A 54,617-nucleotide genomic window follows, 5' to 3' on the forward strand; every position below is an offset into this window, starting at 1 on the left:
GAATCTGGAGAAGCGTGAGGCAGCCCGGGCCAGGGAGGCTGAGCAGAGGAAGCGGGCCGAAGCGCGTGAGAAGGCGGCGGCGGATCGGCGTGCGAAGCAGGACTTGAGCGACCGTCTGCGTCAGGAGGCGACTCTCAAGACAGCTGAGGTCGAGACGCAGGTGGATCGCTTGATGTCTGTGCTCCGCACGCGGCCTGGTGGTCTTCACACGCGCCGACTGCGGGTGGAAGAGGCTTTCAGCGAAGGCGGCGCCGATGGCCTGACCGGCTGCGTGGAGGAGACGTTCGGTGAAGTTGGCTACCCCGATGGTCTTCGTGGTGGGCGTCGCGCTGCTTTTGCTCCGGAGGCGAGGGAGCTGGTCCTGGAGGTCGAACTGCCTGGCCTGGTGGTGGTACCGGCTGTCACGCGGTACCGGTACAAGGCATCCGCACCTCAGGCAGTGGTGCCTCAGCCACGGAAAGAGGCCGAGTGCAAGGCGATGTACAGAGACCTCGTCGCACGGCTCGCTCTGAGGGCCATCGACGAGGCCTTCGCGGTGACCCCGCCCTCACTGGTCGACGTGGTGGCGTTCAACGGGCACGTCCACGCCAAGGACCGCGCCACCGGGAAAGCCATCCGGCCCTGTCTGATCAGTCTGAGGGCGAGCCGGGACACGTTCGAGGACCTTGTCCTGGACGAGTCGGAACTCGACCCGGTTCAGAGCCTGCACTTCCTCAACGCCATCGTGTCCCAGCACCCCTACGATCTGGAACCCGTCCGGCCCGTGGTCACCTTCGACCTCGCCAAGTACAAGCTGGCTCCTGAGCGGGATGTCGTAGCCGGGCTGGACAGCCGGCCCGACCTCGTCGCGCTGGATCCCATCGAGTTCGAGCACCTCATCCGGCGTCTCTTCGAGAAGATCGGTCTCAAGTCCTGGGTCACCCAGGCCTCCCCCGACGACGGTGTCGACGCCGTGGCCGTCAACGAGGAACCCCTCATCGGCGGCCTGTGCATCATCCAGGCCAAACGCTCCAAGAACGCCGTACCCGCCGAAGCCGTACGCGCACTCGTCGGCGTCATGCACGACAAAGCCGCCGCCAAAGGCATCGTCGTCACCACCGCATGGTTCGGCAAAGCCAGCTGGGACTTCGCCCACCGCACCGGCCGCATGGAACTCATCGACGGCCGCCACCTCAAAGCCCTCCTTCTCGAGCACCTCGGCATCGACGCACTCATCGGCCTGCCCAAACTCCCACCCGGCTGGGAAACACGCGACCTCACCTGACACCAACCGCTCGCCCATAAGGGATCGGCTTGCCCTTGCGAGGAGCGCCTCTGGAAGCCCGGGCGGCCGGCAGCCGACGCCCCGAGGCACGGGCGCCGACCCAAAAGACCGAATTCCTGCGCTCCCCGCAGGACTGGCGCGTCGGGCGCCATCTTCCGCGGGAAAGCCGGGTAAGGAGGTGCCGCATGCTCCTCAGTCCGCTTCCTTCAGAACTGTGGCGGTGTGCTGCCCGAGGAGCGGCGCTGCCGAGGTGGGCTGCAGGATCTGCCCTGCCGTCTCATGGGGCAGGCCGGCGTACTCGTGGGTTCCGGCCTCGGGGTGGGACAGTCGCGCAAACCACCCGCGATGTCGCAGCTGCGGGTCCTCGAAAAGGTCTCTGCCATTCTGGACGGGAGCGGCCGGGGCCAAGGAGCCCTGGAGCGGGTCCGGCGTGTGGCGGCGGCGTGTTCGTCGGCCCAGGTGCGGGCGAGCCTCGAACCGATTCCGGCCGTTCCTGAATGACGACAATGAGGTCGAGATCCGACCCTTCGTTGATTCGCATCAGGGCGTGAGGCTGCGCGCCACGTCCACGTGAACGGCCGTTCGGCTCTGGAATTGCCGCCGATGCTCGGTCTCGGCTGATCCGCGGGTGGTGGCCAGCCCGCACCGTGGCGCGTTCTGACCCTCAGGCTGCGTGAAGGGCGTGTGTGTTGCGCTGTGACACGGCCAGGTAGCCGACGAATCCGACGATCGCGGCCGTCCACGCGAGGGTGACCGGTGCCAATCCGAGGCCGAGGCCGCCGCGGGCGTGCCCGAGTGCCATCCAGTCGGCGAGGGAGGCGCCGAGGGGACGGGTGATGACGTACGCGGTCCAGAAGGCGGGCACCGCGTTCAGGGCGCCGAAGCGGTGGGTCAGGGCGGGCTCGCAGATGGCGGCCGAGAAAAGGGCGACCGAGCCCAGGTAGCCGAACCCGACGGTGGCGGTGAGGTCGCCCGCGGCGGTGCCGAGGGCGAATGTGGCGAGGACGGCCGCCCAGTAGAACGTCTCGCGGCGGCGGGTGCGGATGCTGTGGATGGACAGGGTCCGTTCGCTCGCGTACCAGAGGACGAAGACCGCGGCCAGTACGGCAAGGAAGGCCGGCGCCGACACGGCGTACGGTACGCCGAGGCCGACGTGCAGGACGTCGGCTGCCATGGTGCCGAACACGCTGACCATGACGACGGCGGTCCAGTAGGCCCAGGCGACGTACTGGCGGAGAGCGAACTGCACGGCGAGGGCGGCCATCAGGGCGAGGCCGCCGAGAGTGACCGCCGGAACCGGACCGAGCAGGCGGGCCAGGAGGTCCGACGCCGTCTCGCCCATGCCGGTGGTCAGCACCTTGACGATCCAGAAGTAGACGGTCACCTCTGGCACCTTGTTCGCCATCCGACGTACGGGGACGAGGGGCTGGTCGTCGAGGACGTGCTCTGTGGTCATGATCCGCACGTTGGCACGCCGTGCCTGAACACAACCTGAACAGCGTGCGCGCCGGAGCGGCGGCACGTAGTACCGGGGTACGACCCGATGGGCGCGGATCAGCCCCCGGTACCACCGAATCGGGGCGTTTTGGTCCCTAGCGTGGTTGGTGATGCGTCAGGGGCGAAGGACTGGCGCCGGTCTCCGACAGGAAGAAACACGAATGATCGACGCACAGCAGCTGACCAAGAGGTACGGCGAGAAGACTGCCGTCGACGGGCTGGACTTCGCCGTCAGGCCGGGCATGGTGACCGGTTTCCTGGGGCCCAACGGAGCCGGGAAGTCGACGACCATGCGGATGATCGTCGGGCTCGATGCTCCGTCGAGCGGCTCCGTCAAGGTCAACGGCCGCCACTACGCCCGGCACGAGGCACCGCTTCAGGAGGTCGGGGCCCTTCTGGAGGCGAAATCGATTCACCCGGGCCGCTCGGCCCACAATCACCTGATGGCGCTCGCACTGACGCATGGGATTCCCCGTTGCCGGGTCGACGAGGTCATCGACCTCGCGGGGCTGGGGAGTGTGGCGAAGAAGCGGGCAGGCGCTTTCTCCCTCGGCATGGGCCAGCGGCTCGGCATCGCGGCGGCACTCCTCGGCGATCCGCAGACCGTGATGCTGGACGAGCCGGTCAACGGGCTGGACCCGGAAGGCGTGCTCTGGATCCGCAACCTGCTGAAGGCGCTCGCTGAGGAGGGCCGGACCGTGTTCGTGTCGTCCCATCTGATGAGCGAGATGGCCCTGGTGGCGGACCATCTCATCATCGTGGGTCGTGGCCGGCTGCTGGCCGACACGACCGTGCGGGACCTCGTCCGCGAGGCGGGCGGCGACATGGTGAAGGTGGCCACGCAGGACCCGGCGAGGCTGCGGGACGTACTGGCCGGTCCCGGTGTCGACGCCACGGGCCGCGCCGGCTCCGAGGAACTTCAGGTGACCGGGCTGACCGCCCGCGAGATCGGCCTGAAGGCGGCCGAGCACGGAATCGCGCTGTTCGAACTGAGTGCGCGGACGGTGTCGTTGGAAGAGGCGTTCATGAACCTGACCAAGGATGCCGTGGAGTACCACGGCTCCACGACCGGCATCGACCTCCTCGCGGCCGACGGGAGGGCGGCATGAGCACCCTCACCGCGACCGTCGAGGCACCCTCGTCCGGCCCCGCCCGCCCCGCCTACCGGGTGACCGGACGGCGCGTGCTGTCCTCCGAGTGGGCCAAGCTGTGGTCGCTGCGCTCGACGTGGATCACCCTGAGCCTCGGACTGCTCTTCCTCGTCGCCTTCGGGCTGATCGCCGCGAGCCGCTACAAGTCCGGCATCGGCTCCGGTCACCTGGACCGGGACTTCGCTGACGCCACGGCCGTGAGCCTGTCTCTCTTCGGCACCAACTTCGCCCAGCTCGCCCTGGGCGTGCTCGGCGTGCTGGTCACGGCGGGGGAGTATTCCACCGGCATGATCCGCTCGACGCTGGCGGCCGTACCGCGCCGGTTGCCGGTGCTGTGGTCCAAGGCGGCCGTGTTCGGGCTGGTCACGCTGGCGGTCGGCACGCTCGGCGCGTTCGTCGCCTTCCTGTTCGGCAGCGGCATCGTCTCCGGCACCCCCGCCGCGATGGGCCTGACGGACGCGGGAGTCCTGCGAAGCCTGCTGGGCGCCGCGCTCTACCTCGGCCTGGTCGGCGTGATCGGCACCGCCCTGGGCGCGCTGCTGCGGTCGGTGGCCGGCGGCATCTCGGTGCTGGTCGCCGCCTTGATGCTGATCCCGGGGCTCGTGTCGCTGCTCCCCAGTTCCTGGCAGGACGACATCAGTCCCTACCTGCCGAGCAACGCGGGCGAGTCGATGTTCGCCCTGACGCACGACACCACCACCCTGTCGCCCACGGCCGGGCTGCTGGTCTTCCTCGCCTGGACGGCACTCGCCCTGGCGGGGGCGGCATACCGGCTCGTGCGCAGCGACGTCTGATCGCATGCACCATGGGCAGGTGACCTCCTTGACGACACCCATGTCCGCCGACGAAGCCAGCGGGATGGGGCCGCTGGTCACCCGTCTCTCCCGGGGCGGCCAGCGGCTGCGACAGGCGGACCGGGCACATTCATGGGTACTGGACACCACGGTGGTGGTACTGGTCTTCCTCATGTTCTGCCTGCCGGACCTGTTGCACGGCGGTGCCGGGGACGGCGATGGTCCACGCCGGTTCCGACTCGCCTTCACCCTGCTTCCCCCGGCGGTCACGCTGGTCCTGCAGGCCGGTCTGGTGCTGCCGCTGCTGTGGCGTCGGCGCAGGCCCATGGCGGCCTTCGGCACCATCGCGGCGGTGTTCGCCCTCCAGTGGTCGCTGGGCGCCGCGCTGCGCGCGGACGTTGCCCTGTTCATCGCCCTGTACAGCCTCGCCCTGCACGGGCGGCCGCGGCAGTTGCCGTGGGCCTGCGGGATCATGGCGGCGGGGATGGTGCTGGTCGCGGTGCGCGCGTCGGCGGCGGTGTCCGTCTGGGACGCGCTGTTCTTCCTGCTGAGCACCGCGACCGCGGCCCTGGCACTCGGTCTGATGGTACGGACCCGCCGGGCCCAGCTGGCGGGGCTGCGGGAACGGGCGGCCCGCCTGGAGATCGAACGTGACCAGCGCAGCAGGCTCGCGACCGCCACCGAGCGGACGCGGGTCGCCCGCGAGATGCACGACATCGTCGGTCACAACCTGGCCATCATGATCACCCTCGCTGACGCCGGTGTGTATGCCACGGATGCGGCTCCCGAACGTGGCAAAGAGGCCCTGCAGCTCATCGGCGACACAGGCCGGACTGCTCTCGGTGAACTGCGGCGCGTCCTCGGCGTGCTGCGGGAGGCGTCGGACGGCCCTCCCGTCACGCCTGAACTGAGTCCGCAGCCCGATCTCATGGACATCGAGGCGCTGTGCGACGGTGTGCGCACCGCCGGCCTGGACATCGTCTACCGGACCGCCGGCGACCTGGGTGCCCTGGACGGCGGGATGCAGTTGACGGTCTACCGCATCGTTCAGGAAGCCCTCACGAACAGCCTGAAGCACGCCGGGGCAGGCACGCGGGTGAAACTGTCGGTGGTCGTCGAGGATGTCCGGCTGGTCATCCGGGTCCGGGACGACGGCCCGGCGGAACGCCCCGGATCACGGAACGAGGAAGGACACGGACTGGTGGGCATGCGAGAACGAGTGGCGCTCTACGGAGGGAACGTCAGCGCCGGACCCGCGACCGGCGGGGGATGGGCGGTGGAGGCCACCCTCGACATGACACCCCGGGCCGGTGCCAGGTGACCACAGTGCTCATCGTGGACGACCAGCCGCTCCAACGCTACGGTTTCCGGGTGCTGCTCGACTCCATCTCCGAGACGGAGGTGGTCGGTGAGGCCGCGCACGGCGCCGAGGCCGTCCGTAAGACCGCCGAGCTGCGTCCCGACGTCGTCCTCATGGACGTACGCATGCCAGGTATGGACGGCATCGAGGCCACCCGCCGGATCACCGCCGCCGGCGGCCGCTCCCGCGTTCTCGTGCTGACCACTTTCGACCTCGACGAATACGTCCACGCCGCCCTCCGGGCCGGAGCCAGCGGCTTCCTCCTCAAGGACGCGCGCCCCGAGGAACTCCTCGCCGGCATCCGCGCCGTCGCCGTCGGCGACGCCGTCATCGCGCCGGCTCTCACCCGCCGACTCCTGGACGAGTACGCCCAGCACGTGCCCGCTCGCCGGAGCGATTCCGAGGAGGACCCGAGACTGGATGCACTCACCGAACGCGAGCGCGAGATCCTCGTCGCCATCGGCAAGGGGTGGACCAACGGTGAGATTGCCACCCGCTTCGTGGTGTCCGAGTCCACCGTCAAGACACACGTGGGCCGCGTCCTGGCCAAGATCGGTGCCCGCGATCGCATCCAGGCCGTGATCCTCGCTTATGACCTCGGGCTCGCCGGCCCCGGTGCGGGGTAAGTGGACGGCGAAGGCCGGACCGCCGGCTCCGAGGCATCGCGGAGCGGCACGGCGGCCGTCGTGGCGGAATCTGCCCGAACAGTTCCCGCAGCGCCCGCACCTGCTCCGCACTCACATCCCGTGGTCCCGCAATGGTCCGACGCGCAGGCCGCGTTGCTCGCAGGTGTCCAGCAGGCGGGGCAGTGCGCCAAGGGTGGTGCGCCAGGAACCGGGGGCCGAGGTGTAGTCGGAGTCGTGAAGCAGGATCGTGCCACCGCCGTCCAGGCCGGCCGTGACGGTGCGGTGGACGCTGTCGGGTGTGACCCTGGCCCGCCAGTCCTCGCCCCAGCAGGTCCACAGCACCGGAGCGACATTAATCCCGGGCGGACGCCCACCGTCGGTGCTTCAGCCGCTGGGTTGACGACTGTTACGTGAGAATCGCCGGCGGCTTCACCCCACCCAAAGACACCGACGAGCAAGGCGACACGCGGCCACCACGAATGCCGGGCTCCTTGTTCCAGTGCAGTCGAGGGCCAGGGTCGGGTTCAGGCGGAGTTCTGGAGTCTCGCGTCTCAGACCTCTCATAGGTCACAAGGCCCGACCGTGCCACCGGGAACCTGAACGCATCCTGACTGCCGCGTGGCATCACCTGCCCTGCCGACCCCACACGAGGATCATGCTGCCATGCACACCGACGGGGCGATGGACTGGCTGCGGCGACGACTCGGTAGGGCCGTCGCGGTCTCGTACCTCGCCGCCCTGCTGCTGCCCGGCCCGGGCTTGTGGTTACGTCACCCGCACACGCTGCCCCGCATCGACCTGACCCTGCATACCGCCTCACTGCTGCTTTCCCTGTTGCTCTTCTCGGCAGGGCTCCAGGTCCCTGTGCACGCGCTGGGACAGTTGCTGCGGCGCCCCTGGGCCCTGCTGGCGGGGCTGGCTCTGCACGTTGCGGCGCCGATACTGATCATCCCGCTGGTGGCGTTCCTGCTGCGGTGCTCGCCCGACACGGACGGCGGCAGTGGACTGATCACAGCGATGATCCTGATCGTAGCGATGCCTGTGGCGGCCGGGGCGACGGTGTGGACCGGCGAGGGCCACGGCGACCAACCGACCATGGTGGGCCTCGTGATCGCTTCCACCCTGGTCAGCCCGCTCACTGTCCCGGCCGTCGTAAGTGTGCTTGCGCCGCTGCTCAGCACCGGCTACGCGAACGTGCTGGGTGCCGCCGGGCCCACCATGAACGGAGGTTTCGCGCTCACTGGCGTGGTGATGCCGTGCGTAGCGGGCATCGTGGCCCGGCTACTGCTGCCCGAACGCGGACTTGAGCATGCGCTGCACGTCGTTGTGCCAGTGGCCATGGCGGCCTCACTGGTTCTGACGTATACGAATGCCAGCGGCGCCCTCGGCTCCTTCGTGACCCACCCTCGGCTACTGCTGTTCGCCGCGGCATTGGTTGTGGCGGCACTCGTGTGCGCGCTCTCTTTCGCGGTGGGCCGGATGGCGGCACGCGTCCTCCGTCTGGACGCGCCCGCCGCCACGTCCCTCACGCTCGCGTGCGGCATGAACAACAGCAGCGCCAGTGCGGTGCTGATCACCACGGCCCTGCCGGACAAGCCGTATCTGCTACTGCCCGTGCTGGCGTACGGGCTGTTACAGAAGACGGCCGCGAGCCGGGTTGTACGGACGGCGCGTCCTCAGAGCCTGCCCTGTCCGGCGTCGTCCTGAGGGCCGGTCCGTTCCCGGCGCACGGGCAGTAGCGAGAACACCGTCGGCGCGCCGCGGGCCGGCGAGGACGTCTACCGAGGGAGGCAGCGAGGTCGTGGGCGAGCGCGTCGTCGAGATCTCCCGCCCGGCGGTGCTTCGGCCGCCGCGCCAGGGTGGCAAGCGGACATGGCCTACCGATCGGCCGCCCGAGCGGCCCGTAGATCCTCGGCCGTCAGCAGTGACAGAAGCTCGATGTTCTGGGCTGCGAGAGCATCGGAGCCTCCTTGCTCCCGGTCGATCACGCACAGAGCTTCGCCCACCTGAGCGCCCACGCCCCGCAGGTCCGTGGTCGACAGCCTGGTTCTCGACAGGTCAACATCGGTGAGCCTGACCTTGTCGCTCGTGGCGATACCGAGCAGCGGCAGCTGAGCAATACGCGACACCTCACCATGTGCGCTCGCCAGTCTCAACCGCTCTGCGGAACCGGGCTTGTGGCACTCGGGCGAGCTTGCCGCCAGGTTGACAGGACCTCGGGGTCCGCGGGGTGACGATGCTTGTGCCGGGAGCGGACGGTCCCGGTGTTATGGCCACCAGGCAGGGAGCAAGTCATGCATGCACGGCGAAGGACGGTACTCACGGCAGGTGCGGCGGGCGCCGCGGGGCTGGTGGCCGCTTGCGGCTCGTCCGGGGACGAGGACGGGGACGGAGACAGGAGTACGGCCGCGGCACCGGAGACCTCCCGGGCCGCGAAGCCGAGCACCAGGGCAGGTGCAGCGAGCGCCGATGGTTCCGTGCCGGGAGGAGAGGCTCTCGCCAAGACCTCGGACATTCCGGTCGGAGGCGGCAAGGTCTTCGCGGAGCAGGAGGTCGTGGTGACCCAGCCCAAGGAGGGCGAGTTCAAGGGCTTCTCCGCCATCTGCACCCACATGGGGTGCACCGTCGCCGAGGTCAGCGATGGCACCATCAACTGCCCCTGCCACGGCAGTCGGTACAGCATCACGGACGCTGCGGTCGTGGCCGGTCCCGCGCCGCAGCCGCTGGCTGCCGAACGGATCACCGTCACCGGTGACACCATTCGGCTCGGATGACGGGTATTGGGACTGGCGAGCTCGCATGTCTCCGTATCGCGTACTGCTTCGTTGATGCTGCCCGATATCACGATGAGTGACGCCCGCAGAGGTCGATGCGGTGGTCTGTCTCAGTAGAGCCATCGGTCGAGAAGCTCCGGCCAGATGAATCCCGCGCAGCCGGGATAAGGCATACGGCTCACGCGCGAACCGCGCCTACCTGCGCAGAGGCGGCATCCGCTGCACCATCCCGGAGAAGACCGACCAGATCCGCAACCGTAAGAAGCGCGGCATGCGCGGCGGCAGGCCACCGAAGTTCGACAAGGCCGACTATCGCGAACGCCACGCTGTCGAATGCGGAATCAACCGCCTCAAGAGACACCGGGCCGTCGCGACTCGATACGACTGTGAGGATGTTCAGGTGCCGCTCCTGGCGGTGGCCTGACTCGCGATACGACTGGCCTTGGTGCCTTGAGTTTGATCTGTCGGCCACTGCTCGGGGCGGTATTCGCTGCCGCCGGGCAGGGGATGTGTCCCGATAGGGGCCTTCGCGACAGGCACCGTCACAGTCTTGACCGCCCCGGCCCGGCGACGGCCACCGGTTCCCGAGGCGATCAGGAGACAGGCGACCTTGACCAGCATCACGCAGTCCACCGCCCCATGTCACATTCCAGCGGACGCCGAGGACGTCCTGCTCGGCGTGGACACTCACAAGGATGTCCACGCCGCGGCCGTGATCACCGTGCTCGGCGCCGCACTGGACGGTCGCAGCTTCCCCGCGACCGCCGATGGCTATCGGCAACTCCTCGACTGGGCACGGTCGTTCGGCGTGCTGCGGCGGGCCGGGGTCGAGTGCACCGGCTCATACGGAGCCGCCCTGACCCGTCACCTGCGCGCCGAAGGCATCGAGGTGACCGAGGTCAACCAGCCTGACAAGGCCGCCCGACGCCGTCACGGCAAAACCGACGCCATCGACGCCGAAGCCGCCGCCCGCGCCGTGCTGACTGGACGAGCCACCGCTGCGGCGAAGACCGGCGATGGTCCAGTCGAGATGCTCCGGCTGTTTAAGCTGGCGAAGGGGTCCGCCATCAAGTCCAGGACTCAGGCGATCAACCAGCTCAAGAGCGTGCTGGTCTCAGCTGACTCCGCCCTCCGCGAGTCGCCGGCCGGGCTGAGCAACCCGCACCTGTTCAAGCGGTGCGCCAACCTCGACACCCAGCCCACGAGCGGGCCGGCCGGGGCCGCTCGTCACACCTTGAGGCTGCTGGCCCGCCGCATCCGGCACCTGACCGAGGAGATCGACGATCTCCAAAAGCGGATAGCCGAGGCCGTCGAGGCCAGCACGCCCGGCCTGCTGGAAGTTCGTGGCGTCGGGCCGGACAGCGCCGCTGCCCTTCTCGTCTCGGCCGGCGACAACCCTGAGCGGCTCGTCAGCGAGGCATCCTTCGCAGCTCTATGCGGCACCAGCCCGGTCGAGGCTTCCTCTGGGAAGACACAGCGCCGCAGACTGAACCGAGGCGGCGATCGCCAGGCGAACGCCGCCCTCTACCGGATCGTCCTGAGCCGTTTGCGCTGGGACGACCGCACCCGCGATTACCTGCAACGACGTCTGGCCGAGGGGAAGACGCGCCGCGAGATCATCCGCTGCCTCAAACGCTACGTCGCACGAGAGATCTACCGACTTCTCGTCCCATCGAAGCCTCCGGCTGACCAGGCAGGATCTGTCAGAGCCGCTGCTTGACATCCATAGGGGCATCAAACTCGCCGTCCGCTACGAAGCCACCGTGGTCATCGCGGCCATCAACGAGTGGCTGTGAGGGGCCGCGTGGCACGCATCGCGCCGCACGAGGTTCATCGCGCTGGTTCCACCGGTGGCCACGGGGCCCAGGGAAGAGCTTCACGCCAGCCCGGCCGCCCCCGGGCCCAGCGCTGAAGCACTTCGGCAACGGGCTCCACGGCGAACACCTCGTGCTCGCGCGGCACCCGGGCGTGAAAGTGCCTGTCTGGGCCACCTTCGCGGTATTCGACCTGGTAGCTGAGGTCATCGTTGAGATAGACCTGCATGTAGTGCTGGCCGACGGGTTCGAGGTCAAGCCGCTGGACAACGACAAATCGCCAGGTCAGGCTCATGTCGGCCAGCAGATCGTGCAGCTGGTCGTCAGACGGGTCGTCCCATGACGTCCCGTCCCACTCAATCGCCCGCAGTACCGGTGTTGCCATGAGGACGACTGTACTGGCCGATCATGCTGCGGAGATCAGCGGGCGGCCGCTTATGAAACGCACCCTAGTACTGCGCCGGGGTCGGCCGGTGCTCGCATGGCTATTCCGACCGGTGGCAGGCGCCCTGTCCGGCACGGTCACCGCGGCCCTGTCGCGGCAGCGCGGCACCGTGGTCCGCTTCGTGGTGCTGCTGGCGTTGGCCTGTGTTCGCTGTGTCGACCGGGGTCTTCAACTCCTTCTACCCGCAACAGGCCAAGGTTGATGCCGTGCTGACCAACGGGGCCGATGTCATCGTGACCCGGCCGGTGCTCACGGCGTCGGACACGGCGAAGCTGGCGGCCGTGCCGGGGGTGCGGCATGTGGAGCCGCTTCAGCACCGGTTTGCCTATGTGGGCGCGGATCTGCAGGACCTCTACGGGGTGCGCCCCACGAGCATCGTGGGGGCGGGCCGGCTCCAGAACGGCTACTTCTCCGGTGGTACGGTCCGGTCGCTGATGGACCGCCTCAGTGCGCGCCCGGAGGGGCTGTTGGTCAGCGCCGAGACCGCGCACGACTTCGTGCTGCACCCGGGAGACCAGGTGCGGCTACGGTTGACCGATGCCCTGACGGGGCAGTTGCGTACGGTTCCGTTCCGCTTCGAGGGCGTCGTCAAGGAGTTCCCGACCGCTCCGAAGGACAGCTTCCTGGTCGCGAACGCCTCGTACATCGCGCGTACGACGGGCAGCGATGCCCCCGGAACGCTGCTGGTTGACACCAGGGGCACCGGCCAGCGCCAGGCCGCCGCGAAGGCGAAGCGAGTGCTGGGCCCGAGCGCCCACGTCACAGACCTGCCCTCGTCGCAGACGGTGGTCGGCTCCAGCCTGACCGCAGTCGATCTCGCCGGCCTCGCCCGCGTCGAGCTGGGCTTCGCCCTGGTAATCGGCGCGGCGGCGGGCGGTCTCGTCCTCGCGCTCGGCCTGGCCGAGTGCCGTCGCACCAACTCGCACAGCTGTTCGTGGACATACCCGCCCCGAAGGATGCTGCCGCAACTGCACGTTGAGACAAGGGACGGCCCGGTGGGGGCCAGTAGTCGATGGGATGCCCCCTGGGAAGCGTCTGCCACCCCAGGCCTACAGCACCTCCCATAAAAGAACACTCGTTCTTGACTGGACGTTCTTAAATCACATACGGTCATACCCATGGGACGACCACGCACCTTTGACACCGATCAGGCCGTCAGTACCGCGGCCACTCTCTTCGCCACCCACGGCTACGAGGGCACCTCGGTGGACGACCTGGTCACAGCCACCGGCATCCACCGAGGCAGTCTCTACAAAGTCTTCGGCTCCAAGCGGAACCTGCATCTGACCGCCCTCCGCAACCACCTCGACCACGAGATCCACCCCGCCAGCGCCGCCATCGCCACCCTCACCGACCCCGCGCAGGCACTGACAACAGCCATCGCCTCGTACGACAACGGCCCAGCGGCCGGACTCCTCCTCCTCGCCGCCGCCGAACGCGCCCCCCACGATCCGGAGGTTGCCGTGCTGGTCGCGGAAGGCATCACCGCCCTGGAGGATGCCCTGCGCCCCTCCCACGGTGACGCCGCCCCTCAACTCGCCTCCACTGTCCTCGGTGCCCGCCTGCGCCTGCGCGCCCAACCCACCGCCCCCAAGGAGTACTGACATGGCCCTGATCTCCATCGACCGTGAACGCGGCCTACTGACCGCCGAAATCCAGGGTCTCGACAAGCTCTGGAGCCTCAAGAGCCGCCTGGAAATCCCCCTCGCGCATGTGCGTGGCGCCACCCACGACCCCGGCATCACCCGCGAACGGAAAGGCATCCGCGTCGGTGGCACCAACTTCCCCGGTGTGATCACCGCCGGCCGCTTCCTCCACAACGGTGAGCGCCTGTTCTGGGACGTGAAGAACCCGGACAAGGCGGTCGTCATTGAACTCGCCGACGCCGAAAGCTACGACCGCCTCGTCATCGAGGTCGACGATCCCCGCGCCACCGTGGCCCTCATCGAACAGTCCATCGCCCGGGGCTGAACCATGGCGTCCGGCTGGACGCACTTCTGGCTGCCCTGTACGTGTTCATCGACGACCATGTACCGCCTTGTCGCCGGATCCGTCCGACCGCCGAAGCCGTCGGCCGCGGAACTGCTGCGCCTGGCCGTGGCGCAGGTACTGTTTGGCTTCCCAACTCGGCCGCCTGGTCCGCAAGGTCGCACTGGCAGTCATCACGGCGGGGTCAGTCGCGCTTGTGGCTGTGACCAGCACGTTCGCAGAACAGGCGAGGTTGGGAGACCGGCAGTGAGCACTGGTGCATATGGGGGACCCCCAACCGACGGAAACGAACGTCTTGGCCAGGCCGACTCGCTGGGCCGGTCGGACTGCCGGGCGGGACCAGGTCAACGCCCCCGGGCCCCGACGAGGGCGCCCGGGGGCGTGTGCTGCTGCAGGTGCGGGGCACCGGCGGTCCCGGCCAGGGACGTGGTTATGCGAACTGGCCGGGCTGGTAGCCGCCGGCAGGCTGCTGGACGATGACGTTCCCGCGGTTGAAGGCGTTGATGAGGGCGATGGTGCACACCAGGGTGGCGAGTTGTTCCTCGTCGTAGTGCTTGGCGGCGTTCGCCCAGGCTTCGTCCGTGACGCCGCCGGCAGCGTCGGCGATGCGGGTGCCCTGCTCCGTCAACTCCAGGGCCGCGCGCTCGGCGTCGGTGAACACCGTGGCCTCGCGCCAGGCCGCGACCAGGTTGAGACGCGTCGAGGTCTCCCCGGCGTGCGCGGCGTCCTTGGTGTGCATGTCGGTGCAGAAGCCGCAGCCATTGATCTGGCTGGCGCGGAGCTTCACCAGTTCCTGTGTCGCGACCGGCAGCGTCGAGTCCGCGAGCACCTTGCCCGCAGCAACGATGTGCTTCCCGAACTTGGCGGCGACCGGGCTGGCGAAGAGGTTCAACCGAGCTTCCATGGTGCACTCCCGTTGTCGTTGTTGGTGGCTACACCTCTTGGACGGAACAGCTCCAGCAAGTTGTGACATGGGCGAATGTGACCTGCGTCTCCCCTCCCCCGCCCCGGCAGTAACCATCCAGGACGGCGTAGTGGTCGGGCCGCCACGGGGGAAGGTTCTGAGCCCGAGACGGGTCGACGCCGTCGTCATGTTCGCCACACAACGGGGGCTCGACCCCATCCCGCGTGCCCAGGACTCGGTCCCGCGCACCGGGGCGGAGTCGAGCCCGGTGAAGATGATGTCGAGGCTGACGGTGCCTGTGAGCTAGACGTCCCAGGGCGGGTCCTGTGGAGTGCCCAGTCCTTCGAGTGGGTCGGTCTGAGCCGGGCAGTACGGTCCCTCTCCAGTGGAAGCGATCACCATTCGCTCCCTGGCGTGGGCGGATTCAAGTCCGTGTGCGCCACGCCCCGTGACGGGCAGCGGCGTTCACGCACGCCCGCGCGGCCCGTCACGTCAGGCCCCTACCGGAGCCGTTCCCGCTGGTCCGGACTCCACGATCTGTGCCGTGCCCGGGGTGGCCCCCGGCGCCATGGCCACAGGGGCTCTCACGGGCTTCGCGCGAATCCGGTCATTGCGCCCGCCGCCCCGCACCAGCAGAACGCTCAGCGCGGCCAGGAAACCGACGACCGTCAGGCCCGCCAGTCCACCCTTGGTCGAACCCGTCGCGTCCTCGATCAGTCCGAAGGCCGTCGGCGCGACGAAGCCGCCGAGGTTGCCGATGGAGTTGATGAGCGCGATGCCGGGCGCCGCAGCCCGTGCGTCGAGGTAGCTCTGAGGGATCGTCCAGAAGATCGGCGAGGCGGGCTTGAAACCGACGGCGGCGATACACAGGGCGCCGAGCCCGACCCACGGCGACACGAACACGGCGAGCAGGGTGCCGCAGCCGCCGATGACCAGCAGAGTCACCAGGATCGGACGCCTCTTGCCGATGCGGTCCGAGATCCGCCCGCTCACGTACACGGCGACGATCGCGCACAGCCACGGCACCGCCGTCAGCAACCCGACCTGGAACTCGCTCAGCCCGCCGATGTCGTCCACGATCGACGGCAGCCAGAACGTCACCGCGTACAGGGCGACGTTGATCGCGAAGTAGATCCACAGGAACAGCAGCATCTGCGGGTCGGCGAGCAGCTTCCACCGCGACACCTGTGCGGTCGCGCGTTCCCCGGCGCGCTCCGCCTGCTCGGCGTCGATGACGGCGACGAGCCCGCGCTTCTCCTCGTCCGTCAGCCACGTGGCCTGCTCGATACCGGAGTCGAGGAACCGGTAGACGACAAATCCCAGCACCACCGAGAAGACGCCCTCGATGAAGAACATCCACTGCCAGCCGGAGTGCCCCCACAGGCCGTGCATTTCGAGCAGCGCGCCGGAGATCGGCCCGACGATGACGGTCGCCGTGCCCGAGCCCATCAAGAATATGGACGTGGCCCGCCCTCGGTGGGAGTCGGGCAGCCAACGTGAGAAGTAGTAGATGACGGCCGGGAAGAACCCGGCCTCCGCGACTCCGAGCAGGAACCGCAGCGCGTAGAACATCTCCGCACTCGACACGAAGGCCATCGCGGTGGCCACGAGGCCCCAGGTGATCATGATCCGAGTGAGCCAGATCTTCGCTCCGAAGCGCTCCATCATCATGTTGGAGGGCACTTCGAAAATGGCGTACGCGATGAAGAAGATCCCGGCGCCGAGCCCGAACGCTGCGGCGGACAGCCCGACGTCCGCGCGGAGTTGGTCCTGGGCGAAGCCGAGATTCACGCGGTCCATGTAGTTCGCGACGAACATCACGAAGAAGAGAGGGACGACGCGCCGGAAGATCTTACGGATGGCGGACTGAACGGCGGGCGGGTGCTCAACAGCGGGGACTTGTGCTGGTGGTACTGCGGACACGAGCGGCTCCGATCGTGGGCAGGGAGGGGAGAGAGGGGTGAGCGGGACCGGGTCGCACGAACTTCCGGTCCCGCGGTGGGAGTTACCAGCGAGGGACGGTCGGCGTGACCCACTCCGGGTCGGCGATCCGCATCGCGGCCGCGTCGTCGCGGTCCCGCAGGCGGCCGTCGTCGTCGAGCCACCGCTGATGCAGGAACGCCAGTTTGTCGCGGTCGAGTTCGACGCCGAGACCGGGCGCGTCGGACACCTTGACCGACCCGTCTTCGAAGGTGAGGCGTTCGGTGAGCACGTCCTCGGACTGCCAGGGGTAGTGGGAGTCACAGGCGTGGTGGAGGTTCGGCACGGTCGACGCGACATGGGTCATCGCGGCAAGGCTGATGCCCAGATGGGTGTTGGAGTGCATCGAAACCCCGACGCCGAACGTGCGGCACATGGCGGCAAGTTCACGGGTGTTGCGCAGCCCGCCCCAGTAGTGGTGGTCGGACAGTACGACCTGTACGGCCCCCTGGGTGAAAGCCTCCTGGATCTCGGCGAAGGTGGTCACGCACATGTTGGTGGCGAGCGGCACGTCCGTCTTCGCGGCGACCTCAGCCATGGCCGGCGTACCGAGCGCCGGGTCCTCCAGATATTCGAGTACGTCGCCCAGTTCCTGAGCGACCTTCAGCGACGTCTCCACGGACCAGGCCCCGTTGGGGTCGAGCCGCAAAGAATGCCCGGGAAAGGCCTCGGCGAGCGCCCGTACGGCGGCGATCTCCTCTTCCGGTGCGAAGACACCGCCCTTGAGCTTGAACGAGGTGAACCCGTACCGCTCGGTGAACTTCCGTGCCTGCTCGACGACGCCGGCCGGATCGACTGCGGCCCCCCAGTCATCCTTCTCGGAGACGACCCCCGCCGGGTGGTCGGCCCACTTGTAGAAGAGATAGGCGCTGTACTCCACCGCGTCCCGCAACTTCCCGCCGAGCAGCGCGTGCACGGGCAGCCCGAGCGCCTTGCCGAGCGCATCAAGACAGGCGACCTCGAAGCCGGACACCACAGACAACCGCAACTTGTCGGCGGTCTGCACCCCCCGCAACCCACCCACGTCGACCTGGTTCTCGACCCGTCCCCGATCGACGGAAACCTCGTCCGCCACGACGAACAGCGCATTGAGATCGGAGACTTGACGCCCGACGAGCTTGTCGGCGAAGGGCCGGGCGAGCTCCAGATACTTGCTGTCGCCGTACGTCTCCCCCACCCCCGTCACGCCACCCGCCGTGACGACCTCCACGATCAGTCGCGGCGTGTACGGCTGATGCACGCCCTGGGTGTTGAGCAGCGGCGGGTCGGCGACCAGGATCGGGGTCAGCCGAACCTCGGTGATGGTCAGATCGCGAGTCACAGGGCGGCTCCTACGGGGGTGAGGGTGGACGCGAGGTCGAGGCCGGCGGCAAGCAGGCGCTCCAGGTCGGCGAGGTCGGTGGCCGAGGGATCGACGAGCGGGGCGCGTACGGGCCCGACGGGACGCCCGCGCAGCCGGGCAGCGGCCTTCACGAGCGAGACGGCGTATCCGGGCTGCCGGTCCCTGAGTTCGACGAGCGGGACGTAGAACTCCCGCAGCAGCCGATCCATGACATGGTCGTCGCCCCGCCTACGGGCCTCGAAGAAGGCGTCGGCGATCTCGGGTGCGAAGGCGTGGACGGCCGACGAATACGCGGGCACTCCGACCGTGGTGTACGCGCGGGCCTGGATCTCCGCGGTGGCGGCCCCGTTGAAGAACAGGAAACCGTCGGGCGCGGCGAGTGTGAGGCGCTGCAGCCGGTCGAGGTCGCTGTGCCCGTCCTTGAGCCCGATGACCCCGGGAATCCGGGCAATCCGCATCAACGACTTGACGCTGAACGCGACTTGATCGCGCTGGTACGCGATGAGCGGCAGTGGGGTCCGCGCCGCCAGATGCTCCAGCTGCGCGACGAGTCCGTCCTGCGGCGCGGCGACGAGGTAGTGCGGCAGCACGAGCAGAGCATCGGCCCCGGCCTCCTCGGCGATCCGCGCGAACCTGGCGGCCTGGGCCCATCCGTACCCGACGCCGGCCACGACGGGCACCCTCCCCGCCGCCGCTTCCACCGCGGCGGTGACGACGTCCCGGTACTCGTCCTCGTCCAGGGAGAAGAACTCCCCCGTGCCGCAGGCGGGAAAGACGGCGCCGGGGCCGGCGTCGATCTGTGCAGCCACGTACGCACGGAACCCATCGAGGTCGAGGGAGCCGTCGTCGTGGAAGCTGGTGAGCGGGAACGACAGCACGCCGTTCGCCATCCCGCTCCGCAGCCGCCCGACGACGGCCTCCGTTTCCGTGTCCGTGCTCATTCCTGCCGACCCCATCTCCGTATGTAGACATCATCTACGTATGAAGATGAAGGTTAGATACGCAAACACGGGCCGTCAATGGTTCGGTGGCCCTCGCTTACGATCAGCACATGCCGGACCCCATGAACACGGACGAGGAGCGTGGAGTGCGCGAGGTGAAGTCCGCCGCGCGCACGGTCGAGCTGCTGGAGGTACTGGCGGAGCGCGGCGATCGCCCCGCCCGGCTCCAGGAACTCGCGGCCGAACTCCAGGTCCCCCGCAGCTCGATGTACGCCCTGCTCCAGACCCTGATAAGCCGGGGCTGGGTCCGCACGGACATGACGGGCTCCCTCTACGGCATCGGGATCCACGCCCTGCTCACGGGCACGAGCTACCTGGACTCCGACCCCCGCGTCAGGGCCGTACGCCCGTATCTCGACGAGGCGTCGGAGGCACTCGGCGAGACGATCCACATGGGCCGCCTGGACGGCGGAGACGTGGCGTACCTGGCAACACGCGAATCACACGAGTACCTGCGCACGATCAGCCGGGTCGGCCGCCGCCTCCCGGCCCACGCGGGCGCGCTGGGCAAGGCACTCCTGGCCGAACGCCCGGACTCCACGCTCCCCGAGGGCCCGTACACGCCGGCCACACCCAACACCCACACGGAACGCGACACCCTGGCGGCCGACCTCGAGATAACCCGCGCCCGCGGCTACTCCATCGACCGCGAGGAAGGCGTCCTCGGCATCATCGGCTTCGGCTTCGCCCTCCGTTACGACACCCCCGCCCAGGACGCCATCAGCTGCTCGGTCCCCGTGGCCCGGCTCACCCCCGACCACGAGTCCCAGATCATCAGGGTCATGCGCGAAATCCGCACAAAGATCGAGGCGACGACGCCAGGCGGAGCGGGCGCTCCGCACTGGCGCTGACCCCGTCCCGGGGAGCGCCCCCGAGGCTGATATATCGAGTCGAGCCGCTTGGAAGATATCTTCAGGATTCCTGTGCAGGAATCCCGCGACAAGCTCGCCCGCGACATCTGCCAAGGCATGCGCGGGCAGATCATGCGGGGACCCCCTGACCACTGAGCGGCCACCAAGAATTCCCCACGGGCGGCCAATTACGGAAGTGACCCGGAGAGAGTGCTTCACTGTCCTCCTGTCAGTACCTTCCTGCTCGGGCCAGGGCGCTGTCGGCCTGGGCGGCAAGTGCGGCAACAAGGTCGGCTGCGGGTGGCAGGTCGTCGATGAGGTCGACACCCTCGCCGGCCCACACCGGCAGCGGTGGCACGTCGCCTCGTGCCACATCGACCTGGTAGGCACGGCGAGCCTGGGAGTCCGCGGCAAGTTCCGCCTCCCGGCCCCGCCAGCGGTCGAGGTAAGGATGGCCGAGGGAGCGAGCCGTGTACTTCGCCGTCTGCCATCGGGCCCCCCTGGCGATGTCAAGGACACCGCTGCGTTCCGTATCCTCCCCGCGCCCGCGGACGATCGCCTCAGCGATCGAGGGATCGACCAGCGCCTCGGCCGTGGCCTGGAATCGGGTGCCGATGAGCGCCCCGGCGGCCCCCAGCGCCAAGGCGGCGGCCACACCACGACCGTCGGCGATCCCACCGGCCGCCAGCACCGGCACCGGTGCCGCCAAGTCCACCACGACCGGCACGAACGGCAACGTGGCCCTCCCGCGCCGGGCCCCGTGCCCGCCGCCCTCGCTCCCCTGCGCCACGATGACATCGGCCCCCACATCCACCGCCCTCTGAGCCTCCTGCAGATCGGTGACCTGAACGATCACCGCCGCACCAGCTGCGCGGATTCGTTCGACGAAAGGGCTCGGATCTCCGAAGGACAGCATCACAGCCCCCGGGCCGTACTCCAGCGCCTGCTCAACCGCGCTGACACCGGCTGCCCAGCTCAGGAACCCAACTCCCCACGGCCGCCCGCCTCCGGCAACGATCGGCAGCTCACGGGCCAGCCAATCCCGATCATCCCCGTACCCGCCGCCCAGCAGCCCCAGCCCACCGCCGCGGGAGACCGCCGCAGCCAGCGCGCCGCCGGCCGACCCGCCCATGGGCGCCAACGCAATCGGATGCCGCACACCGAACAACTTCGTGAACGCCGTCGACAATGCCATGGCTGACATCATCGCCCCTCCCGACGCTCTGCGGGCATCGCCCAGGAATCCCTGCCGCACAGCGCACCCCGAACCTGCCGTGGCAGCGCAGGGCTGAAGAGCGCACCCGACCTCACCGCTCCGGCATCGGCGGATTCCCTGCGATAGTCCACCTCCCGCAGTCAGCCCTGAGTCAGTCGTCCGCGACAGCCACCACGTTGGCGTTGAAGAAGAAGATGAACACGCTGTGCACTGTCACCCGGCTTCGCTCTGACCGCAGTTGCCTCGCACGTCGTGTTCCGCGAGCCCCTCACCCGAGTCTTGGGCTTCAGGATCGGCCGGTCATCGCCGGCGTCCTGTTCATCGAAGTAGTACTTCGCGGCCGACGCCGACGCGAAGTCCGACGGCAGCAGGCTCCCCGCATCAGAACCCGCTTCCGGTGGGTAACGCGCACGACCTGGCCGAAGCAGGTGTCTACGTGAGCATCTCGGCATTACGGGTCAGCCAATGCAGATCGTTCGCCCGGGCTTCGGCGCTCGTCCGGGGATCGAGGATGCGACTGAGAAACTCGGCGATGTCATCCAGATTGCGCTCCTGACGATAGAACGACAGAAGCTCCTCGTTGACCTGGAGCGGCCCGTAACCCTGACGAAAAAGCTCCTCCCGGCGGGGGTTGACTGGATGGTCACCGAAGCCCTGTCCAAGGACGAACATCAGGTCGCGTTCGCGCGGCGCCATGATCGGTGCATCCCAGTCGACGACATGTAAAGGGCCATTACCGTCAGCGATCAGGTTGCCCGGATGGACATCGGCGTGGCAGATGACATGCGGACCGGCCCCGACCTTGGCGGTGAGCTCGCAGACCGTCTCGCACAGCCTTGTGACCGCGGCACCATACCGCTGCCAGAAGGCGCCGAGCACGCTACTCACCGCTGCCTCGGCGGTGCGTGCGTACACCCTCGCCGGTGCGGTCGTCGCATAGCTCTCCGCGGGCAGGACCGACTCGATCCGTGGGCTGGGCACAGTGCTGTGCAGCTTGCCCAGGAACTCCCCGTACTCGATCCACTGTCGGTCGGTCAGGCCGCGGCTCCACAGGTTCCCGCCGACGTGAAACGGATACAGCAGCATTCGATAGTCACCCATGGCATGACCTGCTTCGCCGGACCGCGTGCTGAGCGGTGCCACCACATGGGTCAGGCCCTGCTCGCGCAGATATTGCGGCAACGACACGGCCGCCGGCGCGAACTCCCCGCGCCGCACTTTCAAGAAGTAGCCATCACCACCTGCGGTGTTGATTCGGTACGCCCACGCCTGCCCGTCCAAACCGATCGGCAGGAACACGAGTTCAACGCCGTCCAGGCTCCACGCCTGGGCCACTTCTCCGGCGCATGACCGCTCGTCGATGGGAGGCTTGTCGATCACAGCCATCAGCATTACAGAACCTCGCCCGGCCTGACCATCAGGTTTCGCTCGGCGGCGCCCTCCACGTAGTCCACAAACAGCGTGATACTGCGATCCCAGCGCGCCACGACCTGCCCCAGCCCGGGCGACGTGCCATGCACGCTCGAAGCGACCCCGCGCTCCCCTGAAAGCCCCGGGTCGCCTCGAACCCGACTGGAACCCTCGTCAGGGGGCGACGACCACCCTGCTGATGACCGGGAGGTGGTCCGAAGCCGTGGGGTCGGCGTTCAGGACGCGGGTGACCACCGGCTTGACCTCGTCCGTGGTGTAGATGTCGTCGATCCGCTCGGTCGGGCCCTCGGCGGGAAAGGTCATCCCATCCCCGTGACCGGCCTTTGTCCATGCGTCGGTGTAGCTGGTCTGCAACGGCTGAGACTCGGACGCGGACGGGACCGCATTGAAGTCGCCCACGAGGATCGACGGATCGGTGTCACCTATCAGGTCGACGATCTGCGGGGCCTGGTGAAGACGGTCGGTCTGCGAGCTGGCGGCAAGGTGGGTGCAGTAGAAGTGCACGGCCTTCCCGCGGACGTCGAGCGTGGCGTGCAGCAGCCCGCGTTGCTCCTGACCGGGCGACTTGTACAGCCAGGTGTTGTCCCATTCGGTGATCGGGTACCGGGAGAGGATCGCGGTGCCGTACTGGATCCGGTGCCCACCGGGTGTCGGGGGGTTGTTGTCGATGTTGGCGCCGAACACCACGTGGTATCCCAGCATGGCGGCCAGCTCGGCAGGCTGGTCGGCCCAATTGCTGCGCCCGGAGTAGTGGTTGTCGACCTCCTGCAGCCCGACCACGTCGGCGCCGCTTTCCTTGACGACGTCGGCGATCCGCTGGAGGTCGAGTACATCATCGGTGCCCTGGGCGTGGTGGATGTTGAACGTCATCACGTCCAGCACACGGGCACCGGTGCCTTCGGCGGCCGAGGCCTGGGCGATCCCCGTGGTGGCGAGCACGGAGACGACGGCGAGTGCGGACAAGGTACGGCGCAACATGGTGTGGTCCTCCTGCGACAGGTATCAAATACGATCACGATCGTGATCCGGCCCCTTGGCGGATTCGTGACCGGAGGGTGAAGAGTCGGTCCCTTCCCGATGTCGGGCACCAGACGCGCACCGGACGCAGCCGGGGCCCGACAGTACGCCGGCGCCGTCCGGTTGTTTGCGCCAACCCGACCGTGGCGCCACCGGGTTCGGCCACTGGCCGATGACAGCGGGCTGCCTCCGCGTGATGCGCCAACTCTGCAGTCCCCGGAATGTCGCCCGTGCGGGCAAGTCCACGCGGAGCGGCCAAGGTTGCGCTGGCTATCTTCGAGAAGGACCCTCTCTTCTACTGACGGCGCCCGCACGTGCACGACGGCCGCAGGCCACAACACCTCGTCGTGACCACGGTGTTGTTGGGGAGGCATTCCCTATGAGGTTGGCCGGTCTTCGTTTGACGACCATGAGCACCGGCGAGGGTGTGGGTCATGCGTATACGTCAATTTGCGCTCATCAGCGCGGCGGTTGCCCTCGGCCTTGGCACGCTTACTTCGGCCGCGGACGCCAGCGACCACGCCCCGGTCCGGATGAACCAGATCCAAATACTGGGCACACACAACAGCTACCACCGCGAAGTGTCCTTCGCTGAGAAGAAGATTCAGGGCGAATCCGACCCCGACAATCTGTGGTACTCGCACGCTTCGCTGCCGGTGCAACTCGACCAGCAACCGGTGCGCCAGCTCGAACTCGACGTGATGCCCGACAGTGACCGGGGTGGGCTCTACACCAACCCGCTGATCCGGCAGAAAGCGGAACTCCCTCCGCTCGCCGACCCCGACCTCGCGGGACCCGGCCTCAAGGTCATGCACTGGGCCGACCACGACTACAACACGACGTGTTCGACGCTGGTGAAGTGCCTGCGACAGGTGAAGACGTGGTCGGACGCGAATCCGAACCATGTGCCGATCCCGATCCTGCTCGAGCTCAAGGCGACGGACCCGAAAATGGAGCAGCTCGGAGGCCCGAAAAGCCCGCCTTGGGATGCGAAGCAGTTCGACCGGCTCGACACCGAGATCCGCTCGGTGTTCGACGCGGACGAGCTCATCACGCCGGACACGATTCGCCACCGGGGCTTGACGCTCGAGGAGTCCGTACTGCGCCACGGCTGGCCGAGCCTCGCACAGGCGCGCGGAAAGTTCGTGTTCCTGATGGACAACAAGGACGCCAAACTGCAGGCGCCATACCTCAGCGGCCGGCCGAATCTCGAAGGCCGTGTGCTGTTCACCGACTCCGCCCCTGGCCGCGCTGACGCCGCATTCCTCGAGGAGAACGACCCAACCGGCGCGAACACCGCGAAGATCCAGGACTGGGTGCGCAAGGGGTACCTCGTCCGGACGCGCAGCGACGTTCCGTTCGGTGCGGCCAGGACCGGTGACACCAGGCAGCTCGAGGCCGCGCTGGCCAGCGGCGCGCAGATCGTCAGCACCGACTTCCCGGTGCCCGGGCTCGCCGCCCGCTACGGCAGCGACTACGTCGCACAGCTCCCCGACGGCGGGCCCGCCAGGTGCAACCCCGTTGACGCACCGAGGTCCTGCCACACCGTCGAAGACTGACGGCCCGCACCTTGGGGTTGCCCGGGGGTGGGTTGTCGCCAGGCGCGGCAGGTAGTGAGGGGCGTTGGAAGAGGTCCAGAGCCTGAACTGCCCTGCGGCAGATACGCCCACCCCGGATACAGCCCGGCCCGCGCCCAACGGGCGCGGGCCGGCTCGATGAAGTCCGTACAAGCGGCCCGAGGGCTGCGCGAGCCCGCTCATCCCTCGGCCGGCTACGGGGCCGCCTCGCGGAAGAGGGCCAGGAGGGCCTGGGCCGGCGAGGTGTCCGCGTCGAAGAACTGCGTGGCCAGCACGGGTGGCACGGCCGTTCCGTGCATGCGGACCTCGTGGCACCTGAAACAGAACGCCGCCTCGAACAGCGCCAGGTCGAGAGAGTCCTCGTACGCCCGGATGCTCCAACCTGGTGAGAAGCCGCAGCGGTGCTGTTCGCTGCCGGGCAGCTTCTCGATCAGGGTCAGGGCGTCGGCGGCCTCGCTCCCGGCCCAGTGCGCGACCACCCTGCCGGGGTACGGGACGCCCCGCTTGGTCGGGAGGGCGGAGATCCGTACGACCTCGACCAGCACGGTGGCGGCAACGGCTTCGGCGGGGAGCTGCATGTGCGTAGTCTGCCCGCCGGGTTGACGGCCGGCTGCCTCGTAAATGATCTCAGTGCCGTCTCGGGCGTGGTTGGTCGTTGTGCGGTCCGCCGGCTGGCGCCGGAGAGGGTGCGAGGGGTCAGGAGAGCCAGTCGGCGTAGCGGGTAGTGGCGAGGTGAGCTTCCTTGTCGGTGAGGACGTCACCCTTGACTACGGCGAACATGCCGGCGGTGGGATCGGTGACGACGGCGCGGCTGTCGCCCTTGCGGGACAGGGTGATCCGGCCCAGCTCGTCGAGGGAGAAGATCTCGGGGCCGGCGATGTTGCCCATGCCGTTCAGCGGGGCGCCCGCGGCTACCTCCGCCATTGCGTTGGCCACGTCCTTGGAGGCGATCGGCTGGATCGGCGTGGCGGGCAACCGGACGGTGTCGCCCTCGGCGGTCCAGGACAGGACGGCGTCCATGAACTCCATTAACCGCGTCGCCCGGACGATCGAGTAGGGGATCGGTCCAACCGTCGGGAGCATGTCAGAAATGCTTCGTATGGACCCCTGCGGGGGCGTGGCAAGAAACGGCGCCTTGATCGACCGAGGGCGGGCGGCGTCAGTAACCATCGACGAACGTGACCGTCTCGTCGAGCGGCGCCCGTCCCGTACGGGTGTAACCCACCGTGACGTCCTCGAACCCGATCGACATGCCACAGAAGAGGATGAGCTCGTCCGGCGGTGACAGGACCCCCGCGACGGTCTTGCGATACTTCGCCCATGCCATCTGCGCGCAACTGTGCAGCCCTTCGGCGCGAAGCAGCAGCATGACAGTCTGCAGATACATGCCGACATCGGACCATTGGGCCGGGCCCAGGTCGCGGTCGATGTAGCAGAACAGGGCGGCGGGCGCGCCGAAACAGTCCCAGTTCGCGGAAGCGGCCCTCTGGCGCGCCTCCACATCCTCGCGCGGAATACCGAGTGCGCCGTAGCGCTGCTCACCGAAGGCGAATCGGCGTTCGCAGTACGGGGACTTCAGTGCGGGCGGGTACTGCTCGTACTCCGGCTCGTCCCAGGGGTCGCCTGCTGCTATGCGCTCACCGGCGCGCTTCTTGAGTTCGGCCAGCGGCGCGCCGGTCAGGACGTAGGCGCGCCACGGCTGGAGGTTCGATGCGGAGGGCGCCCGAGCCGCGGCGGACAGCACACGCTCCAGCGCCTCCTTCGGGACAGGCCGGTCGGTGAATCCGCGCACCGCCCGCCGACTCGTGACCGCCTCATAGACGTCCATGACCGCGCATCCCCTGCTCAAGGTCACTACCTTCGTCACACCCACTACCGTATTACTCGCGACAGTATTATTCAATACCATCTTGTGTTTGACTGTCGTCGCGTACGAATCCTCAGCCCGCGGCTCCCCGCCTCGGGCACTGCTCTTTGGAGAAAGTCCATGGCCACGCTGCTGCACATCGACTCGTCCGTGTTCCCCGGCGAGGCGTCCTCGTCCCGTTCGGTCGCGGACGCCTTCCGCAAGGCCTGGGAGGAGCAGCACCCGGACGGCACGGTGATCTACCGCGACGTCGCCGCCAGCCCCGTCCCGCACATCACCGCCGACGCCCACACCGCGGGCTTCGCCGCCCCGTCCGAGCACACCCCGGAGCAGTCCGCCGCGTTCACCGCGCGCGTGAGGCTCATCGAAGAGCTGGAGCAGGCGGACGCCGTCCTGATCGGCGCCCCCATGTACAACTACTCGATCCCGTCGACTCTCAAGGCGTGGCTGGACAACGTCATCCTGCTCGGCCGCACCGCGGGCGAGACCCCCTCCGCCCAGGGCACCCCGGTCACCGTCGTCGCCAGCCGCGGCGGCTCCTACGCGCCGGGCACCCCGCGCGAGGGCTATGAGTTCGTACAGAACTACCTGGAGGCCGTCCTCAAGGGCACCCTCGGCCTGGACCTCGACTTCATCGTCCCCGAACTCACCATGGCCCCCCGCAACCCGGCCATGTCCGCACTGATACCCCTCTACGAGGCCTCCCGCGAGCGCGCCTTCGAGGACGCGACCACCAAGGCCAAGGAACTCGCGGAGCGCCTCGCCGCGTGACCCACGGGCCATAGACGCCGTGTGACACCTCGCCCCAGGGCGTCACAAGGCGCCCGCGTCGCCTGCACCCTCTCCGCCAGTGACATCGGCGCTCCGCCTGGAGGCCGGCGGCCCGGCACTCGGGGCGGCGGGCGTTCGGCCTGCCGGCGGGCCGGACATCGAGACGACGGCGATGCGTGCGAGGACGAAGAGCACACCGCCGCCCAGGTATGCCACGCGATAGCCGCGCGGACAGCTCGGTGCCCGTCGGCAACGGAGCTCAGACCGCCCCCTCAGCCAGGACCGGTGCGTAGCAACGTCGGCCGCAGCTCTCAAGGGCGGGTTCGCCGCGAAAGCCGCATGCGACGAACCGCGCCCACGCGGCAGGCGACCGGCGCTCGGACGCGCTTACGCCTCAGCGCCTGCGGGATAGGCAAACCGGGTCAGCAGATCCGTCAGCCGCTCGGGCTCGCCGGGCCCCAGTTCGGCGACCAGACGCTCAGCGAGCGGCGCCGCCGCCACATGAGCTGCGTCGAAAAGCTCGAGGCCCTGAGGCGTGATTTCGACTGCCCGCACCCGCCGATCCCCCGGAACGGTCTTGCGTACGGCCAGCCCCTTGCGCTCCAGGTCGTCCACGACCCGCATGATTCCCGCCTTGTCCGACCCCGTCGCCGCCACCAAGTCCCGCTGCACCGTGGGCCCGCGGTCGACCAGCACGATCAGCACAGCGAAATGCCGCAACTCGATACCGAGCGGTCGAAGCGCCTCCTCCATCACCGCGGCCGCGTGCCAGTGTGCCCGGCGCAGCAGCAGGCCGAGAGCGAATGGCGAGGCATCCCCGGGGCGGTCGGTCACACGCGAGGCGGTGGTTCCGTGAGGAAAGTCGGTGGTCATGAGGCCACATTACAACCATCCACTCGTTCGATACGGTCTCATTTGAAACTAAATGCGCTACGTCTCCTGCGACTCACGCCGGAAGGACCTACTCAAGACCGCGGGGTCGCGGTGGAGGTCTGCTTCCGGATCGCCAAGGCCGAGTGCGGCCCGGGCCACTGCCAGGTCAGGCTCTACCGGGCTTGGTATGGCGGCCATGTCCTATCTGACCACTGTCCCGGCCCAAGAAGCCGAAAGAGGGGAAGGGGATGCCGGGAACACAACCCCATTCCTCTCAGCGTTCCGGAGATCCGCCGGTTGATCGGGCACGGCATCGTCACACTCCACTGCCCCGGCAGCGAGCACTGCCTGCACTGGTCACGCTACCGACGTACCAGCCGGGCCCGAGCCCACAACGCCACTCCCAACTCCAAGGCCACACAACCCAGATGCTGTTGCAGTATGAGGAGGTCATCTCATATGCGCTGTTGGGTAGCCTGCGGTCGTGGGAATCGGAATGAACACTGAAGGCTGGCTAGCAGACACGCGGACGTCCTACGACACCGTCGCCACCAGCTATGCGGAACAGGTACGCAACCTCCTGGATGAAACGCCTGAGGAGCGTGCGGTCCTGGCGCTGTTCGCCGACCTGGTGCGCACCAGCGGCGGGGGGCCGGTTGCGGACGTGGGATGCGGGCCGGGGAGGGTCACGGCTCACTTGCGTGAACTGGGCGTGGACGCGTTCGGGATCGACCTGTCGCCCGCGATGATCGAGGTGGCGCGGCGTGATCACCCCGGCCTACGGTTCGAGGTCGGTTCCATGACGGACCTCGACCTCGCCGATGCTTCGATGGCTGGTCTGGTGGCCTGGTACTCGCTCATCCACGTCCCCGACGACGAGATCGGCTCGGTCTTGAGGCATTTCCAGCGTGTGTTGCGGCCCGGTGGTCCGCTGCTACTCAGCTTCCACGTCGGTGATGAGTCGCGGCTGAAGACGCAGGGCTATGGCGGCCACCCGATGAAGGTGTACGTCCATCGTCGCCAGCCCTGCCAATTGACCGCATGGCTCAACGATGCCGGCTTCACCGTCGAGGCACACAGAACTCTCAGCTCAGCCGAGAGCACGCTCGGCGGAATCCTTCTCGCGCGTCGCCAGCCTGACACCCGGCAAAGAACCTCATCCGGCAAGAGGTCGCGCGGATAGGCACGCTGGAGGACCTCGGCTGCGGAACGGGCACAAGGCATAGCAAGCATGGAGTTTCGACGCTTTTGCCCGAGCGGCCGGTGTACCACCCGGACAATCCTCTCGGCTGCCACCGCCGGCGCATCGGCGACCGGGCCACCTTCGAGCGGACACCACCCACGCTCTGCTCAGCGAACGCGGCCTGCACGGCCGCATCGCGTCCAACGGGGGGAAGACGCCCTTCAGGCCAGTCGGCGTTGGCACGTCGAACGCACCCACGCCTGGCAGTACGCCTTTCACCGTCTCGCCCGATGCTACGAGCGTCGCATCACCGTCATCGATGCCTTCTTCGACCTCGCCGACACAATCGTCACTGTGCGCAGCCTGATCCGACGGTCCTGGACAACTCACCGCTGAGACGAACGCCCGAACCACCGACCCTGACCACACGTCTACTGTGTCTGCGCGACCTCTTACCGCAGCGCGACGGCCGCGAGCACCCCCCGCGCAGCCGTCCCGTCCGGCCAGGTCCACCCGGCGACAAGACGAACGGACGGCCTCTGAGCAACCTCCGCCGGCCCCAGGACACGGTTGACCTGAACGTCAAACCCGTCGTCAGGCCCAGTTCCGTGCACGGTGACGGTCGGATCAGGAGTGTCGTTCTTGCTCTGATGCTGCGGCATCACCTCGCCGCGCAGGAGCGCGCGCAACTGCGCCATAACCACCGGGTCATGGACGCCATCGTAGATCCACCGGGTACCGAGCACCCCGTGCTCAGACGTGCCGATCAACGCCTCGCCGGGGACGCCCTCCAGCGCCGCACCGCGGTAGCCCATCGGTACCAGATACGCCACCGGCTCCTGCGCGGTGTCGTCCACCACGACCATGAACTCGATCCCGACCGCGCCCTCCGGATCGTCCAGACGGAAACCACCGGCTTTGACCAGTTCCGGCGCTTCTGCCTCGCCCACGTACCAGCTCTGCTTCGGCAGCCAGCCGGTGAGCAGTTCCAGCTTGGTCGGCGTCATTGTGGTGCGATGGATGGTGGCCATGCGAGGTCCCTCACGCGTAGGTCTGGGCCCGTCCTCCAACGGGATGTGATCGAACCTATAGGACACGGCCGTGTTTCCCGAGCGGCAGCGAGTGGCCTCGCAGACCTCCCCGTCGCCGTCCTTGTGGCTTTTGACAGCCACGTCCCCGACCTGTGGGAACTCTGGTTCTCCGATCCCATCCCCGCCAGATCACGGAGGCAGATCAGAGTGCAGGCCAGCTGGAACATGGCCTGCCCCCGGCCGGAGCGCCGGCTGGCGAGCGCTGCCAGAGGCCGTCACCCCTCGGCAGCCCACCCCGGGACCGTCGGCAGCACCTTCTCGGCTACACGAAGCAGCACCGCGTCGTCCGGCACCCCACCGTCCGCGCGCCACAGGACCACCTCGAAGGAGCCGCCGCTGTCCCTTGCATCCCGGGCCACGGTGAGGGCGCGGGCCGGGACGCCGGGACCGCTGTCGGTGTCGCTCCCGTCGAGGCGGAAGCTGATGAAGAACAGTTACGGGTCGTGTCCGCGTGTGCGCGTTGCGGGCGGGGGGCGGGGGGCGGGGGATGGTCAGCAACTGCTTGGCGTTGTTTTGGCCGGAAGCTACGGATGGGGCTTCTCGGTGTGGTCGGTCAAGGCAGGATCTCGATGTACCCGTCGGTTCCGTGCACGCGGATCCGCTGCCCGTCCCGGATCAGCCGGGTGGCCTGCTCCACGCCCACGACGGCCGGCAAGCCGTACTCCCGGGCGATCACTGCGCCATGGGTCATCAGGCCGCCCACCTCCGTCACCAGGCCCGCGATTCCGACGAACAGCGGCGACCAGCTGGGGTCCGTGAAGGTCGTGACCAGGATGTCGCCCGCTTCGAGATCGGCCTCCGCGATGTCAAGGATGACGCGGGCCCTTCCCTCGATGGTCCCGGCGGAAACCGGTAGGCCGATCAGAGCGCCGGCCGGCACATCGTCGCGCCGGTACGCCCCGGTGACGGCCTCACCATCCGATGTGAGCACCCGGGGCGGTGTGAGCGCGTGGTACGACCGGAACGCGTCCTTGCGCTGCTGGATGAGCTGGTTATCCACCTGGTTCGAGCGCACGACGTCGTGGAACTCCTGGAACGTGAGGTAGAAGATGTCCTCCTTCTCAGGAAGCACATTGGCCTGCACGAGGCGCTCGGCCTCCTCCAGCAGGGCCTGCTTGTAGACGAAGGAGCGGCTGACGATGCCGTACTTCGGGTACTCCCGGTACCCGATGAAGGTTCTGACCCGGTCGATCATCCGCTTGGCCTCGTCGGCTTTCTGGTCTCCGTCCGGCAGGGCCCGCAAGCGTGACAGCACGTCCTGTTCCTTCTTCTGTGCCTTCTGCTGTCCCTGCTCGAAGCGCCGCTCGGCGGCGCCCGGCTCGAAGTTCCTGACGTTGTCGAGGATCACGGGCACGAGCGTGGTGGGGCGCTCGCGCCAACGTGGCCTCGTGATGTCGATCTCGCCGACGCAGCGCATGCCGTACCGGTCGAGGTAGGCCTCTATGGCGTCGCGCGCTTCGGTCCCGCCCGCGAGCTTCGCCAGCTCGTCCAGAAAGCCCTCGTCCTCGACGCCCTGCAGGAACGCCACCACCTCCGGCTGCGGGCGGATCACGTCGGCGACGTCGAGCAGCGCCAGTCCCATCTCCGACGTGACGTTGTCGGGGGCGGACAGCGTTAGCGTGTCAGCCGCGTTCTTCTCGCCCAGCCACTCCTGCAGCTTGTCGTTGAGCCACCACGTGGCCTCCATCCCCGCCATGATCGCCTGTAGGTTCAGCGGATCACTGAGGACTCGCTTGTGCTCCTCGAAGGCCTCCAGCAGGAAGTCGAACAGCGCCGGTCCGGTCTTCGTCCGGATGCCGCGCTCCAGGGTGGCGATGGACACCTGGCTGCGCTCGATCAGCTCGGTGACGATGGCCGGATCGACCTCGACCGGGGCGGACGCGCCGCTGGCCGGCGGCCCGCCGGGACTCGTGTCCGGGAGCGACGGGACGAAATCGTCGCGGTCGAGGACGGTCTCCAGAGCGTCCCTGATCAGCGGATCGCCTCTCCCCATGACGTCCAGGAGGCCGGCGCGGCTCGCGGGCGAGGCCAGGCGCCGGGTGACATCGACGAACAGCCTCCCGCCGGCCTCGTGCATCGGCACCATGGCCGTCAGCTGCCACACGGAGAGCCCCAGGGGCTTCATGGGGTCGGTCATCATCTTCCCATGACCAACGGAGACGTAGACGTGATTCTCCTGGTCGCCGGTCTCGGGGATGGGGAACAGCGTCGTGATCGGCCGGCTCTGAACGATCTGGAAGCCATCATCGGCCAGGCACCATTCGATGTCCTGCGGGCGGCCGAAGTGCGCTTCGATCCGCCGTCCGAGCTGCACCAGCCGCACGACCTGCGCATCCGTCAGTGCCGGCTGCTCCTGCCGCTGCGAGTCGATCGCCACTTCCTGCGTACCGCCGGCCGGCAGGGCCTGAACGGCACGTTGTTTGGCGGCGATCGCCTTGGCGACGAGTTCACCGTGTCGCACCTTGAAGACGTCCGGGTTCACCAGGCCGGAGACCAGGGCCTCGCCGAGGCCGAAACCGGCGTCCACGGTGGCGACTTTCCGGTTGCCCGTGACGGGGTCGGCCGTGAACAGGATGCCGGCCGCATGCGGGAAGACCATCTGCTGCACGACCACGGCCATGTGGACCGTACGGTGGTCGATGCCGTTCCCCTGGCGGTAAATCACGGCCCGCTCGGTGAACAACGAGGCCCAGCACCGGCTGACGTGCTGGAGGATCGCCGCCGGCCCCACGACGTTCAAATACGTGTCCTGCTGGCCGGCGAAGGAGGTCGTCGGCAGGTCCTCTGCCGTCGCGCTGGAGCGGACGGCGTAGGCGGCTTGCTCGCCGAGCTGGGCGAGCGCGCGGGTGATCCCCGCCGCGACATCGCCCGGGATGGCAATCCCTTCGATGGTCCGGCGAATCTGCGCGCTGAGCGTGCGGATCGCCTCCCGGTCGTCCGGGTTCAGACGCGACAGCTGATCGAGCCGGTCGTCGATCGACGGCGCTTCCGCCATGATCCGCCGGAAGGCGTCCGTCGTCACGCAGAAGCCGGCCGGCACGCCAACGCCTTCGATCCGCGACAGCGCGCCCAGGTGAGCGCCCTTGCCGCCGACAACCGCGACCTGCGTCTCGTCAACCTCTTGAAGATCCCACACGTACTGCTCGATCACCGCGATACCTCCGAGGCAGTCGTGTCCCGCTGCACTGCACTGGCCGATCGAATCACCGGCGCCTCCAGCTCTGTCGAACCTCTTGTCAGGCACGTCGTCGTCTCTGGCTGCCCTCCGTCAGAAGAGTCGGCCGACCGCTCATCCCGGTCGCGCGGCGCGCACACCCGCACCACCGCCCCGAGCGCTCGCGACCGCACTGCCGGTCCCACCACTGATTCGACGTCACCGCGTCCCCCATACGTCGACAACACACGCACGTCGTGCCCCCCTTTCCGCAGGTTGTGGCCTCGGCCGACGATTTTGCGCCACCACCCGGGTCTTGCCGCAAGCCCCCCAGTGCGCTATACGTTAAGAGTGGCCGGGAGAGAGATCTCTCTGCCTTTGCCTTTTGCCGTCCGCTGGAACTGACAAGCTTCTCGCGAAGCGGCGGCGCGCCGCGTAAAGCAGTACGCGTCGGCGGCCCAGGCGGGTGTCCCATCGGCCTACGAATGCAGCCGCGGAACCAAAAGTCCTGTCCCTTGTCGGCGAGGCCCGAACGCCGTCGAGCGCGTCGCCATCTCCCCGAGGTCGTCGGGCCACGTGAGTGCTGGGCCGCGCTCGCCAAACGGACGCTTGACGGTCGCCGTAGCTCAAATCGGCCGGCACCGAAGTGAACGGCACCACCGGCCGTCTCCCGCCTCATCGACATTTGGCCCCGGCTGGTCCGAAGGCTGAACGCAATCCGGTCAGCACGGGCCGAAGTCCGTGAAGGCGTCTGGAAGTTGGTCGGATTCTCGTCGCCGGACACCGCAGGGCAGGTGATCGTGGATTCGCACGGTACCGACGGCCTGCGGCTCACCGCGTTCGCCACCAACACAACCGGCGTCCCCATCGCCGCACTCGAACTGCGGCGCCGCCAGCGGGCACGCACCGAGGACCGCAGCACCAAGCGATGTGCGGCGTAGAGACGAGAAGGCGACGCCGCACAGGCGAAAGGGGTTTGCCGACTTGGATGTCGCGTGGGTAGCGTCGCCATCTATGCCCCCGACTCTGCGCACCGAGCGACTACTCCTGGAGCCATACATCTCCGAGGACGAAGAGGGCTTCGTCGCTCTGTTCCAGGACACCAGAGTGTCGAAGTGGATGGGTGACGGCACTGCTTCCGAAGCAGCAGACCGGGCCCTGTTCGGGCGCATCTTCACGAAGGTCTATGCCCAGGACCTGTTCGATGTCTGGGCAGTTCGTCGCGACGGGCTCCTGGTCGGGCATGCCGAGATCAAGCCGAACGACGTCGTCGGAGGCCACGAGATCATCTATGCTCTGGCGCCGACGGCATGGGGGGCCGGCCTGGGGACCGAGTTGGCCGAGGCGATCGTCACCTATGGCTTCGACGCCCTCAAACTGACCAGGGTGTACGCCACTGTGGACCCAGCGAACGTGGCCTCACTGGCCCTGCTGGACGGAATCGGTTTCGAGCATGTCCGGGACATAAAAGAGGATGACGGCAGCACCACCCACGTGTTGGCCCGCCGTCTGACTGAAACAGCGTTTGAGATCTCGCATTGTGACTGAGCGCTCCAGTTGGCCCGCTTGCCAACTGAATTGCTCAGTAGTCGATCCGGTGAGAGCCGGTCGGCATCATCACTGCGTGGACGCCCAATCTGACGAAGCTCGGGCCACTTCCACGTCGTACTGATCGGCGTCGAAGTGAAATGTCCGGGGCCGCGCTTCGCTGCCGGGCACCTGCCAGTCGGACCACTCCACAATGCACCCCTGCCGCTGCACGAACACCGAGAGGAAGCCGCAACATCCGCCCGTGCACGCGGGCTCCCCCAACACGACGCCTCGCCGCTCTCCGGTCGCCCACAGCCGGCTGCGACCGTTGGCGGGCAGAGCCTCTTCCGCAAACGGGCCACGGCCTCCCTCGCCGACAGCCTCTGCCACCACATCCTCGCCATCGATCCACAACTGCAACTGGGCAGCCCACCGGATTTTTGGTGGCAACACCCTGACCTCAAGCCGGTTGAACATCCGTTCACCCTATGGGAGGGCCAGCCGCCGCAGGCCAACTCGGACTCTCGGTCGGACCAACCCGCTCGCTCACGGGCCAACTGCAGCGCTCAGTCACACGCATTTACGAGAGAATCGCCTCGTGACTGTATCTATCGACCGTAGTCGGTCCCTCGAGGAGCTTGAGCGTGATCGCTGGCAGGCGCCCCCACCCGACGCCACCCGTCTCATTGCGACGGCGCATGCCTTGCGGAGCCGGCCGGTCGGGGCTCTGACCGTTGAGGACCTGCGCCTGCTGATCGGGCAGGGCATTGGGCTGCCCGTGCTTCTTCCGCTCGCGGTGGAGGTGCTTCGTGACAACCCGCTGGCCGAAGGCCACATGTACGAGGGCGACCTGCTGCGCGCGGTCCTGACCAGGCCCTCAGCGGTCTGGAGCGCTCATCCGGAGCTTGCAAGGCAACTGACCTTCATCGTCGGCAGCCTCTCCGACCTCTCGCCAGAGCTGCGAAGCGAGGTCGAGCGGTTCGTAGGCGCCGTCCAGAATTCCTGACGCGTTGCAGTGCCTGTCGTCTACTACGGGGCTGTCCACCGAGGGCGCCGTGGCCCTGGCCGTTCGGCCGGGCAACCTCGGGTTACTGATCGTTTCAGAATGAGGTTCTGAGTAGTCTCAAGCAGATGATGCTGCAGGCGAGTTGGAGCAGGCCTTGGTGGAGGTCGGCGCGTACCTCGTAGCGGATGCGCAGACGCTTGAACTGGTGGAGCCAGGCGAAGGTCCGCTCGACCACCCAGCGGGTCTTGCCCAGGCCCGAGCCGTGGGCGACGCCGCGACGGGCGATGAGCGGCTTGATCCCGCGCTTCCACAGCAGGCGGCGATACTTGTCGAAGTCGTAGCCCCGGTCGGCAAAATAGCCTTCGTGGCCGTGTGCGCGGGCGTCCGCGCAGGCCCCGGATCGGTGGGATCGCGTCAAGGAGCGGCAGGAGCTGTGTGACGTCGTGACGGTTGCCGCCGGTCAGCGTGACGGCGAGCGGGGTGCCGTGCCGGTCGACGATCAGGTGGTGCTTGCTGCCCGACCTACCCCGGTCGACCGGCGAAGGGCCGATGTGAGCCCCCCTTTCAACGCCCTGACGTGCGAACCGTCAATCGCGGCGTCGTCCATGTCCGGCAGGTCGGCCTCCCGCAGCTCGGCGAGGAGGACCTCGTGCAAGCGGGGCCAGACGCCGGCCTCAGTCCAGTCCCGGAGCCGACGCCACGCGGTCACCCCTGAACAGCCAACGACCTGGATGGGCACATCGCGCCAGGCCACTCCCTTACGGAGCACGTAGACGATGCCAGCCAGTGCGGCGCGGTCCGATACCGGCAGTCGTCCGGGGTGGTGATGGCGTCGGGCAGGCCGGGCTGGGAGAAGCGGAGCTATGCGCTCCCAGAGATCATCGGGAACAAGGTCGGAAAACACGTTGGAGAGTCTGCCCGACGCGTTGTCAGAAATTGCCCGGGATGCCGGCGTCGATGGGACTGGCAGCAGCGGCCGGTCGAATTCAGCGCCAGCCACCGTGGCGAGGCTCCACGTGCTCGCCGAACGGTGGGTCGAACGCCTGCCCGTCGTCGTCGGTCACGACGTAGTCCGGTTCGGTCTTCGAGGCGGCTGCTTGCAACCGGATGACGAGGTCGGTGACCGGCACGATACGCAGTGACAGGGCTGTGGCCACCCGGGCAGCTTCGTTGTCGATGTCCGGGTTGTACTTGTCGCGGGACCGTTCAAGGTGTTGAGCGGAGATCTGCATGACCTTCACATCGCCGCCGCCCGAGAATGAGAGGCAGTCCTGCCACTCCAGCCCGATGATGATCTCCAGCGCGTCCGCCAGGTCATCAGCGAGCAGACCGCCTTCTCCTTCGGAACTCGCGAACACCACCGGCCGGCGACCGTTCTGCTCGGAACACAGGAAGTACGCCCCACCAGCGGACTCCCCGGCGATCACCTCCAGCGGCGCACCCGAGGCAAGCCTCAAGCCATCGCCATAGTGCTTCCGGTGGATGTCGAAGCCGAACGATGACCGCAGCAGCAGATCGATCTCCGGGGTGGCCTGGATCAGGTCAAGCAGACGATCACTTGAGATCATGGCACGGACAATAGCGAGTGCCGCTGACGTGTCAGTGGCAGGGTGAACAGCCGCCCGTGTCCGGCGGTGGCGCGACCCCGTGGATGGAGCACTCCAGGCTCAAGCCACACGACTCATTCTGAAACGATCAGTTAGGGCGGACCATGATGCCGATCATCGCCCATCGGATCATGGTCTCGGACCGGGCGGGATCGGTCTCGTAGTCACGGCAAGCCGCCGGTGCGGGGTCATCCAGGCGAACGTCCGCTCAGCGGCCCAGCGCTTGGGCTGGACTTGAAGGCCTCGCTGGTCAGGCCCTTTACGGACGATCTCCAGGTCGCGGCCGAGGATCGAAGCGCTCCAATCGACCAGCCTGCCGACGAAGCCTTGGTCCGTCCAGACCTTCTGGATGCTCGGACGTACCGCGGCGGGGTATCTCATCCCTCCTGCTCATCACGTAGGTACTGGGCCCTGGCCTGCTCCATATGGCTCTGCTGATCATTCCTGACTGAGGTGGTTCAACCAGCGCTGGAGCCGACGGGAACACAGCCGATTGGAGGACCGATCACCCCTCCAGCACAGCATCACATTGAGCACAGACCAGCCGGGCGTACTCTGCCGTGTACCACGAGGACCCGGGATCCGTGAGCCTACTGGGAGATGGCTCCATGGCGAAGGTGTCCTTACCGCAGAGGGTGCGCGGCCCTGGGGTCGTGGTGGACCCAGGGGCTGCGGGCGCCGCGTGCACGCAGCGGACGGGCCGCCCCTCAACCAGTGATGCACCGGTGAAGGATCGCGCTGCACTTGGCTGATCGAGCTCATACATCACGAAGATCTCGCTCATGTCCCGACGGTAGGCCGATACAGCGCATCATGCAGTGGAGACGTGACCGTGATGGTGAAGCCGGCGACCCGGTTATGAACCGTGAGCACACGGTTTGACGTCGCAGCGGCGAGGTGTCCGCGTCGGGGCTTACGCTGACCGCATGATCATCGGTGGACACGTCATCATTTACAGCCGTGACGCGGAAGCGGACCGGGCCTTCTTCCGGGATGTGTTGGAGTATCCGCATGTCGATGCGGGAGGCGGCTGGCTGATCTTCAAGCTTCCGCCGACCGAGATCGCCGTGCATCCCACGGACGGTCCGGAGACGCAGGAGCTCTACCTGATGTGCGACGACATCAGTGCAACGGTGAAGAACCTGGCCGCGAAGGGAGTGGAGTTCACCCAGGCAGTCACCGATGCGCGCTGGGGGCGGCTGACCAGGTTCCGCCTGCCGGGCGGCGGCGAGGTGGGCATGTACGAGCCCCGCCACGAGCGAGCTACCGATCTCTGAAGCATCCCAGCACCGGGAATTCGTGGAAGATTGGATCACCGACGGCGGATCAGTCACCGGATCGCCCATCCGATCAGAGCCGCTAAGACCTGTCCCATAACTGCTGGTCACAGGCAAGATGATCTTGACGTGTCCGGTGTGATCGCGGTCTCGGAGCCGTCCCGGGCAGCCCAGTACACCGCGCTGTGCCCGAGGGCTGCGAGCAATTGTCAAAGCCTGTGGATGGCCGCTCCCCGGGTCCGGTGATCAGAATTGGGTCGCCCATGGGCGGTGAGTCGCCGTAGCGTCCACCTATGGATTGGAGCGCCTGGCACGATCAGTACGAGGTGGCCGACTCGTGGATGGCACGACGGTTGCAGACGGTTCAAGCGCAGGTTCGCGCTGCCCTGTCTGATGCCCCGGCTGGCGGGTTGAAGGTGATCAGCCTCTGTGCTGGGGAAGGCCGCGACCTTCTGGATGTTCTGGTCGGGCACCCCCGCCGCAACGACGTACGGGCAAGGCTCGTCGAGCTGGACCCGCGAAACACTGCGACCGCTATGGAATGGGCTGACCGGGCAGGCTTGCGGCAGGTTGAGGTGGTGACCGGCGACGCCTCCCTCATCGATCATTACGAGGACACGGCCCCTGCGGATCTCGTCCTCGTCTGCGGCGTTTTCGGCAACATCACCGACGCCGATATCGAGCGCACCATCGCGGCCTGTAGCCAGCTGTGCAAGACCGGCGGCGTCGTCATCTGGACCCGACACCGCGCCGCGCCCGACCGGGTCCCGCTGATCTGCGAATGGTTCGAAGCGCACGACTTCGAACCGCGGTGGCTGTCGGCACCGGACGCCGGCTTCGGGGTCGGTAAGCACCGGTTCGTCGGCACGCCTCAGCCCCTACGCCGCGGCACCCGCTTGTTCGAGTTCATCGGCTACGACGTGCTCCGCCTGACCGTGGCAGAGGAATCCCTCGGCCACAACGAGCCCACGCCGCACGATCAACGCAGGCTGTAGCCGGACGGGGCGTGCTCAGCCCGGCGGTCCTGGGCGGACTCAACGAGCTTGAGCACCATCGCGAGACCGTCGACCGCGACGCGGACCGCGAGGTCGCCTACCGCCGGGCATGGCGATGCGTCAGGTTCAGGCCCACTGTTCGGTCCGGGTCACAGCGACGCCGAACCGAACGGTTATTGAAGGGTCGGGAGCCATGGGCATCTATGTCGGGGTCAGAGGCCGGCTTCAGTGCGACGCACCGCAGTTGGCCCAGGTCAGAGAGATCGTCCGTTCCGACACCGACCGCGCATACAGCGGAGCCTGGAGTTTCCCGGAACAGCATTACAACTGGACCCACTACGTCTTCTACGGCGCAGACATCCGCGAGAGCGGCGTGGACGCGCTGCTGGAACAACTACAGGTCATAGCGAGGATCCCGCCCTCCGACGAGGACAACGACCTGGTCACCGGTCTCTTCTTGGCCAGCCACGAAACCACAGGCCTGAACGAGTGGCAGATCCGTGAAGGCGGCATTCACATCGCCCGCGCCAGCGACGATTATCGATATCTCGACCAGTAGGACATGGCCACCTCGCAACCCTGCGGTTCAAAAGCTGGCCAGCCACGAACCGAGGCCGGAGCTGCTGGGCTCCGGCCTCAGCCGTTTCCACCCGGCCAGGTGTCGGCGTACTCGCAAGAGGGCACAGCCGGGGCGGATGGACGTGCCCACTCCGGTGTACGGCACAACGCGGAACCTTTTCGGGAGAAGCCCGACCGGTGCATGGGCCCTCCCTCCTACGGCAATTCCCGTGAACGGGGGTCCGCCGGGGAGTCGGGCGTGGTGCTCAGGGGCAGGAGCTGGGGGCGTTTTGCGGTGCGGCCGTCGCCGGAGGACTGGCCGCGCAGACGGCGTGCGAGCCAGGGGCCGAGGAATGTGGCCGCCCAGCGCAGTTCGGCTGCTGCGGCTTGCCAGCCGGCAGGGACCGCCTGTGCAGGCAGCGGGAGCGTCCAGGCGTCGTCGCTTCCGGGGAGGTGAATGGCGTGGGCGACGGCTGCGGCGATCCGCTCGTGGCCCAGGGGGCTCGCGTGGAGTCGGTCAGCGCTCCACAGCCGTGGGTCGGTGGTGACGGCGTGCCCGGCGGTTTCGGCGACCGTGACCCCGTGCCGGGCGGCCGCAGCGCGGATGCGGGCGTTGAGGTCGAACACGCGGGACCTGACTGGCCGGGCAAGTGGCGCGATCTTCCCGACATCGGGGAAGGTGAGAGTCACTACATGGGTCCCGGTGTCTGTGAGCGCGGTGAACACTTCTTCCAGATGCCCGGCCACCTCCGCGGCGTTGAACCGGGGCCGGAGCAGGTCGTTGACCCCGGCAACGACGGTGGCCAGGTCGGGGCGCAGGGCCAGGGCGGGCCCCAGCTGTTCGGCGCGGACCTGGCCGGCGACACGTCCTCGTACGGCCAGATTGGCGTACTTGAGAGAGGGGTTGACCGCCGCGAGGTGCTCGGCGAGTCGATCGGCCCAGCCCCGTAGGCCGACGGTGTCGTCGCCGTCGCCGAGTCCTTCGGTCTGGCTGTCACCCAGAGCGACGTAGCGCAGGTATTCACCGTTGTTCATGGGTCGTCACCCTTTCCCGCAGTACGGCCGAGATCCGCAGGCACCAGTCCCGGTTGCCCTGTTCAAAGGCCAGGCCGCGCAGGCAGGTCAGGTACGGCCCGATCCGCTCGCCTCGACGTAGGAACTCTTCCTCGTCCGCATCGCCGCGCATCTGCCGCAGCAGCTTGCCGAAGAGCTCGATTCTGGCCTCGGCTGCGGACGCTCGCTCTTCGAGCTGCTCGATCACCGGCGCGGTACCGATGCGGTCGGCGGCCTGGACCTTGACGAGCAGGTCGTCGCGGATGAACGAGGGCTTCGATACGGATGCGGCAAATTTTTCAAGCTCGGCGAGACCGGCGTCGGTGACCCGGAACAGACGTTTGTTGGGCCGGGTTTCCTGGACCACCTGCCGACCTGCGACCAGCCCATCCTTCTCCAGCTTGGTCAGCTCGGCGTACAGCTGCTGAGGCAGGGCGTACCAGAAGTTCGCGACGCCGACGTCGAACGCCTTGGCCAGTTGGTATCCGCTGTATTCGCCGTCCAGCAGCGCCGCCAGTACGGCATGTCGCAAGGCCATCGAAGGCACCCCTTCCCTTTCCTCGTCCGCCACTGCATCATACTCAAGAAAGTGACTAGTCAGATTCTTGAGTATCAGGAGGGGTCATGGAGACTGCTGAACGCTTCCGCACCGTCGTGGAGAAGCGTGATCTAGCAGCGCTGGAGGGCCTGTTCACCGAGGACATCCGCCTCTACAGCCCGGTGAAGTTCACTCCCTTCGAGGGCAAGCCCATGGTGCTGGGGCTCTTCGGCGTGCTCCTGCGCACCTTCGAGGACTTCCGCTACATCGGACATTTCGAGGGCGCGGCCGAAACCAGCACCGACGGCGAAGAGGCTCCGTCGGTGATCCTCCTGTTCCGGGCCACCGTGCACGGCAAGCAGATCCACGGCATCGACCTGCTCCAGTTCGACGAGACGGGCCGGATCAAGGAGTTCACCGTGATGGTCCGCCCACAGTCCGCGGTGCACGCCCTGGGTGAGGCGGTACTTGCCGGCCTGGTCGCCGACGGCCTAATACCCCAGTCCGACGGGCGCTGAAGGGGCGCACGCGGGGGACGGCTGGCTCCGGACCTTGGCGGAAAGCGAAGCCTCACCGCCACTCCAGTGCGAAGACCCTTGTGGTCGAGGTCGTCGACCTTCCAGCGACGTCGGCGATAGGAGCGGCCAGCCGTCGGTGCGCACTGACAAAGGCGTGGCGCGACAGAAGCGCTCGGCTGCCTCGGTAACACACAGCGCATCGGCAACCAGTCGCGCGCCGAAGCCGGGTGGGCTGGAAGCAAAGGCAGGATGCTCCGGATTCGCCGGCTGTCGCGGGTGTCATGAGCTCGGGCGACGCACCCGGGCCTACGCAGGGACGGCTGCCGATGCCTGATGCCGCACGTCTCCTTCCGGCCTGCTTGGTCCACGGGGTGAGCCGGCCCTGGCCGCTTGAGCGCGGCATCCGAGAGGTGAGGTGGCCACAGCTGCCTCACGCTCTCGCTCAAGCCGGTGGGCGGCGGTTCTGTCGGCGGAGCCAACACGCGTCAGGGCGGCCTCGCACTCGCCCGCGTTCGTTCCCGTGCACGAGGTACTGCAGCTCCAGGAGAGCCAAGTCGCGCATGCGCCGCTCGGGGACAGGTCGATCACACCCCGGCCGTCCAGCAGGCCAAGCACCCTTTCGAGAGACGCCCGTTCCCGTCAGCAGGTGGTCGATCCTGGATTGCCGCAGCCGGCGGATTCGGTCCGAACAGCGCCCCCTTGTGGCCCGGACGCCGACGGTCTCGAGCGCACCGGAACCGGTCCGGCTCTCCCCCGGCGCCGGGCGCGTCGAGGATGACGCAGTGGAGCCGGGCCCACAGGCGGGCCCGGCTCCACTGGGCGAAACGGCGGTGGACGGCGGGCCGGCATGGACCGAATACCGGCGGGATTGCCGTCATGCGCGGCCCATGCGGGCCATGAAGACACGCCCCTTGCCCACCGGCGAAATGGCGTCGGCTCGCGAGGGAGCATGGGCCCCATCCGAATGGCATCGCATTCCCAGCCACCCATGACGGGGGACCCCGTAACTATCCTTTCGCACCGGCCCTGCCGGGGCCCATTTCAGCGCTTGAAGGCGTCCTTCGCCTTCTCCTTCGCTTGACGAATGTCACCCTTAGCCTTTTCGGCGCGACCCTTAGTCGTCAAACCCTCGTTGCCTACCGCACGGCCGGCGGTCTCCTCCACCTTGCCCTTGGCCTGTTCCACCTTGGCCTTGGCCTTCTCATCCTTGGCCACGACACTCACATCCCGCTTCTCACTCGATGGATAACTTCCACCTCAACCGTAAATGGCTCTGTAAACGCAATCTACCGACCGGTCGGACCGAAACGGGATTATGTGAAGTCTGGATGAGATTGAACGTCCTCAGGAATGGCCAGCGGGCACGGATTTACCTGCGGGTTCTCGGTCTTCGGCTACGAGTTCCACCGCGATGCTCTTCTCGGGCTCCCACTACTGATCGGTACGCTCGCCAACCGCGACCGAGTCGCGTGGCAACACGCCCGGTGTCGACGAGGAGCGCCATGATCAGATCTTCACCCGGGCCGCCAAGGCGACCGAGGTGCAAGTGTGAACATCGCTCAGCCGGCACAGAGCCACGTCACCGTGGCGGTCTGCACCGACCCGGCCGCCGCGCACGTGCCTCCAACCAGCGGGGACTGGCCGATTGGCGAGAGCACCCCGGCCCCAGGTGGCTGGCTCCGATCGCTGCTGGATTCCGAGGAGAGAAAGGTCGGTGCTGCTGCCGTTCACGGTTCGCCGCCACACCTCCGCCGGATCGGCGGCTCCCTATGAGTCGACGCTCTCCCGAGCAACTATGGCAGGTGACGGACCGTCACAGTGTGGTTCAGGCCACCTGCTCCCATGTCGCATATCGGGATCATTCCTCCCGGTCTTCATCGTCGGCCTCGTCCTCCCACTCGTCTTCCTCCACGTCCTCTCCTTCGTCCTCAGCATCGCCGTCTTCCGCGGTTTCGTAGTCGTCGTCATTCTCCGAGTCCTCGGCCTGTGCTGCTTCTTCCTCTTCCATGGCTTCTTCGTGTGACGTGACGACTTCACCGTCTCGGATCTCGCCGCGCCAGCCTTCCGGCTCCTCTTCGGTGAGACTGACGTACCGCTGGAAGTGCTTGAAGTCCAGCCGAACCCGGCGGCCCTGGGCCCGCCAAATATTTCCGGTCTTTTCGAAGAACCCGGAAGGGTAGTACTCCATGACCAGGACGATCCGCGTCAGCGTCGGCGCCAGTTCATGGAAACTTACGGCACCCTTGGTCGTCCCCTTGGCGCCTTCGGAGGTCCAGACGATCCGGTCGTCCGGAATCTGCTCCTGAACAGTCGCTTTGAAGCTGCGGGAAGAGGGGCCGACCTTGACCTTCCAGTCGCTGGCCATCTCGTCGCTCATCGAGACGCTGCGAACGCCCTTCGTAAAGCTGCTGAACTCGTCGTACTGGGTCCAGTAGTCGTAGGCCGTGCGAAGGGGCACGCCGACATCGAGGACCTCAATGATGTTCATGCTCTTGCTACTGCCGGACTTGCCCTTACCGCCGCCGAACGCCTCCTTGACCTTGCCCACGACGCTGTCCTTGAGGCCTTTGGCCTTCTCGGACAAGAACGCCTTCACGGGGGATTCGCCACCAAGGACGCGCGAGCCGATTTTGAGCAGTGACCCGCTGTCGGCGGCATCGGTGAGCTGCCCCGTGACGTCCGTGAGCTTGTCGCTGGCTTTCTCCGCGAGCCGTCCCACCTGTGCTTCAACGAAACCCGACAGCGCCTCACCCAGTCCGCCCGCCCCCGACCCCTGCGTCTCTCGCTCCTTCGTCTCCTTCCCAGCCATGGCGGGTTACCTCCGTCGATCGGCGCGCTTGGATGTCCTCTTCGCCGGCCGCCCTGAGGACGCCGCCCTCTTTGCGGGAGCCTGCTTCTTGGGGGCAGACTTCTTCGCTGGGGCTGCCTTCTTCGCGGCCGGCTTCGTCGCAGAGGACTTCCTCTTCCGGGATGGCTCCTTCGCCGCCGCCCCGGAAGAACTCCGGTCAGAGGGGGCCCTCTCGGGCCGAGCCGGCTTCCGGGAGCTTCTACGGCGCTGCGGGCGTTCGGGTTCAGGCTCCTCCTCTTCCTCCTCCGGTTCCTCCTCTTCCTCCTCCGGTTCCTCCTCTTCCTCCTCCGGTTCCTCCTCTTCCTCCTCCGGTTCCTCCTCTTCCTCCTCCGGTTCCTCCTCTTCCTCCTCCGGTTCGTACTCCTCCTCCGGCTCAGCTTCTTCCTTCTTGCCGAGGCTGGCCGTGCGGTCACGGAGCGTGTCCGAGAGCGTCCCCATTCCGCGAGTCGCAGCAGCTGTCACAGCCTTGCGGCCGGCCTCGAGGAACTCCCCCTTCAGCTGGTCCTGCAGTTCGGCCACCTGCGGGATCTCCCCCAGCCTGCGCATTCCCTCGGTAGCGAGCTGGCGCGGCTCAAGGCCGAACCGTTTGCCCGCCAAATAAGTCGCCACGCTCAGCGCGAGCTTGCCCTTCTTCGTGCGTCCCAGCACGTATCCGCCGACAAGGGCCGCGGCGAGAGTCACCTTGGTCTGATCGTCCATACGCACGTCACCTTCAAAGTTCCCGCGGGACCCGCCTGTGCCGCGCAAACTGCAGTTCTGTGGCTGTCAGTCGTCTCTGCCCTAACGGCGGCCACTGCCAATTTTGGGAGCGCAACGAAGGGGGAACCTAGTCCTGTCTCATTTCGGGCGGGGCCGGCCCTCTACAGCACCGCGAATCCGGCAACGTCGGCCGGTCGCCTCGGCACGAGAGCCATCACTCAATGCCGGTCCTGTACTCACAAGTCTCGCCCGTTTCGCGACAGTCGCATCTTGGAAAGCTTCGTTTCCTGCTGCGCGGGCGGGCCGCTGCGGCATCCGCGATTGCAGGTCACTGGCACCCGCGCCGACCACTGCAGCGGCCCCGGTGTGTGGCAGATACTTGATATGCCGTGACGCGGGCGCGGTCGTCGTGTCCTTCTACTGCGAGGTGGGTTCTGCCGCTATTCCAGCAGGTCCGTGAGAAGGGCCCGAGAGCCTGCCTGGCGCAGGAAGGTTGTGCAGGTGACGTCGTCTGCCGGGGTCGGTTCACAGCCCGCCTCCCCCGCCCCGGAGGTGGGGCTGGATGATGCCACCCTGGTGGTTCGCGCCCGTGACGGCGACATGCGCGCCTTCGAGGTGCTGGTGCGCCGTTATCAGGGGCCGATGTACCGCTTGGCACTGCATATGCTCGCCAGCCGTGGCGACGCCGAGGACGTGGTGCAAGAGGTGTTCCTGACCGCTTGGCGGCGGCTGGGGCAGTTGCGGGACGACGCAGCGTTCGTGGGCTGGCTCTACCGGACGACGAGCAACCGGTGCCTGAACATCATCCGGGCACGTAGACCCGTCGCGGAGGCTGACCTGGACAGTCGCGAAACTGCCGAGGCGGCTGGATCACCGGAGCGGGCGGCACAGGTGAGCGAGCAGCTGATCGCGCTCGCCGCCGCTTTGAAGCGGCTGACGCCCGAGCAGCGGGCATGCTGGCTGTTGCGGGAGGTTCACGGTCGCTCCTATGAGGAGATCGCTGGGGTTATGGGCACGACCCGTACGGCGGTGCGTGGACGCATAGCGCGCGCTCGAGTGCAGTTGGCGGAGGCGATGGCTCCATGGAAATGAGCGACACTCAGGGATATGTGCTGCCTTGCGGCCGCGATATGGAGGCGGTGTGGGAGCGGCTCGATCGGGCCGGCACCGGCCTGGGTGACACCCATGATCTCACCTGCGAGCACTGCACTGCGGCGCGGCAGAGTCTGGTGGTCCTGCAAGAGGTGACCGGCAAGCTCGCCTCGGAAGAGATCGGACCTCCGCTGGGCTTGACCGGACGGATCATGTCTGCGGTGCGCGCAGAGGTCCGCCGTCACCACATGCTCGCGCTGCCCGGCGCGGAGCCGGGCGGGGTGCAGATCAGCGAACAAGCGGTCGCTGCGGTGCTGCGATGCGCCGCCGATTCTGTCGACGGTGTGCGCGCACGGCGCTGCCGGATCTCCGTCACGGAGAGGGAGGGCGCGGTGGAGGTGGAGATGAGCCTCGCGGTGGCCTACCGCAGGTTTTCCGCCGACGCCGTCGACGAGGTGCGCGAGCGGGTCCGGGCAGCCGCTGCAGCACGGGTCGGGATAGCCCTGGTGCGTCTGGACCTGACCGTGGAAGACCTGTACGACGCATGAAACCCCGGGATCGGGCAGCAGACTGTTGAGAGAGGCTGAAGCACATGGACACGGTGTTCCCCATGGCAACGACCGTGCCGGACGACGAGGCACGGGCTCCCCGTGCCCAGTGGGTGATCACCGAGCCCGTGATCGCCGCAATTGCCGCCCGAGCCGCTGTCGGCGTCCCTGGTGTTGTGCGGCTCGAACCCGGCCTGACCGGGCTCGCTTCCCAGGTGGCGCGTTCGGTACGCCAGAAGATCAACGGCCTTGCCCCGGCCCCGACCGAGGGTGTGAGAATCACGGTCGACCACTCAGCCGTGCCATCGAGCCTGCGCGCGTCCATCGACATGGTCGCCTCCGGGTATGACCAGGCCGGGGCCGTGGGGCGGGCGGTTCAGCGCGAGGTCACGCGGGCCGTCGCCGATGCCACGGGTCTCGCTCCGCAGGCCGTCGTGGTGTCGATCATGGACATCGACTTGTATGGGACCGGTGCGTGGTGACTTCGAGATCAGAGCTGACACGCTCAATTCTGGCCGTCCTGGGCGGGATCCCCGGTCTGCGTCCGGCGACCCCCGCCACCACCTACGTCGGCTCACGCGTGCCGTGGAACCTCGACACCATGGCCGTCGGCATCGACGACGAACTGATCGAGATCCGCGTCGTCGCCCTTGCCCTCCCCCTTCCTCCGATCCTGCGCGAGGCAGAGGCCGCCCTGCACGCAGCGCTGCAGGAGACCCGGTGGAAGGACGCTCGGCTGCGCCTTGTCGTCACCGACATCGATGCCGCCGCGCTCACCCTTCTCGATCACGCGAGTGACGCGGGTGCCTGAAAGGCCATGACGTTCTCCCCTGGCACGGGTCGTTCAGGTGTGACGAGCGCGAAGCCGCCCCGTCCAGAGCCAGGAAACCGAGGAGAGCACCATGACGAACCCGGCCACCACCAATACTGCCGTGCCCTCCACTTTTGCCGCAGGCGACGCGGACAAGAGTGCCACCAGTGCACCTTCACCTGCGCAAGCTTCCGGGCAGGGTTCCACCACCATCGCCGATGTCGTCGTCCAAAAGATCGCCGGTCTCGCTGCCCGCGAGGTGCCCGGCGTATATGAGCTGGGTGGCGGAGCGGCACGGGCGTTCGGCGCAGTCAAGGGCCGTATCCCCGGAGCCTCCGCCAGCGCCGGACAGGGCGTCTCCGTCGAGGTCGGTCAGAAGCAGGCGGCCGTGGACCTGCAGATCCTGGTCGAGTACGGAGTGTCGATACCCGAGTTGGCCAAGGACGTCCGCAACAACGTCATCGACTCCGTCGAGCAGATGACCGGCCTGGAAGTCGTCGAAGTCAACATTAATGTCAATGACGTGCACATCGCCGCTGACGACAGTGACGGCGACGACCAGGACACCGGCGACCGCGTCCAGTAGCCGCTGCCAGGCCCCCGGCACCGCGCACGCCGTACGTCACCACAGTGAGCACGGGGCCTTACCACAGGCTCCATGCAGTACAACGGCCCATCTGTGCGTACTCGCACACCCCGACTCAATGCCGCATGGCCACCGTCAGGGCAACGTACGGCACCAAGGAGAATTGACATGACGTCCACTCAGATGGGCCTCCTGACAGGGCTCGTCCTCGGCGTCACCGCCGCGTTCGGCGGTTTCGAAGCCTTCCTCATCGTCCTCGTTCTCGGGACGGTTGGGCTGCTGGTAGGGCGATACCTCGATGGCAAGCTCGACCTCGCCCAACTCACCGGCCGTGACAGGGACGACTTCCATGGACACCGCGATCACCACGTCAGCTGAAGGAGAGTCCGGCGCGGCGCAGCGAGGCAGCACAACGATCTCCGACCGCGCTGTGGAACGTATCGCCGCCCGGGTGTTGACCGAAGTCGAGAACATCGGCGGAACGCCCGGCCGGGTGCTCGGCATCGAAGTCCCAGGGGAACACGCCGAAGACTCCGCCCGGGTTGCCGCGAAGGTCAGTGGCGACTCAGTTGCGGCGCTCGATGTTCGCCTGTCCGTCGCCTATCCAAAATCCGTCGCTCACACCACCGAAGACGCCCGCGCACGCTTGGTGCGCCGCGTTGCGGACCTCACCGGTCTGACCGTCACCCGTGTCGACATCACCGTCACTGCACTACACGCTCCCGACTCACCGACCAGGAGAGTCCGATGAAATGCCGGCCCCGCCGCACCATCCCGGCCACTCTCACCGCGCTGGTCCTGCTCGCAGCCTGCGTGCTCATCGCCATCGTCGCCATTCAGCTGATCATCGGTCAGAGCCCGCTCATCAACTACCGCTCCGTCACTGACACCCTGCACAGCACGCACTGGAGCGACGCCACCACCCTCATCGCCGCCGCAACATTCGCCCTGCTCGGGCTACTCCTGCTGCTCGCGGCACTCCTGCCGGGGAAACCGACCGTTCTGCCGCTGGCCGGTGACATGGACTCCGGCATCACCAGGCGTAGCCTGCGCCACGCTCTGCAGAACGCAGCCGCGAATGTCGACGGGGTCAGCAGAGCGAAGCTGAAACTGGGCCGCCGCACGATCGTCGCCCGCATCCGCACCCACCGGACCAACACCGCGGGGCTCACCGATGCCGTGCGCGCCGCCCTGGATCAGCGCCTGGACCAGGTCACCCCGCTCACTCGTCCGGCCATGAAGATCCGGCTCCGTGCCACCAGGAACACATCATGACCAGCCTCAACCGCCCAGTCCGCCTCAACCGCACCCTCCTCGCCGTCATCGGCGTCCTCCTGCTCGCCTCAAGTTCCTTCGCCCTGGCGGCTCACTTCGGCCAACTCACCTTCCTGGATTCGGACGCCACACTCACTCCCGCCACCGCCGAGCCGCCCACCTGGGCACTCTGGATTGCTGCCGCCACCGCCATCGTTCTGGGGCTGCTCGTCCTCCGCTGGATCGTCGCCCAACTCACGCGGCGCCCCAAAACCCACACCTGGCACCTCGAGCAGCACCCCGAGCGCGGCAGCACCGAACTGGCTGCGAACACTGCCACCGCCCCCTTCCTCAGTGAAGTCACCACCTACCCCGGCGTCCGCCACGCCCGCGCCACGCTCGCCGGAACCCGCCAAAATCCCACCCTCGCAATGGTGATCAGCACCGAGCAGGGCGGTGATCTCACCACTATCAACCGTCACCTCACCACCCACGGGCTGCCCCGGCTCCGTCAGGCGCTCGACCTCGACACCCTCCCCTTCACCGTCGAGTATCGCTTCACCACCCACGCCGGCACCCGCGCACACTAGACGTTGTGAGCGTAGATGCCTGCAGGGCTACCCGTGAGCAGCAGGGGAATGAAGGGGAAGTCGCTCAGCCCAGGCAGGATGAAAGCGCAGATAGTCCGCGGTGCGGCGCGGAACCACTGTGTAGGTGGGAGGGGGTTGCGTCCTGCAGCCCATGTTGCGATGTACGCGAGTTTTCGTCGTCATCCTCGGGTGCGCCGTACGCACTCCGTAACGGTGGCGCGGAGGCTACCGGTCCGCCGCATCAGATCTCTCTGGACACACGCCCCGTTTCCCGCAGTCATCAAAGAGTCCAGCGCGTCCTCGGCCGCCTTCAGGTCGCCGCTCTCCTCCAGGGCCCCGCGCACATGCGCCAGTAGTGCACGAGCCACGGTTTCGGCGGGTTCGGGATGCATGGTGAGAGGGTGGAGCAGCCGGTCATCCAGCCCGGAACGGCTTGCTCGCCAGGCAGCCATGCGCAGGAGAGTTGTCTGGAATCGGGCGGGTGGCTTATCGGCCCGCCATTCACGCGCCGCTGTCTCGACCAGACCACGAATCAGCGTGGCCAGCAGCACCGTGACTACCGGATCGAGGCACACGTCCGCAACTCTGACTTCGATGGTGGGGTAGCGGTGGGAGAGGCGCGCATCAAAGTAGATCATTCCCTTGTCGCGCAGCACTTCGGTGTCGAGCAGCGCCTGTATCTGCTCGTGATAGCGCTCCGCAGAGCCGAATACATCTGCCGGGCCTGCTGACGGCCAGCGGCCCCAGACCCTGCTCCGATAGCTGTTGTAGCCGCTGTCCTGGCCCTGCCAGAAGGGCGAGTTCCCACTCAGGGCCAACAGCACCGACAACCAGGGCCGCACGCGATCCAGCACGGCGACGCCCTCCTCGTCCGACTCCACCGACACGTGGACATGGCATCCGCATGTCAGCTGTTCCTGCGCGGTCACTCCGAAATGCTGCTCCAGCCAGTGATACCGCTCACCGGTTCCGATCGTCGGGCTGACAGGGAGCGGGGACGTGGCCAGCGCAACCACGGCGGCCCCCGCCTTGTCCGCGTGACCGGCGGCCTCCACCCGTCGGCGGATTATCTCTTCCGCCGACTCGTCCATGTCGGTTTGAGGCGGCCGGGTGGCAAATTCGAGTTGCTGGCGGTGCAGCTCGGACTCGAAGGCACATTCTCCTTCGGCATGTCGGTCCGCCATGGCCAGAACCGCTGTCGACAGTGCCTGCGGTTCATCGCTCTCCGCGTCGACCAGGAGAAGTTCCTCCTCAACACCCACGCTCCGCACAGCCGTGCCCTCTCTCCTCGGCTGACTGACCGATCCCTCCACAGAGCTCGTCGTCGCGCTCGCTCAACTCGTGGCTCGCCACAGGATCTGCCTGTCGTCGAGCCTCCGCATGCGGCTCGTCGAGCCTTCGACCGTCGGAAGACGGATCTGTGGCGCCCCGGCCCGTGCGTCGCCGGTGGCTGGTGTCGCACCAGGGATAGATGTGGCTGCGGCGACATGTACAGATGGCGACGGTGAAGCGGTCCGAGGCCACGGTGGTGCCATCGGTACCGGTCACCTCCACCGGCCCTTCCACCAGCCAGGGCCCGTTGTCGTTCAGGGTGATACGTCGCCTGGATTCAGGGGCGTTCGGCACGGATGACCACCAGTTCCTCACATGAATCGTCGGCCCTCATCAGTTGCCGTTCCTGGAGCCAGCTCTGCCTGGACAGGAGAACGGGCCCGAGCGGGACGCGCGCGCGTGCGCTGACTGTCGCTTTGAGGCCGCCGCGGGACAGTCGGCGCAGAGTGGCAGCGGGATCGCACAACCCGGAGTGCACCATCAGGAGCACGCCTGCGGTGCGCAGCGCGGCAGGGGCGCCGTCGCAGACACGGTCCACGACCGCCCGGCCGTCGAACCCCGCGTCCCAGGCTTGCGACGAACCATGGGTAGGCACCCGGGCGTGCGGAGCCGGGACGTACGGCGGGTTGCAGAGAATGAGGTCGTAGCGGCGGTCCTGCATGGCAGAGGCCAGATCGCTGTGGCGAACAGTGATGCGCTGGCGGTGCAACAACGCGTTGAGCCGCGTGGTCGCCACGGCACAGCGCGCGATGTCCACGGCCGTCACCCGTCCACCGAGCTGAGCGGCGCGCACGGCCAAAGCGCCGCTCCCCGTTCCGAGATCCAGCACATGCGCACCCGCTGCAATGTGTTCCCGGTCCAGGGCGGCCATCAGCAGCCGCGTGTCGTGCTGCGGCGCGTAGACGCCGGGCAGCGTGATCACAAAAGGGTAGGGGAATTCTGCTGTTTCTGCAGACTCGGAAGCCATGAAGGAATCTCCCTGTGAGACTTTCACGCGCCATGGCCCGGTGGTCGAGATGGCAGTGCGGCACCTCTGACCGACCGGAGATGTGCTGCGCGTTGGTCGCCGGTTGCCTTCAGCCTTCCTTCCCGGCTCCCTGTGCCCGGGACGGGTTCGTACGCAGCGCCTCATGCATCGATTCGGCGTTGCCTATGCACCTTCGAACCCCGGGCTCATCCTCTTCATGTTCCGCTCTTCGCCTTCGGCCTGAGAAGGTGTCGTCTCGCTCATGGGCGTCCCCCTCGGCGTTGGCTCGTAGTCCGGGTAGGAACACCCATCACTGCCTGGTTACACCGTCCTGACGGACCACTCCAGTCATCTCAGGATGCCTGTGATTGCGCCTGACGGCAGGTTCACGGGGCCGGCCGCCAGCACGGAGTCATCCTGAGGACGGGCCCCCGGCAACTGATAACGGGCGGCCACCAGCGCACTGTCGATGTCCCCCGTGCCCGTGGCCACACACAGCGTGTATGCCACATCGCCTATCCGCTGCCGGGCGTCACGGGCGCCGCTCTCGGCCTCCAGCACCATCAGAGTCTCGTACTGCTCGATCAAGCTCCGCAGTACGGCCGGGTGAGCCATCAACATGGACGATCCTTCCGCTCGACAACTCTGGACGGGCCGTTGGCCTGACCGGCCGACTACCCCGAGCTGCGGCGGCCACACTTCCGACAGCGCGACCGCGGCGCCGGTGCGGAGTGGGAGCGGGGCCCTTTCGTACCGCGAAGTGACGACGGCTCACATGCGTCACCCGTGCTTACGGGGCGTGCCCTTCACCTCTTGCCTCTCGTTGCATTCGCCGC

The 54,617-nt window shown here is 67.5% G+C and carries 59 protein-coding genes and 8 pseudogenes (1 of these 67 only partly in view); 34 read left to right on the top strand and 33 right to left on the bottom strand.

Translation table 11 applies throughout. The features are described from left to right. Positions 1–478: 478 nt before the first annotated feature. Positions 479–1,264, top strand: coding sequence for a restriction endonuclease (locus tag OHA88_RS04085; RefSeq protein ID WP_328624255.1), 786 nt, complete (start codon positions 479–481; stop codon positions 1,262–1,264). Between the two features lie 192 nt (positions 1,265–1,456). On the opposite strand, the gene OHA88_RS44495 is transcribed toward OHA88_RS04085, so the two are convergent. Next, positions 1,457–1,771 (bottom strand): CoA transferase, encoded by a 315-nt coding sequence (locus tag OHA88_RS44495; protein ID WP_443044170.1) that lies wholly within the window; start codon positions 1,769–1,771, stop codon positions 1,457–1,459. A 157-nt stretch (positions 1,772–1,928) separates the two neighbouring features. Next, positions 1,929–2,720, bottom strand: a complete 792-nt coding sequence (locus tag OHA88_RS04090) for a COG4705 family protein (RefSeq protein ID WP_328624256.1) — start codon at positions 2,718–2,720, stop codon at positions 1,929–1,931. 202 nt (positions 2,721–2,922) lie between these two features. Here OHA88_RS04090 and OHA88_RS04095 point away from each other — a divergent pair, with 202 nt between their 5' ends. The 4 genes from OHA88_RS04095 to OHA88_RS04110 are packed head-to-tail and all read left to right on the top strand — an operon-like array spanning position 2,923 to position 6,692. Next, the gene (locus OHA88_RS04095; protein ID WP_328624257.1) at positions 2,923–3,870 is read left to right on the top strand and encodes an ABC transporter ATP-binding protein; all 948 of its coding nucleotides are present in this window, start codon (positions 2,923–2,925) and stop codon (positions 3,868–3,870) included. Continuing rightward, positions 3,867–4,706 carry an ABC transporter permease gene (locus tag OHA88_RS04100; RefSeq protein WP_328624258.1) on the top strand — a complete coding sequence of 280 codons (840 nt, stop codon included), beginning with the start codon at positions 3,867–3,869 and terminating at the stop codon, positions 4,704–4,706. The genes OHA88_RS04095 and OHA88_RS04100 overlap by 4 nt, the downstream gene beginning before the upstream one ends. A gap of 40 nt (positions 4,707–4,746) precedes the next feature. Then, positions 4,747–6,027 carry a sensor histidine kinase gene (locus tag OHA88_RS04105; protein ID WP_328629584.1) on the top strand — a complete coding sequence of 427 codons (1,281 nt, stop codon included), beginning with the start codon at positions 4,747–4,749 and terminating at the stop codon, positions 6,025–6,027. Continuing rightward, positions 6,024–6,692, top strand: a complete 669-nt coding sequence (locus OHA88_RS04110) for a response regulator (protein ID WP_030980075.1) — start codon at positions 6,024–6,026, stop codon at positions 6,690–6,692. The genes OHA88_RS04105 and OHA88_RS04110 overlap by 4 nt, the downstream gene beginning before the upstream one ends. 111 nt (positions 6,693–6,803) lie before the next feature. On the opposite strand, the pseudogene OHA88_RS04115 reads toward OHA88_RS04110, so the two are convergent. Beyond that, positions 6,804–7,049 (bottom strand): annotated as a pseudogene (locus OHA88_RS04115) (polysaccharide deacetylase family protein); the annotation flags it as partial. A gap of 306 nt (positions 7,050–7,355) precedes the next feature. Here OHA88_RS04115 and OHA88_RS04120 point away from each other — a divergent pair. Beyond that, a complete protein-coding gene (locus OHA88_RS04120) occupies positions 7,356–8,399 on the top strand; it encodes a sodium-dependent transporter (RefSeq protein WP_328624259.1) in 1,044 nt (347 codons plus the stop codon). Positions 8,400–8,569: 170 nt separating this feature from the next. On the opposite strand, the gene OHA88_RS04125 is transcribed toward OHA88_RS04120, so the two are convergent. Next, a complete protein-coding gene (locus OHA88_RS04125) occupies positions 8,570–8,821 on the bottom strand; it encodes a hypothetical protein (RefSeq protein ID WP_328624260.1) in 252 nt (83 codons plus the stop codon). Between the two features lie 165 nt (positions 8,822–8,986). Here OHA88_RS04125 and OHA88_RS04130 point away from each other — a divergent pair, with 165 nt between their 5' ends. From OHA88_RS04130 to OHA88_RS04140, 3 genes and pseudogenes are all read left to right on the top strand, one after another. Then, the gene (locus tag OHA88_RS04130) at positions 8,987–9,466 is read left to right on the top strand and encodes a Rieske (2Fe-2S) protein (RefSeq protein WP_328624261.1); all 480 of its coding nucleotides are present in this window, start codon (positions 8,987–8,989) and stop codon (positions 9,464–9,466) included. A 151-nt stretch (positions 9,467–9,617) separates the two neighbouring features. Next, positions 9,618–9,890 (top strand): annotated as a pseudogene (locus tag OHA88_RS04135) (hypothetical protein); the annotation flags it as partial. A 186-nt stretch (positions 9,891–10,076) separates the two neighbouring features. Then, positions 10,077–11,186 carry an IS110 family transposase gene (locus OHA88_RS04140; RefSeq protein ID WP_328624262.1) on the top strand — a complete coding sequence of 370 codons (1,110 nt, stop codon included), beginning with the start codon at positions 10,077–10,079 and terminating at the stop codon, positions 11,184–11,186. Positions 11,187–11,296: 110 nt separating this feature from the next. Here the strand turns inward: OHA88_RS04140 and OHA88_RS04145 are convergent, their stop codons facing one another. Continuing rightward, entirely contained in the window at positions 11,297–11,665 is a 369-nt protein-coding gene (locus OHA88_RS04145; protein WP_328624263.1) for a hypothetical protein, read from the bottom strand. Between the two features lie 203 nt (positions 11,666–11,868). Between OHA88_RS04145 and OHA88_RS04150 the strand changes: the two genes are divergently transcribed. The 4 genes and pseudogenes from OHA88_RS04150 to OHA88_RS44500 all read left to right on the top strand — a co-directional run. After that, positions 11,869–12,792 (top strand): hypothetical protein, encoded by a 924-nt coding sequence (locus OHA88_RS04150; RefSeq protein WP_328624264.1) that lies wholly within the window; start codon positions 11,869–11,871, stop codon positions 12,790–12,792. A 51-nt stretch (positions 12,793–12,843) separates the two neighbouring features. Beyond that, entirely contained in the window at positions 12,844–13,329 is a 486-nt protein-coding gene (locus OHA88_RS04155; protein ID WP_328624265.1) for a TetR/AcrR family transcriptional regulator, read from the top strand. A gap of 1 nt (position 13,330) precedes the next feature. Then, positions 13,331–13,696 carry a hypothetical protein gene (locus tag OHA88_RS04160; protein WP_328624266.1) on the top strand — a complete coding sequence of 122 codons (366 nt, stop codon included), beginning with the start codon at positions 13,331–13,333 and terminating at the stop codon, positions 13,694–13,696. Between the two features lie 14 nt (positions 13,697–13,710). Continuing rightward, a pseudogene (locus OHA88_RS44500) lies at positions 13,711–13,852 on the top strand (IS982 family transposase); the annotation flags it as partial. A gap of 292 nt (positions 13,853–14,144) precedes the next feature. Here the strand turns inward: OHA88_RS44500 and OHA88_RS04165 are convergent. From OHA88_RS04165 to OHA88_RS04185, 5 genes and pseudogenes are all read right to left on the bottom strand, one after another. Continuing rightward, positions 14,145–14,618, bottom strand: coding sequence for a carboxymuconolactone decarboxylase family protein (locus tag OHA88_RS04165; protein WP_328629585.1), 474 nt, complete (start codon positions 14,616–14,618; stop codon positions 14,145–14,147). Between the two features lie 153 nt (positions 14,619–14,771). Next, a pseudogene (locus OHA88_RS04170) lies at positions 14,772–15,020 on the bottom strand (sugar kinase); the annotation flags it as partial. Between the two features lie 90 nt (positions 15,021–15,110). After that, entirely contained in the window at positions 15,111–16,541 is a 1,431-nt protein-coding gene (locus OHA88_RS04175; RefSeq protein ID WP_443044171.1) for an MFS transporter, read from the bottom strand. A gap of 82 nt (positions 16,542–16,623) precedes the next feature. Beyond that, positions 16,624–17,919 (bottom strand): glucarate dehydratase family protein, encoded by a 1,296-nt coding sequence (locus tag OHA88_RS04180; protein WP_328624267.1) that lies wholly within the window; start codon positions 17,917–17,919, stop codon positions 16,624–16,626. After that, entirely contained in the window at positions 17,916–18,881 is a 966-nt protein-coding gene (locus OHA88_RS04185) for a 5-dehydro-4-deoxyglucarate dehydratase (RefSeq protein WP_328624268.1), read from the bottom strand. The genes OHA88_RS04180 and OHA88_RS04185 overlap by 4 nt, the downstream gene beginning before the upstream one ends. 110 nt (positions 18,882–18,991) lie before the next feature. Between OHA88_RS04185 and OHA88_RS04190 the strand changes: the two genes are divergently transcribed. Further along, on the top strand, positions 18,992–19,792 hold the full coding sequence (locus OHA88_RS04190; protein ID WP_328624269.1) for an IclR family transcriptional regulator: 801 nt from the start codon (positions 18,992–18,994) through the stop codon (positions 19,790–19,792). Between the two features lie 229 nt (positions 19,793–20,021). Here the strand turns inward: OHA88_RS04190 and OHA88_RS04195 are convergent, their stop codons facing one another. The 3 genes from OHA88_RS04195 to OHA88_RS04205 form a co-directional block, all read right to left on the bottom strand. Next, positions 20,022–20,987, bottom strand: coding sequence for an NAD(P)H-dependent flavin oxidoreductase (locus OHA88_RS04195; protein ID WP_328624270.1), 966 nt, complete (start codon positions 20,985–20,987; stop codon positions 20,022–20,024). Between the two features lie 453 nt (positions 20,988–21,440). Beyond that, positions 21,441–22,394, bottom strand: coding sequence for a phosphotransferase enzyme family protein (locus OHA88_RS04200; RefSeq protein ID WP_328624271.1), 954 nt, complete (start codon positions 22,392–22,394; stop codon positions 21,441–21,443). A gap of 198 nt (positions 22,395–22,592) precedes the next feature. Then, on the bottom strand, positions 22,593–23,417 hold the full coding sequence (locus OHA88_RS04205) for an endonuclease/exonuclease/phosphatase family protein (protein ID WP_328624272.1): 825 nt from the start codon (positions 23,415–23,417) through the stop codon (positions 22,593–22,595). A 473-nt stretch (positions 23,418–23,890) separates the two neighbouring features. On the opposite strand from OHA88_RS04205, the gene OHA88_RS04210 reads away from it, so the two are divergent. Continuing rightward, complete coding sequence (locus tag OHA88_RS04210; protein ID WP_328624273.1) at positions 23,891–25,015, top strand: phosphatidylinositol-specific phospholipase C1-like protein; 1,125 nt, start codon at positions 23,891–23,893, stop codon at positions 25,013–25,015. Between the two features lie 212 nt (positions 25,016–25,227). On the opposite strand, the gene OHA88_RS04215 is transcribed toward OHA88_RS04210, so the two are convergent. From OHA88_RS04215 to OHA88_RS04225, 3 genes and pseudogenes are all read right to left on the bottom strand, one after another. After that, positions 25,228–25,611, bottom strand: coding sequence for a hypothetical protein (locus tag OHA88_RS04215; protein ID WP_328624274.1), 384 nt, complete (start codon positions 25,609–25,611; stop codon positions 25,228–25,230). Positions 25,612–25,729: 118 nt separating this feature from the next. Next, a pseudogene (locus OHA88_RS04220) lies at positions 25,730–26,101 on the bottom strand (LysR family transcriptional regulator); the annotation flags it as partial. Positions 26,102–26,192: 91 nt separating this feature from the next. Then, a complete protein-coding gene (locus OHA88_RS04225; protein WP_328624275.1) occupies positions 26,193–26,861 on the bottom strand; it encodes a nitroreductase in 669 nt (222 codons plus the stop codon). A 159-nt stretch (positions 26,862–27,020) separates the two neighbouring features. Here OHA88_RS04225 and OHA88_RS04230 point away from each other — a divergent pair, with 159 nt between their 5' ends. Then, positions 27,021–27,671, top strand: a complete 651-nt coding sequence (locus OHA88_RS04230; RefSeq protein WP_328624276.1) for an FMN-dependent NADH-azoreductase — start codon at positions 27,021–27,023, stop codon at positions 27,669–27,671. A gap of 387 nt (positions 27,672–28,058) precedes the next feature. Here OHA88_RS04230 and OHA88_RS04235 read toward each other — a convergent pair whose 3' ends face one another. Beyond that, positions 28,059–28,544, bottom strand: a complete 486-nt coding sequence (locus OHA88_RS04235) for a MarR family winged helix-turn-helix transcriptional regulator (protein WP_328624277.1) — start codon at positions 28,542–28,544, stop codon at positions 28,059–28,061. 496 nt (positions 28,545–29,040) lie between these two features. On the opposite strand from OHA88_RS04235, the gene OHA88_RS04240 reads away from it, so the two are divergent. Then, a complete protein-coding gene (locus OHA88_RS04240; protein WP_328629587.1) occupies positions 29,041–29,727 on the top strand; it encodes a class I SAM-dependent DNA methyltransferase in 687 nt (228 codons plus the stop codon). 154 nt (positions 29,728–29,881) lie between these two features. Continuing rightward, positions 29,882–30,123: pseudogene (locus OHA88_RS04245) on the top strand (IS5/IS1182 family transposase); the annotation flags it as partial. A gap of 56 nt (positions 30,124–30,179) precedes the next feature. On the opposite strand, the gene OHA88_RS04250 reads toward OHA88_RS04245, so the two are convergent. The 3 genes from OHA88_RS04250 to rph form a co-directional block, all read right to left on the bottom strand. After that, the gene (locus tag OHA88_RS04250) at positions 30,180–30,758 is read right to left on the bottom strand and encodes a maltokinase N-terminal cap-like domain-containing protein (RefSeq protein WP_328624278.1); all 579 of its coding nucleotides are present in this window, start codon (positions 30,756–30,758) and stop codon (positions 30,180–30,182) included. Positions 30,759–31,033: 275 nt separating this feature from the next. Further along, the gene (locus OHA88_RS04255) at positions 31,034–31,177 is read right to left on the bottom strand and encodes a hypothetical protein (RefSeq protein WP_328624279.1); all 144 of its coding nucleotides are present in this window, start codon (positions 31,175–31,177) and stop codon (positions 31,034–31,036) included. Between the two features lie 194 nt (positions 31,178–31,371). Further along, positions 31,372–33,969 (bottom strand): rifamycin-inactivating phosphotransferase, encoded by a 2,598-nt coding sequence (rph, locus tag OHA88_RS04260; protein ID WP_328624280.1) that lies wholly within the window; start codon positions 33,967–33,969, stop codon positions 31,372–31,374. An 803-nt stretch (positions 33,970–34,772) separates the two neighbouring features. On the opposite strand from rph, the gene OHA88_RS04265 reads away from it, so the two are divergent. Next, positions 34,773–34,913 (top strand): hypothetical protein, encoded by a 141-nt coding sequence (locus OHA88_RS04265; RefSeq protein WP_328629955.1) that lies wholly within the window; start codon positions 34,773–34,775, stop codon positions 34,911–34,913. A gap of 73 nt (positions 34,914–34,986) precedes the next feature. Continuing rightward, positions 34,987–35,520, top strand: coding sequence for a GNAT family N-acetyltransferase (locus tag OHA88_RS04270; protein ID WP_328624281.1), 534 nt, complete (start codon positions 34,987–34,989; stop codon positions 35,518–35,520). 69 nt (positions 35,521–35,589) lie between these two features. Here the strand turns inward: OHA88_RS04270 and OHA88_RS04275 are convergent, their stop codons facing one another. Beyond that, a complete protein-coding gene (locus OHA88_RS04275; RefSeq protein ID WP_328624282.1) occupies positions 35,590–35,979 on the bottom strand; it encodes a hypothetical protein in 390 nt (129 codons plus the stop codon). Between the two features lie 121 nt (positions 35,980–36,100). Between OHA88_RS04275 and OHA88_RS04280 the strand changes: the two genes are divergently transcribed. Continuing rightward, positions 36,101–36,508, top strand: coding sequence for a contact-dependent growth inhibition system immunity protein (locus tag OHA88_RS04280; RefSeq protein ID WP_328624283.1), 408 nt, complete (start codon positions 36,101–36,103; stop codon positions 36,506–36,508). 94 nt (positions 36,509–36,602) lie between these two features. On the opposite strand, the pseudogene OHA88_RS04285 reads toward OHA88_RS04280, so the two are convergent. Together OHA88_RS04285 and OHA88_RS04290 are read right to left on the bottom strand one after the other, a co-directional pair. Next, positions 36,603–37,412, bottom strand: a pseudogene (locus OHA88_RS04285) (IS5 family transposase). An 82-nt stretch (positions 37,413–37,494) separates the two neighbouring features. Further along, a complete protein-coding gene (locus OHA88_RS04290) occupies positions 37,495–38,076 on the bottom strand; it encodes a hypothetical protein (RefSeq protein ID WP_328624284.1) in 582 nt (193 codons plus the stop codon). Positions 38,077–39,041: 965 nt separating this feature from the next. Between OHA88_RS04290 and OHA88_RS04295 the strand changes: the two genes are divergently transcribed. From OHA88_RS04295 to OHA88_RS04305, 3 genes are all read left to right on the top strand, one after another. Then, positions 39,042–39,392, top strand: coding sequence for a VOC family protein (locus tag OHA88_RS04295; protein ID WP_326608044.1), 351 nt, complete (start codon positions 39,042–39,044; stop codon positions 39,390–39,392). Between the two features lie 293 nt (positions 39,393–39,685). Beyond that, on the top strand, positions 39,686–40,387 hold the full coding sequence (locus OHA88_RS04300; protein ID WP_328624285.1) for a class I SAM-dependent methyltransferase: 702 nt from the start codon (positions 39,686–39,688) through the stop codon (positions 40,385–40,387). 193 nt (positions 40,388–40,580) lie between these two features. Further along, positions 40,581–40,946 carry a hypothetical protein gene (locus tag OHA88_RS04305; protein WP_328624286.1) on the top strand — a complete coding sequence of 122 codons (366 nt, stop codon included), beginning with the start codon at positions 40,581–40,583 and terminating at the stop codon, positions 40,944–40,946. A 215-nt stretch (positions 40,947–41,161) separates the two neighbouring features. Here the strand turns inward: OHA88_RS04305 and OHA88_RS04310 are convergent, their stop codons facing one another. Beyond that, positions 41,162–41,980 (bottom strand): SGNH/GDSL hydrolase family protein, encoded by an 819-nt coding sequence (locus tag OHA88_RS04310; protein ID WP_328624287.1) that lies wholly within the window; start codon positions 41,978–41,980, stop codon positions 41,162–41,164. Then, positions 41,967–42,536 carry a PadR family transcriptional regulator gene (locus OHA88_RS04315; protein ID WP_328629588.1) on the bottom strand — a complete coding sequence of 190 codons (570 nt, stop codon included), beginning with the start codon at positions 42,534–42,536 and terminating at the stop codon, positions 41,967–41,969. The genes OHA88_RS04310 and OHA88_RS04315 overlap by 14 nt, the downstream gene beginning before the upstream one ends. 86 nt (positions 42,537–42,622) lie before the next feature. Between OHA88_RS04315 and OHA88_RS04320 the strand changes: the two genes are divergently transcribed. Next, positions 42,623–43,054 (top strand): nuclear transport factor 2 family protein, encoded by a 432-nt coding sequence (locus OHA88_RS04320; RefSeq protein ID WP_328624288.1) that lies wholly within the window; start codon positions 42,623–42,625, stop codon positions 43,052–43,054. Positions 43,055–44,095: 1,041 nt separating this feature from the next. Here OHA88_RS04320 and OHA88_RS04325 read toward each other — a convergent pair. From OHA88_RS04325 to OHA88_RS04335, 3 genes are all read right to left on the bottom strand, one after another. After that, positions 44,096–44,269, bottom strand: coding sequence for a CsbD family protein (locus tag OHA88_RS04325; protein WP_267009547.1), 174 nt, complete (start codon positions 44,267–44,269; stop codon positions 44,096–44,098). Positions 44,270–44,912: 643 nt separating this feature from the next. Further along, entirely contained in the window at positions 44,913–45,863 is a 951-nt protein-coding gene (locus OHA88_RS04330; RefSeq protein WP_328624289.1) for an SRPBCC family protein, read from the bottom strand. A 6-nt stretch (positions 45,864–45,869) separates the two neighbouring features. Next, positions 45,870–46,601, bottom strand: a complete 732-nt coding sequence (locus OHA88_RS04335; protein WP_328624290.1) for a histone protein — start codon at positions 46,599–46,601, stop codon at positions 45,870–45,872. A gap of 501 nt (positions 46,602–47,102) precedes the next feature. On the opposite strand from OHA88_RS04335, the gene OHA88_RS04340 reads away from it, so the two are divergent. The 9 genes from OHA88_RS04340 to OHA88_RS04380 all read left to right on the top strand — a co-directional run bounded on the left by OHA88_RS04340 (position 47,103) and on the right by OHA88_RS04380 (position 51,482). Beyond that, on the top strand, positions 47,103–47,693 hold the full coding sequence (locus OHA88_RS04340; RefSeq protein WP_328624291.1) for an RNA polymerase sigma factor: 591 nt from the start codon (positions 47,103–47,105) through the stop codon (positions 47,691–47,693). After that, positions 47,690–48,241, top strand: coding sequence for an Asp23/Gls24 family envelope stress response protein (locus OHA88_RS04345; RefSeq protein WP_328624292.1), 552 nt, complete (start codon positions 47,690–47,692; stop codon positions 48,239–48,241). Before OHA88_RS04340 ends, OHA88_RS04345 begins: the two co-directional genes overlap by 4 nt. A gap of 62 nt (positions 48,242–48,303) precedes the next feature. Beyond that, positions 48,304–48,723 (top strand): Asp23/Gls24 family envelope stress response protein, encoded by a 420-nt coding sequence (locus OHA88_RS04350; RefSeq protein ID WP_326608035.1) that lies wholly within the window; start codon positions 48,304–48,306, stop codon positions 48,721–48,723. After that, on the top strand, positions 48,720–49,052 hold the full coding sequence (locus tag OHA88_RS04355) for a hypothetical protein (protein ID WP_328624293.1): 333 nt from the start codon (positions 48,720–48,722) through the stop codon (positions 49,050–49,052). Before OHA88_RS04350 ends, OHA88_RS04355 begins: the two co-directional genes overlap by 4 nt. Positions 49,053–49,143: 91 nt before the next feature. Continuing rightward, entirely contained in the window at positions 49,144–49,638 is a 495-nt protein-coding gene (locus OHA88_RS04360) for an Asp23/Gls24 family envelope stress response protein (RefSeq protein WP_328624294.1), read from the top strand. A 168-nt stretch (positions 49,639–49,806) separates the two neighbouring features. Then, on the top strand, positions 49,807–50,016 hold the full coding sequence (locus OHA88_RS04365) for a hypothetical protein (protein ID WP_326624355.1): 210 nt from the start codon (positions 49,807–49,809) through the stop codon (positions 50,014–50,016). Beyond that, positions 49,988–50,389 (top strand): Asp23/Gls24 family envelope stress response protein, encoded by a 402-nt coding sequence (locus OHA88_RS04370; RefSeq protein WP_328624295.1) that lies wholly within the window; start codon positions 49,988–49,990, stop codon positions 50,387–50,389. Before OHA88_RS04365 ends, OHA88_RS04370 begins: the two co-directional genes overlap by 29 nt. Then, complete coding sequence (locus tag OHA88_RS04375) at positions 50,386–50,913, top strand: DUF6286 domain-containing protein (RefSeq protein ID WP_328624296.1); 528 nt, start codon at positions 50,386–50,388, stop codon at positions 50,911–50,913. The genes OHA88_RS04370 and OHA88_RS04375 overlap by 4 nt, the downstream gene beginning before the upstream one ends. Next, positions 50,910–51,482 carry a hypothetical protein gene (locus OHA88_RS04380; protein WP_328624297.1) on the top strand — a complete coding sequence of 191 codons (573 nt, stop codon included), beginning with the start codon at positions 50,910–50,912 and terminating at the stop codon, positions 51,480–51,482. The genes OHA88_RS04375 and OHA88_RS04380 overlap by 4 nt, the downstream gene beginning before the upstream one ends. 179 nt (positions 51,483–51,661) lie before the next feature. On the opposite strand, the gene OHA88_RS04385 is transcribed toward OHA88_RS04380, so the two are convergent. The 5 genes and pseudogenes from OHA88_RS04385 to OHA88_RS04405 all read right to left on the bottom strand — a co-directional run. Then, positions 51,662–52,753 carry a glutamate--cysteine ligase gene (locus OHA88_RS04385; protein WP_328624298.1) on the bottom strand — a complete coding sequence of 364 codons (1,092 nt, stop codon included), beginning with the start codon at positions 52,751–52,753 and terminating at the stop codon, positions 51,662–51,664. Beyond that, positions 52,734–53,129 carry a CDGSH iron-sulfur domain-containing protein gene (locus OHA88_RS44505; protein WP_443044172.1) on the bottom strand — a complete coding sequence of 132 codons (396 nt, stop codon included), beginning with the start codon at positions 53,127–53,129 and terminating at the stop codon, positions 52,734–52,736. The genes OHA88_RS04385 and OHA88_RS44505 overlap by 20 nt, the downstream gene beginning before the upstream one ends. Continuing rightward, complete coding sequence (locus tag OHA88_RS04395; protein ID WP_328624299.1) at positions 53,092–53,781, bottom strand: HemK2/MTQ2 family protein methyltransferase; 690 nt, start codon at positions 53,779–53,781, stop codon at positions 53,092–53,094. Before OHA88_RS04395 ends, OHA88_RS44505 begins: the two co-directional genes overlap by 38 nt. 348 nt (positions 53,782–54,129) lie before the next feature. After that, positions 54,130–54,402 carry a DUF5133 domain-containing protein gene (locus tag OHA88_RS04400; protein ID WP_328624300.1) on the bottom strand — a complete coding sequence of 91 codons (273 nt, stop codon included), beginning with the start codon at positions 54,400–54,402 and terminating at the stop codon, positions 54,130–54,132. A gap of 159 nt (positions 54,403–54,561) precedes the next feature. Next, positions 54,562–54,617, bottom strand: a pseudogene (locus OHA88_RS04405) (hypothetical protein) (its annotated part continues 531 nt past the right edge of the window); the annotation flags it as partial.

This window comes from Streptomyces sp. NBC_00353 (assembly GCF_036108815.1).
In the GTDB taxonomy this organism is placed as follows: domain Bacteria; phylum Actinomycetota; class Actinomycetes; order Streptomycetales; family Streptomycetaceae; genus Streptomyces.

Coding starts and splice junctions, on each gene's coding strand:
- OHA88_RS04365 (WP_326624355.1), top strand. CDS start 49,807: ATGACGTCCACTCAGATGGGCCTCCTGACAGGGCTCGTCCTCGGCGTC.
- OHA88_RS04235 (WP_328624277.1), bottom strand. CDS start 28,544: ATGACCACCGACTTTCCTCACGGAACCACCGCCTCGCGTGTGACCGAC.
- OHA88_RS04315 (WP_328629588.1), bottom strand. CDS start 42,536: ATGGCCTTGCGACATGCCGTACTGGCGGCGCTGCTGGACGGCGAATAC.
- OHA88_RS04085 (WP_328624255.1), top strand. CDS start 479: ATGTACAGAGACCTCGTCGCACGGCTCGCTCTGAGGGCCATCGACGAG.
- OHA88_RS04290 (WP_328624284.1), bottom strand. CDS start 38,076: ATGATCTCAAGTGATCGTCTGCTTGACCTGATCCAGGCCACCCCGGAG.
- OHA88_RS04320 (WP_328624288.1), top strand. CDS start 42,623: ATGGAGACTGCTGAACGCTTCCGCACCGTCGTGGAGAAGCGTGATCTA.
- OHA88_RS04250 (WP_328624278.1), bottom strand. CDS start 30,758: ATGGCCACCATCCATCGCACCACAATGACGCCGACCAAGCTGGAACTG.
- OHA88_RS04395 (WP_328624299.1), bottom strand. CDS start 53,781: ATGGCTTCCGAGTCTGCAGAAACAGCAGAATTCCCCTACCCTTTTGTG.
- OHA88_RS04120 (WP_328624259.1), top strand. CDS start 7,356: ATGCACACCGACGGGGCGATGGACTGGCTGCGGCGACGACTCGGTAGG.
- OHA88_RS04295 (WP_326608044.1), top strand. CDS start 39,042: ATGATCATCGGTGGACACGTCATCATTTACAGCCGTGACGCGGAAGCG.
- OHA88_RS04130 (WP_328624261.1), top strand. CDS start 8,987: ATGCATGCACGGCGAAGGACGGTACTCACGGCAGGTGCGGCGGGCGCC.
- OHA88_RS04380 (WP_328624297.1), top strand. CDS start 50,910: ATGACCAGCCTCAACCGCCCAGTCCGCCTCAACCGCACCCTCCTCGCC.
- OHA88_RS04300 (WP_328624285.1), top strand. CDS start 39,686: ATGGATTGGAGCGCCTGGCACGATCAGTACGAGGTGGCCGACTCGTGG.
- OHA88_RS04375 (WP_328624296.1), top strand. CDS start 50,386: ATGAAATGCCGGCCCCGCCGCACCATCCCGGCCACTCTCACCGCGCTG.
- OHA88_RS04370 (WP_328624295.1), top strand. CDS start 49,988: ATGGACACCGCGATCACCACGTCAGCTGAAGGAGAGTCCGGCGCGGCG.
- OHA88_RS04160 (WP_328624266.1), top strand. CDS start 13,331: ATGGCCCTGATCTCCATCGACCGTGAACGCGGCCTACTGACCGCCGAA.
- OHA88_RS04105 (WP_328629584.1), top strand. CDS start 4,747: ATGTCCGCCGACGAAGCCAGCGGGATGGGGCCGCTGGTCACCCGTCTC.
- OHA88_RS04155 (WP_328624265.1), top strand. CDS start 12,844: ATGGGACGACCACGCACCTTTGACACCGATCAGGCCGTCAGTACCGCG.
- OHA88_RS04095 (WP_328624257.1), top strand. CDS start 2,923: ATGATCGACGCACAGCAGCTGACCAAGAGGTACGGCGAGAAGACTGCC.
- OHA88_RS04100 (WP_328624258.1), top strand. CDS start 3,867: ATGAGCACCCTCACCGCGACCGTCGAGGCACCCTCGTCCGGCCCCGCC.
- OHA88_RS04165 (WP_328629585.1), bottom strand. CDS start 14,618: ATGGAAGCTCGGTTGAACCTCTTCGCCAGCCCGGTCGCCGCCAAGTTC.
- OHA88_RS04305 (WP_328624286.1), top strand. CDS start 40,581: ATGGGCATCTATGTCGGGGTCAGAGGCCGGCTTCAGTGCGACGCACCG.
- OHA88_RS04185 (WP_328624268.1), bottom strand. CDS start 18,881: ATGAGCACGGACACGGAAACGGAGGCCGTCGTCGGGCGGCTGCGGAGC.
- OHA88_RS04205 (WP_328624272.1), bottom strand. CDS start 23,417: ATGTTGCGCCGTACCTTGTCCGCACTCGCCGTCGTCTCCGTGCTCGCC.
- OHA88_RS04360 (WP_328624294.1), top strand. CDS start 49,144: ATGACGAACCCGGCCACCACCAATACTGCCGTGCCCTCCACTTTTGCC.
- OHA88_RS04335 (WP_328624290.1), bottom strand. CDS start 46,601: ATGGACGATCAGACCAAGGTGACTCTCGCCGCGGCCCTTGTCGGCGGA.
- OHA88_RS04145 (WP_328624263.1), bottom strand. CDS start 11,665: ATGGCAACACCGGTACTGCGGGCGATTGAGTGGGACGGGACGTCATGG.
- OHA88_RS04190 (WP_328624269.1), top strand. CDS start 18,992: ATGCCGGACCCCATGAACACGGACGAGGAGCGTGGAGTGCGCGAGGTG.
- OHA88_RS04200 (WP_328624271.1), bottom strand. CDS start 22,394: ATGGCTGTGATCGACAAGCCTCCCATCGACGAGCGGTCATGCGCCGGA.
- OHA88_RS04230 (WP_328624276.1), top strand. CDS start 27,021: ATGGCCACGCTGCTGCACATCGACTCGTCCGTGTTCCCCGGCGAGGCG.
- OHA88_RS04225 (WP_328624275.1), bottom strand. CDS start 26,861: ATGGACGTCTATGAGGCGGTCACGAGTCGGCGGGCGGTGCGCGGATTC.
- OHA88_RS04270 (WP_328624281.1), top strand. CDS start 34,987: ATGCCCCCGACTCTGCGCACCGAGCGACTACTCCTGGAGCCATACATC.
- OHA88_RS04210 (WP_328624273.1), top strand. CDS start 23,891: ATGCGTATACGTCAATTTGCGCTCATCAGCGCGGCGGTTGCCCTCGGC.
- OHA88_RS04215 (WP_328624274.1), bottom strand. CDS start 25,611: ATGCAGCTCCCCGCCGAAGCCGTTGCCGCCACCGTGCTGGTCGAGGTC.
- OHA88_RS04345 (WP_328624292.1), top strand. CDS start 47,690: ATGAGCGACACTCAGGGATATGTGCTGCCTTGCGGCCGCGATATGGAG.
- OHA88_RS04400 (WP_328624300.1), bottom strand. CDS start 54,402: ATGTTGATGGCTCACCCGGCCGTACTGCGGAGCTTGATCGAGCAGTAC.
- OHA88_RS04330 (WP_328624289.1), bottom strand. CDS start 45,863: ATGGCTGGGAAGGAGACGAAGGAGCGAGAGACGCAGGGGTCGGGGGCG.
- OHA88_RS04090 (WP_328624256.1), bottom strand. CDS start 2,720: ATGACCACAGAGCACGTCCTCGACGACCAGCCCCTCGTCCCCGTACGT.
- OHA88_RS04195 (WP_328624270.1), bottom strand. CDS start 20,987: ATGGCATTGTCGACGGCGTTCACGAAGTTGTTCGGTGTGCGGCATCCG.
- OHA88_RS04310 (WP_328624287.1), bottom strand. CDS start 41,980: ATGAACAACGGTGAATACCTGCGCTACGTCGCTCTGGGTGACAGCCAG.
- OHA88_RS04350 (WP_326608035.1), top strand. CDS start 48,304: ATGGCAACGACCGTGCCGGACGACGAGGCACGGGCTCCCCGTGCCCAG.
- OHA88_RS04240 (WP_328629587.1), top strand. CDS start 29,041: ATGAACACTGAAGGCTGGCTAGCAGACACGCGGACGTCCTACGACACC.
- OHA88_RS04275 (WP_328624282.1), bottom strand. CDS start 35,979: ATGTTCAACCGGCTTGAGGTCAGGGTGTTGCCACCAAAAATCCGGTGG.